Here is a 56,756-nt window from a genome sequence, read left to right on the forward strand (position 1 = left end):
CTCCAGCGTCCAGGCGGCGAGCCGGCGGACGCGGGCCGCGGCGTCGCGCACCCGCTCCTCGGACAGCTCGCCGGCACGCACGGCCGCCACGACGGCGTCGCGCAGGCGGACGGCCGTCCCCTCGTCGGCGTGGTCGCCGCCCACGCAGATGGCGTCGGCGCCGGCGGCGAGCGCGCGCACCGTGGCGCCCTCCAGCCCGTACGCCCGGCGCACGCCCTGCATCTCGATGCCGTCGGTGACGATCAGGCCCTCGAAGCCGAGCTCCTCGCGGAGCAGCCCGGTCAGGATGCGCCGGCTCAGGGTGGCGGGCAGCTCCGGGTCGTACGCCGGCACGAGCAGGTGACCCGTCATGACCGCCTGGACCCCGGCCGCGATCGCCGCCCGGAACGGCACCAGCTCGCATTCCCGCAGCCGGGCCCGGTCGTGACCGATGACGGGGAGGTCCTGGTGCGAGTCGACGGCGGTGTCGCCGTGGCCCGGGAAGTGTTTGGCGCAGGCGGCCACCCCGGCGTCCTGCAGCCCGCGGATCCAGGCCGCGCCGTGCCGGGCGACCAGGTGCGGCTCGGCGCCGAACGCGCGTACCCCGATGATCGGGTTGTCGGGGTTGTTGTTGACGTCCGTGTCCGGCGCGTAGTCGAGGGTGATGCCCGCGTGGGCCAGCTCGAAGCCCAGGTCCCGGGCCACGGCCTCGGTGAGCTCCGGATCGTCGACGGCACCCAGGCCGAGGTTGCCGGGACGGGAACTGCCGTGCCGCGACTCGAACCGGGTGACGTCGCCCGCCTCCTCGTCGATGGCCACGATGACGTCGGGCCGCTCGGCGCGCAGCTGGGCGGTCAGCGCCGCGACCTGCGCGGGCGACTCGACGTTGCGGGCGAACAGGGCGACGCCGCCGAGCCCCTCCGCGAGCCGGCGGCGCACCCAGTCGGGCACCGTCGTGCCGGCGAACCCGGGCTGCAACACCGTGGCCGCGAGCTCGGGCAGTTCGCCATAAATCGGCATGAGTCCGTATACCTCCGGTGACGGTCGACGCCCTATGGTCGCCCACGCCGGCGGCTTCAGTCAACAAACCTTTCTATTAGACCCGGTAGGCTCCGCCCGTGTCTGGTGTCGACTGGTCCGAGGTGCACGCCGTACGCCTGCTCGGTGTCGCCCTCGCGGCGCTGATCCTGCTCTGGGCCATCAGGAGAATGTTCGGCGGCAAGTAACCGGGGTATCCGCCCGGTATGCGAATCGGATACTTCCTGTCCAGCGAGGAGTACACCCCCGCCGAGCTGATCGCGCAGGCCGAGGGGGCGGAGCGGGCCGGCTTCTCGGCACTGTGGATCTCCGACCACTACCACCCCTGGGTCGACGCGCAGGGGCAGAGCCCGTTCGTCTGGTCGATGATCGGGGCGCTCAGCCAGGCCTCCCGGCTGCCCATCACCACCGCGGTGACCTGCCCCACCGTGCGCATCCACCCGGCCGTCATCGCCCAGGCCGCCGCGACCAGCGCCGTCCTGACCGGAGGGAGGTTCCGGCTCGGCGTGGGCACCGGCGAGGCGCTCAACGAGCACATCCTCGGCGACGCCTGGCCCGAGACGGAGGTACGCCTCGAGATGCTCGAGGAGGCCGTCGAGATCATGCGCGAGCTCTGGAAGGGCGGCGTGGTCTCGCACCGCGGCAAGCACTACACGGTCGAGAACGCCCGGATCTACACGCTGCCCGAGAAGCCGGTCGAGATCCTGGTCTCCGGCTTCGGGCCGAAGGCGGTCGACGTGGCCGCCCGCATCGGCGAGGGGTACATCCACGTCAGCCCGGACGGCGAGATGGTGCGCAGGTTCCGCTCCTCCGGCGGCGGCGACCGGGTCTGCCAGGCCGGGTTCAAGGCGGCGTTCGCGGCCACCGAGGACGAGGGCGCGCGGATCGCGTACGAGAAATGGCCGAACGCCGGCGTGCCCGGCGAGCTGTCCCAGGTCCTGCCCTCGCCGAAGCACTTCGAGCAGGCGTCCCAGCTCGTCACGCAAGACATGATCAAGGAGGCGTTCGTCTGCGGCAACGACCCGCAGGCCCACCTCGAGATGATCGACAAATACGCCCAGGCCGGCTTCGACGAGGTCTACGTCGCCAACTCCGGGCCGCATTGGCAAGGTCTCTTCGACCTGTACGCGGAGCACGTCCTGCCCAAGCTGTCGTAGCGTTTCGGTGTCGACCCGCCGGGGCACAATGGCCGCGCGATGAAGATCCCCGTCTACGGGCCACGTCTGCGCAGGGCCGCCCGCAAACACTTCGGCTGGCCCTCGCTGCGCCCCGGCCAGTTCAAGCCCATGCGAGCCGTGCTGCGGCGCAAGGACGCCCTGGTCGTCCTCCCCACCGGCGCGGGCAAGTCGGCGATCTACCAGATCCCCGCGGTCCTGCTGCCCGGGCCCACGGTGGTGATCTCGCCGCTGCTGGCCCTGCAGCAGGACCAGCTCGCCGCGCTCAACGAGCGCGACGACCCCAAGGTCCGCGCGGTCCGGGTCAGCAGCGCGGAGACCCCGGCGCAGCAGCGCGAGGCGATCCGGGAGGTGCAGGAGGGTCGCGCGGAGTTCCTCTTCATCACCCCCGAGCAGCTCAGCGACCCCCAGCGGATGGCGGAGGTGCGCGCCCTGCGACCCGGCCTGGTGGCCGTGGACGAGGCGCACTGCATCTCGGCCTGGGGGCACGACTTCCGCCCCGACTACCTGTCGCTGGGCCACCTCATCAAGGGCATCGGCCGCCCGCCGGTGCTGGCCCTGACCGCCACCGCCTCGCCGCCGGTGCGCGAGGACATCATCGAGCGGCTGCAGCTGCGCCGCCCCGAGATCCACGTGTCCGGACTGGACCGGCGCAACCTCTTCCTGGAGGTGGCCCACTGCCCGGACGAGGACTACCGGTGGCGGCGGCTCACCGCGCTGCTGGACGACTCGCCGCGGCCGGGCATCGTCTACGTCGCCACCCGCCGCGCCGCCGAGGACCTCGCCGCGCGGCTCACCGACGCCGGGTACGCCGCCGACTTCTACCACGGCGGGATGGCGGCCGGGGCGCGCCGGCAGCGGCACGAGGACTTCACCGACGACCGGGTCGGCATCATGGTGGCCACCTCGGCGTTCGGCATGGGCATCGACAAGCCGAACATCCGCTGGGTCGCGCACGTCGCCCTACCGGACTCCCCGGACAGCTACTTCCAGGAGATCGGCCGGATGGGCCGCGACGGCGAACAAAGCCGGGCGCTGCTGCTCTGGCGCGCCGAGGACGAGGCCATCCAGCGGTTCTTCACCGGCGGCGCCCCGGACGTCACCGAGCTGCGCGAGCTCGCCGCCGCGCTGCGCGCCGGACCGGCGACGAAGACCGCGCTGAAGGAGAACACCGGGCTCGGCCCGCGCAAGCTCGGCCAGTTCCTCGCCCTGCTCGAGCAGGTCGGTGCGGCCACCGCGGGCCAGGGCAACAAGTGGACGGTGCCGGTCTTCGCCCCGCTTCCGGCCGCGGCGGCGGAGGCGGCGGTCGCGGCGTACGAGCGCCAGCAGGTCGTCCAGCGGTCACGCACCGACATGATGCGCGGCTTCGCCGAGACCCGCGCCTGCCGCATCCAGACCCTGCTCGCCTACTTCGGTGAGGACGTGCGCAAACCCTGCGGCCACTGCGACAACTGCGTCGAGGGCGTCGCCGCCGACGTCGAGGAGGCCACCGGCGACGAACCGTTCGCGGTGCACAGCACCGTGCGGCACCCGGAGTGGGGTCCCGGCATGGTGATGGGCTACGAGGAAGATCGGGTGACGGTGCTCTTCGAGGAGGTCGGTTACAAGACCCTCTCCGTACCCGTGGTCGAGGAGCATGCTCTGCTGGTCGCCGAGAAGAGGAAGTGAGGACATCCGTGACGGACGAACCGTTGTACGCGAAGTTCGGTTTCACCGACGCCGAGTGGGGGCTGCTCGTCGGCCTGCCGCAGTCGGTGCTGACCGCCGCGAGCGTGGCGACGCACGACAGCGCCCGCAAGACCCGCCAGGAGACCGCGGCGGGCCTCGACGAGATCTCGGACGCCCGGGCCTCGGCGAGCCCGCTGGTGACCGCGGTCGCCGGCGCGGTGCTCGACGCGACCGGCGACCCGGACCGCGGCGAGGAGCTGCCCGCCATCGAGCCCGCGGACCCGGTCGGCTACGCCCAGGACGTCGTGACGCGGGCGCGGGAGGCGGCGGCGCTGCTGTCCGCCAAGGCCGCCCCCTCCGACGCGGAGACGTACAAGCACTGGCTGGTGGAGATCGCCGAGAGCGTGGTCGGCGCGGCCTCGACCGGCGGCGTACTGGGGATCGGCGGCGACCAGGTCACCGAGAGCGAGCGCGCCTTCCGCGACGAGCTGGCGAAGGCCCTCGCGGGCTGACCGTCCGTCCCCGCCTGCGCCCGTCAGCCGTCGGCGGTGCCGAGCAGGCCGCGGGCGAAGGCGGTGGCGACGGCCGCCGCCCGGTCGCGCACGCCCAGCTTCGCGTACGCGTGCAGCAGGTGGGTCTTGACCGTCGCCTCGCTGATGAACAGCCGCGAGGCCGCCTCCCGGTTGGTGCATCCCCGCGCGATCAGGCCGAGCACCTCCCGCTCGCGCGCGCTCAGCGGCTCCCGCTCGGGTGCGCGCAGCCGGCCCATCAGCCGGCCCGCCACCGCCGGCGAGAGCACCGCCTCGCCCCGGTGCGCCGCCACGACCGCCCGGAACAGCTCCTCCCGCGGGGTGTCCTTGAGCAGATAGCCGGTCGCCCCCGCCTGGATCGCGGGCAGCACGTCGCCGTCGGTGTCGTAGGTGGTCAGCACCAGGACCCGGGCCGGGCAGCCCTGCTCGCGCAGCGCCCGGATGGTGCTGACCCCGTCCATGCCCGGCATCCTCAGGTCCATCAGCACCACGTCGAGGTCGGCGGCGCGGGCCACCGCCAGCGCCTCCCGCCCGTCGGCCGCCTCGCCGCGCACCTCGAAGCGGTCGTCACCGGCGAACATGCCGCGCAGGCCGTCGCGGACCACCGGGTGGTCGTCGACGATCAGCAGGCCGATCACGCGGCGGCTCCCGCCGGGATCGCCGGGACGCAGGCGGAGACGGCCGTTCCGGCGCCCGGGTGCGACTCGACCGCCAGGGTGCCCGCGATCCGCCGTACCCGCTCGCGCATGGCCGTGAGGCCGTAACCGCCGTCGTCCGCGCACGGGCGGGGGGCGGCCGGGTCGAAGCCCCTGCCGTCGTCGTGGACGTCGAGCGTCACCAGATCCTCCAGATAGGACAAGGTCAGGGCCACCCGCCGCGCGCCGGCGTGCCGGGCCACGTTGGCGAGCGCCTCCTGCGCCGTACGCAGCAGGGCGGTCTCGATCTCGGGCAGCAGCGGACGGGCGGTGCCCGTGGTGATCAGCTCCGCGGGCACGCCGTGCCGTGCCGACCAGCCGTCGACCACGCCGGCGAGGGCGTCCGGCAGCGTGGCCGCGTCCAGCGGCTCGGGGCGCAGAGCACGGACCGAGCGCCGCGCCTCGGCCAGGCTCTCCCGGGCCAGCCGCCGGGCGTTGCCCAGGTGCCGCCGCCGGTCCGCCGGGCGGCCGTCCGCCTGCTCGGCCGCCTCGAGCTGGGTGACGATGCCGGTGAGCCCCTGGGCGAGCACATCGTGGATCTCCCCGGCCAGCCGCTGCCGCTCGTCGCGGACCCCGGCCTCGCGCGCCTGCACCACCAGTCTTGCCTGGAGGCCGGCGTTCTCGGCCAGGGCGGCGGCGAGCTCGTCGTTGGCCTGCGCGAGGCGGCGTACCATCTCGGCGCGCTGCGCATGATGTTCCCGCGTCCTGGTGGCGAGGACGGTCATCGCCGTGCCGATCGCCACGTTGAGGGCCACGACCACCGCGAGGGTGCCCCAGTCGTCCGGCACCCGGACGGCCCCCGCGCCGCCCACCTGGGCCATCGCGGTGCACACGCCGACCCCGGCGGCGCCGAGCAGCCTGCCGCGGCCGCGCAGCGCGTGCATCACATGGACGTAGCCGGTCCAGGCGAAGAAGCCGTACAGCGGGTTGGTCCAGACCAGCGCCGCGATGAGCGTGAGCAGGCCGGTGAACCATGCCGCGCCGGGCCGGCGCCATCGCGTCCACGACAGCCAGCCGGCGGTGACCGCGGCGACCGCGAACGACACCGGCAGCGGCTGCCGCGCGATCTCCCCGGTGTCGCTGGCCAGGAGCACCAGCACGGTCGATCCGGCCAGCGCCGCATACGGCAGCAGCCCGAGCCGCCGGTCGCCGCCGTCCACCAACACCGTCTTCCACCTCCCCCTGCGCCGACCCCACGGTAGGCGATGCCCGGCCGGCTCACGAACCGGTCGTCAGGCCGGGTGCAGGCGGCCGCGGAGGAAGGCGAGGATCTCGCGGCGCCCGTGGTCGGCCACGGGATCCAGCGCCCCCGTGACGACCAGCGCCGGCGGCAGGCCGGCGAGGCTGTCGAACCGCAGCGGGGACACGCTGCGGGCGTCGAGCGACGCCGGCACGCTCAGCCTGCGGTACGTGCGCAGCTGAGCCGGCGAGAGCCCGGGACTCCCGGCGTTCGCGGCGATCGACGGGTAGCCGGTCAGCCGGACGAGCGTGTCGTAGCCGTCCTCGACCGGCGCCGGCAACGGCTGTCCCGGGGCGAGGCGGTACCCCACCGACACGACCACCGCCGGGCAACGGGCCGCAAGGCGGCTGTTGAGCCAGTCGTTCTGCGCCGGGGCGCCGGCGACGAAGCCTCCACCGTGGAACGACAGGACCAGCGACAGTCGCGGGCCGGCGTTTCCCGGCCGGTGCACCCGCAGCGTCAGGCGACGGCCCGGAAGGTCGATCGTGCGCTCCTCGATGCGGGCGCGGCGGTCGGGCAGGCCGGTGACGAGCCGCGCCGCGCGCGACGTCGCCGTCCTCACCGAGATGGTGCGGCGCGCCTTCTAGGCGACGGCCTCGGCCTCGTTGGTGCGGCGCCCGGCGACCGCCGAGTAGACCGAGCCGAGCTGCGACGCCACCCGCTTCCAGGAGTACGCCTGGCGCGCCCGGTCCAGCGCCGCCGTCGCGTACGCGAAGCGCCGTACCTTGTCGTTGACCAGGCGCCGCAGGGCGCCGCCGAGCGCGCGCGGGTCGCGGGCCGGCACCAGGTCGCCGGTGAGGCCGTCCACGACCGTCTCGTTGAGACCGCCGATGGCGGTCCCGACGACCGGGACGCCGCAGGCCATCGCCTCGAGCGGGGCCAGCTCGAACTGCTCCTGCCAGGGCGCGGCGACGAACAGGTCGGCCGAGCGGTACCAGCGGGGCATGTCCGTGGCCGGGACGCCGCCGACGAGCCGCACCCGGTCGGCGACCTGGCAGCGCTCGGCGATGGCCCGCAGCTTCTCCGCCTGCGGGTCGGCCGCGAGCTGCCGCGCGGGCGGGCCGCCCACGACGACGCACTCGGCGCCCGGCACGTACCGCATGGCCTCGATGACGTCACCGAAGCCCTTGCGCTCGACGAGACGGCCGACGCTGAGGATGCGGGGGCGCTCGGGGTCCCGCTCGGCGGCCGGCCCGTCCGGTGTGAAGCGCTCACTGTCGACACCGGCCGGTACGACCGCCAGCCGGGCGCGGGGCACACCGATGCGGATCAGGCCGCGCAGCTCGTCCTGGCTCTGGGCGACCACCCGGTCGACGGCCCGGCCCAGCGCGCGCTCGTAGCCGGTACGGGAGGCGCCCGGCCCGGGCTGCGTCCCGGTCGCGATCTCGTGGAAGGACTGCACGACCGGCACGCCGACCTGGCGCGCGGCCGTGATGGCCGCCAGGCCGCTGGTCCAGTAGTGCGCATGGGCCACGTCGGGCAGCCAGTCGGTGTCACGCCACTCGGTGCGCAGCCACTGCGCGAAGTCGGCCATGTGCCGCGGCAGCTCGTTCTCCGGCAGCGTCTGTGCCGGTCCGGCCGGCACGTGCAGCACGCGGACCCCGCCGGTGAGCGTGGCGATGGCGGGCAGCTCGGGGTCGTCGCGGCGGGTGTAGACGCGGACGTCGTGACCGAGCTCGGCCAGGGCCGCGGAGAGCTCCGCGACGTGCCGCTGCTGGGCGCCGGCCGGGGCGTCCCCGGCGGGCAGCGGGCTCGCCTGCTCCGAGATCATCGCGATGCGCAAGTCATCCTCCTGGCGACAAGCTTCATTCCGGGAGAAGACCGGAGTCGAGGTGGCGATACGCGGTGGTCTTGCCCGTCGCCCGAAAGCGTAAACATCGCCTGGTGGGGGTATGCCGGACTCGTGGCTATCGTGCAGCGTATCGTTCCGGCCCGTCCGGACCAGGTGTTCGCCGTCCTCGCGGACGGGTGGACCTACAGCGACTGGGTCGTCGGCACGGTTCACATCCGGGACGTGGATCCCGGATGGCCGAATCCGGGCTCGCGACTGCATCACAAGGCCGGCCCCTGGCCGTTCTCCCTGCACGAGAGCTCGGAGGTGCTGGCCTGCGTGCCCGAGCGCGAGCTGACGATCCGCGCCGGCCTCTGGCCCCTGGGCGAGGCGCACGTGCGGATCCTGCTCGAGCCGGTCGAGGGCGGCCGGACCCGGATCACGATGGAGGAGACGTTCGGCGCCGGTCCGCTGCGCTGGGTGCACACCAAGCTCAACGATCTGGTGCTGCACCGGCGCAACATCGAGTCGCTGCGACGCCTCTGCGACATCGCCACGCGGGAGAAGAGCCGCCCGTGAGCCAGAACGTGGTGATCACCGGCGGCAGCGCCGGCGTCGGCCGCGCCGTGGCCGTGGCCTACGCCCGGCGCGGGGCCCGGGTGGCCCTGCTCGCCCGCGGCCGCGCCGGCCTGGAGGGCGCGTCCCTGGAGGTCCGCGCCGCCGGGGCGGCCGACGTGCGCACCTACCGGGTCGACGTGGCGGACGCGGCGGCGGTGCAGGACGCGGCCGACGACGTGGCGGCGGCCTGGGGCGGCATCGACGTGTGGGTGAACGACGCGATGGCGTCGGTCTTCGCGCCCGCCTGGGAGGTCAGCCCGGCCGAGTACCGCCGGGTCACCGAGGTCAACTACCTGGGCACGGTCCACGGCACGCTGGCCGCCCTGCGCCACATGCGCCCGGCCGGCCGCGGCGCCATCGTGCAGATCGGCTCGGCGCTGGCGTACCGGGGGATCCCGTTGCAGGCGGCGTACTGCGCCTCGAAGCACGCGATCCAGGGCTTCAACGACTCCCTGCGCGCGGAGCTGCTGCACGACGGCGACCGGGTCAAGCTCTCCATGGTCCAGCTCCCGGCCGTGAACACCCCGCAGTTCTCCTGGGTACGCACCCGGCTGCCCCGCCATCCCCAGCCGGTCCCGCCGATCTACCAGCCGGAGGTGGTGGCCCGCGCGGTGCTCTGGGTCGCCGACCGGGGCAAGCGCGAGATCAACGTGGGCGGGCCCACCCTGAAGACGCGCCTGGGCAACATCGTGGCGCCGGCGTACCTGGACCGCCTGCTGTCGCAGGACAAGCGCGGCTACCAGGGTCAGCAGACCGGCGAGCCGGTGGACCTGGCCACCTGGCAGGACAACGTCGACAAGCCGGTCGACGAGGACCGGGACTTCGGGGCGCACGGCGTCTTCGACGCGCAGAGCCGGACGCATTCGTTCGCGCTCTGGGCGACCATGCACAAGCCGCTGGTCACCGCGGCCGTGGGCGCCGGACTGGGGGCCGTCGCGGCCGGGCTGCTGCGCCGCCGCTGATCCACCTGCCGTCCGCCGCGCCGCGGCGGGCGGCCGCTCAGCGGTAGATCGCGGCGTGCGCGGCGTCGATCACCGCCTGGTAGGCCCGCCCGGTCAGGAAACGGTGGCGGGAGAGCGCCGCGCGGGCCGCGTTGGCCCCCGGGGCGCCGTGCACGCCGCCGCCCGGATGGGCCGACGCGCTGGCCAGGAAGAGCCGGTCCACCGGGGTGTCCGCCCGGCCCAGCCCGGGGATCGGGCGCAGGAACAGCTGCTGGAACGCCGCGGCCGTACCGCCGCCGAGCGCGCCGCCGACCAGCGAGGGGTTCTCCGCCTCCAGGCCGGCCGGGGAGAACACGTTGCGCCCGGTGACCATGCGCCCGAAGCCGGGGGCGTGCTCCTCGAGCACCGCCTCCATGCGGGCGACGTGCGCTTCGATCTCGGCCGGCTCCCAGTGGGCCCGGTGCGGCAGGTGGGTGTACGCCCACACCGACTCGGTCCCCTCCGGCGAGTGCGACGGGTCCGCCGTCGTCATCTGCCCGAGCAGCAGGAACGGGTGCGGCGGCATCGAGTCGGTGGCGAGGTGCGCCGAGTAGCGGGTCAGGCCGTCGAGGTCCGCGCCGAGGTGCACGGTGCCCGCGCCGGCGGCGGCCGGGTTCTTCCACGGCATCTTGCCGTCGACCGCCCAGTCCACCTTGACCGTGGCGCCGTCCCAGCGGAAGAAGGCGAGGTCCTCCACGAGCCGCGGCGGCAGCCAGCGCTCGCCGACCAGGTCCAGGTAGAGCGCCGGGGCCGGGACGTCCGCGACCACCGCCCGGCAGGCGCGCCAGTTGCGGCCGTCCGCGCTGCGCACGCCCATCGCCTTGCCCCCGCCGACCAGGACCCGCGTGACCGGGGTCTCGTAGTCGATCCGGCCGCCGCGCTCCAGCAGGCGGTCCACCAGCGCGCTGGTGATCCGCTGGGCGCCGCCGACCGGGACCGGCCAGCCGTACTGCTGGCCGAGCATGGCGAGCAGCCAGCCGTAGACCCCTCCCCCGGCCTCCTCCGGCGACAGGTCGGTGTGCAGCGCGCAGCCGGCCAGGGCGAGCTGGGCGCCCTCGCCCCGGAACAGCTCGCTGCCGAGCTCGCGGACGGACAGCACCAGGCGCCGGGCCAGCCGCAGCGAGCCGCCGACGCCCAGCCGGCGGGCCAGGCCCAGGCCGGGCCGCACCGGCGGGAACGGCGTGAAGAGCACCTTCAGCATGTCGTCGGAGACGGCGCACCAGTCGTCGTACGCATGCTTCCAGCGTTCCCCGTCGCCCGCCGCGAACTCGTCCATCGACGCCATGGTCGTCGCCAGGTCACGGTTGACCGTGGCCGCCCGGCCGTCGGGCAGCAGGTGGGTCAGCACGTCGGGTGCGTGGGTCCACTCCAGGCCGTACGCGTCCAGGTCCAGGCCCTGCAGCACCGGGGAGGCGAAGCCGAGCGGATAGAAGGAGCTGAAGAGGTCGCTGAGGTATCCGGGCGCGGTCACATAGCCGGAGCGGACCGCGCCGCCGGGATGCGGGGTCGCCTCGAGGACCTGGACGTCCCATCCCGCGTCGGCGAGCAGGTTCGCCGCTACCAGGCCGTTGTGTCCCGCACCGATGACGATTGCGTCCGCTCGTTCCACGGCCGGACCGTACCCCGCCCGGTTTGCGGCAAACCCCCTTTGGGTAGTGATCAATGCGCATACAGTGACGGATGGGAGCCGGATCCGATGACAGCCGCCACGACCCGGCCGACCGTACGGCCCCTGCCCCGCGGCATCCGCCAACTGCGCTGGTCGACCTGGAAGGGCGTGCTGTGGCGCAGCGCCAACGGCTACCTCGACGACGAGTGCGCCGATCTGGCCGCCGCCCTCACCTACAACGCCGTGCTGGCGGTCTTCCCGGTCGCGATCGTCGTGGTCGCCCTGGTCAACCTCGTGACCGACGGGCGTACGGCGGTGGCCACCATCCTGGGCATCCTGGAGGACCTCGGCGCCGGCTCGGTCGTCGGCGACGAGAACTTCCGGGCGGTGCTGGACGCGGTCATCGTCGAGCAGGGCTCCCCCAAGACGCTGCTGGGCTTCGGCCTGCTGGGCGCGCTGTGGTCGGCGTCGGCCTACGTGGGCGTGTTCACCCGCGCGTCGAACCGGATCTACGGGGTCAAGGAGGGACGCCCCGTCTGGAAGCTGCGGCCGCTGCAGATCGGCCTGAGCGCCATCGCCCTGGTCCTCATGGCGCTGGTCGGAACCGGACTGGTGATCAGCGGCCCGGTGGTCGACGCGGTGGGCAACGTCCTGCACGCCGGCAGCAGCGCGCGCCTGGCCTGGTCGATCGGGCGCTGGCCGGTGCTGGTGATGATCCTGATGCTGCTGCTGTCCCTGCTGTTCTGGATCGCGCCCAACGTGCGGCAGCCCCGCTTCCGCTGGCTCACCCTCGGCGGCGCGGTGGCCCTGCTGGTGTGGGTCCTCGCCTCCTTCGGCTTCGGGCTGTACGTCGCCAACTTCGGCTCGTACGACGAGACGTACGGCAGCCTCGGCGCGATCATCGCCTTCCTGGTCTGGCTCTACCTGGCCAACTCCGCGCTGATGCTGGGCGTGGAGATCAACGCCGAGGTGCAGCGGGGCCGGCACCTGCAGGCGGGCGAGACGGATCCGGACCCGCCGCTGCCGCCGAAGGAGCCCGCGGACGACGAGCGGGACACGACGGTTTAGCCGCCGGGGCGCCGGGCACCTTGAGCGCAGGCGGGAAAGCCATAAGGAGGGAAACACCGTGAGTACAGTCACCGAGTCCGTTGACGTCAACGTGCCGGTACGCACCGCGTACAACCAGTGGACCCAGTTCGAGGAATTCCCCCGGTTCATGGGCGGCGTGACGGAGATCCGTCAGCTCGACGACACGACGACCCACTGGAAGACGAACATCGACGGGGTGAAGCGGGAGTTCGACGCCAAGATCACCGAGCAGCTTCCCGACGAGCGGGTGGCCTGGACCACCATCGAGGGCAGCAAGCAGGCCGGCGTCGTGACCTTCCACCGCCTGGACGAGACCCACACCCGGGTCACGTGCCAGATGGACTTCGAACCCGACGGAGTGGTGGAGCAGGCCGGCGACAAGCTGGGCTTCCTCGACCGTCAGGTGAAGGGCGACCTCAAGCGCTTCAAGGAGTACATCGAGGGCCGTGGCGGCGTCGAGACCGGCGCCTGGCGCGGCGAGGTGGACCGCCCGCAGCCGTGAGGCAACCTCCGCGATCGAAGGCCGCCGGGATTCCGGCGGCCTTTCGTGGGTACGCGGTAGAGCATGACTGATCGCGAGAACGACGGCGTGTGGCGCGACGAGGACAAGCTCTCCACCAAGGCCCTCGGCGACGCCATGGCCAGCTGGGACACCGACGGACAGGGCGACCCGACCGGCAACGACGCGGGCGCGGAACAGGCGTTCGGCCACGACGTGCACGTGCCGGACGAGCACGGCCGGACGGACCCGGACCGGGAGTTCCGGCCGAGCACCACCGGGCGCACCGGCCCGCACTGAGGCCCTCCCGGGGCGCGGCCCGGCCCTGCACCGGCACTGCGGGTTCAGCCCCAGACCGTCACGCTGCCGACCTCGGCGGCGGCGTCGACCTGGTAGCGGTTGCGGGCCGCGGCCCAGCCGGGCGGCGCGACGGCGGCGCCCGGCGCGGCCGGGGCCCGATCCGCCCACGGCACCGCGACGAGGCCCGCGCCCGCCCGGAGCCGCAGCTTGACGGCGGTTCCGGCGGGCACCGCGACGGCCAGCTCGCCGACCGTGCCGGTCAGGCTGATCGGCACGGCACCCGCCGGGTGCGGCAGCCGCATGCTGACCAGCCCGGCCCCGGAGAGTTCCAGCCGCCGTACCCGGCCCGCGGCGAGGTCCAAATGATGTTCCCCGGCACCCGCGGGCAGCCGCAGATCCCACCGGACCTGCCGGTTGAGCAGCACCTCGACGGTGTCGGGGCCGTCGCCGCCGGTCGGCACGAGGGCCAGGCGTACCCGTCCCGCCACGCCGGTGACCTGCGGCGCCAGCCCCGAGTCCGCCGGGGTGGTGACCCGGTAGAGCAGGCCGGGCAGCTCCGCGAGCCGCACCTCGACCCGGGAGGCGGCGTCGCGCACGGTGAGGAAGGCCGCCGTACGCCCGTGCAGCGCGCCGGCCTGGACGTGCGGCTGCGGTCCGTCGTCGGCGGGCACCTGGCGGGCGGCGAGGGTGGTCACCGGTGCGCACGCGGCCAGCGCCACGACCAGCAGCGCGAGGGCGGCGGGGGCGGTGAGCCGCCGCAGGTTTTTCTCCACGAAAGGTACAAACGCCGGAGAACCCCACAAAGAACGCAATAAGCCGGCACGAACTCCGGGCGGACCCCCTGCCGATTGCCCCAAGAGCCCCATGAGCAGCAGAAACAGGCCGCACGTACCAGCGGTGCGAGGACGGCAACGCTGCGCACTGGGCACCATCGGTCAACCCACCATCGGCCGAATGGGTGACGGCGAAGCGCCCGAATCCGGCAACACTAGCCGGATGCGATCTGCCGGTTTCCTCTCCGAGCGTCAGCGCCGTCTCGCCTGGGTGGGTTTTCTGCTTGCCGCGTTCCAGGCGCCCGTGGCGGCGTCGCTCATCGATGACGCCTCGTGGCTCTTCGCGGTCGTCGTGGCCCTCCTGGTCGCCACGGTGATCATCGCCGACGACGCCGAGCGCCGCCGCCCGCGCGCCGAGCTCGAATAGCCACCACGGCGGGTCAGGGCAGGGCCTCGTGGCCCGCCCGCCCGTGGGTACGGCGACGCTCCTTCAGCTCGGCCTCGTAGAGGTGCCGCCTGCCCTGGGCGAGCTGCTCCCGAGCATCCCGTTCGATGCCCTGGAACTCGGCGTAGTACCCGTCGTCGAACTCCTCGACCACCTGGAACGTCCAGCGGCCGGGGAGCACGTTGCGCCCGATCAGCTCGTGCTGGATGCGCTGCGCCAGCGCCGGGTGGCCCGCGCGCTCGAAGAGCTCCACGGCGTCGTCGAGCTTGAAGTCGGCCTCGCCGATGAGCTGGTGCACCGCATAGAGGTGGCCGCGGACGCGCTCCACCATCTCCAGGGCCTCGCTCAGCTTGCCGAGGGCTTCGACCGTGGCGTCGTCCAGCCCCGGGGGCCGGCGGTGGGCAGCGTCGGGACCATCGCTCATGCCGGGGTCATTTCCCCACCGGGACGCGGTTCAACCGAGCTGCACCGATCAGGCGAACCGTTGGCTACCCCGGCCTCCCTACCTTTCTTCTCATGAATGGTCTGTTCAGCGGCGCTGCCGCCCGTGCTGCCCTGCGTTCCGCCCACGCCTGCCTTGCCGAGCTGATGACCATCGTCGGCGTCGGCGGCTTCGAGGCCGCGACCCGGAATCCCGGCCTGCTGGCCGCCGTCGACCAGCACGAGGCGGGCATCCGCGACAGCCTCTCGACCGACGTGCGCCCGCTCACCCCGGTGATCCTGGCGGCCTACGCCGAGGGCGTGCGGGACGCGGCCTTCAAGCACGGCTGGCGCGCGCCGGAGGGCCCGATCGACTGGACCGCCGACGACTGGGTGCTGACCCGGCTGCTCGCGGTCTGCGCGCTGGCCCGCACCCTGCCGCAGGGCCGCTGACGACCACCCAACCCGACAGGACACACCGACCGTTCCGGGCCGGCGCCGCACCGCGGCGCCGGCCCTTGTCATGTCCGCCACCTCGCCCGCACGTACCGGTCTGAACCGGACGTCCGTACAGTGGCCATATCGTCCGAACGGCGGAGGCGGGCTACGCTCATTCCATGGTCGGCATGGGGAGCCCTTCGGCTACGGCGCTGCCCGCACAGGAGGCGGTGACGGCGCGGCACGTTCCCGACTGCGCCGAGCTCGTGCGTCTCCAGCCGTGGGACGCCACGTCGCTCGGTCCGATGGAGAGCTGGGACCCGGTCGTCCGGGCCACCGTGGAGGTCGTGCTCGCCTCGCCGGTGCCGATGGCCCTGGCCTACGGCGACGACTACCTGCTCATCTACAACGACGCGTACGCGGAGGTCATCGGCGCCAAGCACCCGGCGGCGATGGGCAGCCCCGCGGCCCAGGTCTTCGGCGACCTCTGGCAGGCGCCCGGGATCGGCGGCGTCATCGACGACGTGTACCGCACGGGCCGGGCCTTCTTCGAGGCCGAGGCGCAGATGCCGGTGCCGCGGGGCGGAACGGTGGAGCAGGCGTCGTTCACCCGCGGGCACTCGGTGGTGCGCGACCGGCACGGCTCGGTCGTCGGCGTCCTCACGGTGGCGGCCGAGACCACGCAGGTGACCCGCCGGCTGCAGAGCCTCGGCGAGCTGACCGCGCGGCTGGCCTCGGCGCTCACCATCGACGACGTCGCCCGGGTCGTCCTGGCGTACGCGATGAGCTCCTTCGACGTGGATCACTGCGTCTTCGCGGTGGACGACGGCGCGGAGTTCCGCTACGTCCGGCGCATCCGGGGCGAGATGGTGGACGAGGTCGACGAGCGCCTGCCGCCGCTGTGGAAACGGATGGGCAACGACATGCGGTCCCCGGTGGTGATCGCGGCGCAGAGCGGCCGTCCCTCGTTCCAGCCCGACGGCTCGCCGCTGCTGCGGGTGGCGACGGACCGGCACGAGCGCCGGATCCGGGCCCTCGCCGCGATGCCGCTGCGCACCCCGTCCCTGCACGGCGCCCTCACCATCGGCTACCGCACGGCGCACACCTGGCTGCCGGCCGAGCGGGCGCTGCTGTACGCCGCGGCCGAGCTGGTCGCCCAGGCGGCGGAGCGGGCCCGGCGGTTCGAGGCGCAACACGGCACCGCCCAGCTCCTGCAGCGCAGCATGCTCCCGGAGCACCTGCCCGAGCTGGACAGGTTCCGGATCGCCGCGCGCTACGACGTCGGGGTGGACGGCAACGCCGCGGGCGGCGACTTCTACGACGCGTTCGAGCTGGGCGACGGCCGGCTCGCGATGGTCCTCGGCGACGTCGCCGGCCACGACGTCCGCGCCGCCGCGGTGATGGGGCAGGTCCGGGCGGCGCTGCGCGCTCTCGCGCTGACCGATCCGGCGCCCGAGACCGTGCTGGCCGGCCTCGACCGGCTGGTGGGATCGCTGGGTGCGGAGTCCCGCAACGAGGAGATCTTCGTGACCGTCGTCTACGGCGTGCTCGATCAGAGCGACGGGACGATCACGCTGGGCAGCGCGGGCCATCCCCCGCCGGTGCTGCGCCGGGCCGGGCCGGACCGGGCCACGGCCGAGCTGGCCGCCGTGCCGCCGGGCGCGCCGCTGGGACTGGGCGGGACCTGGCGCACCGGCACGGTACGGCTGGAACCGGGCGACTCGATCCTGATGTTCAGCGACGGCGTGGTCGAGCGCCGGGACCGGCCGCTCAGCGCCGGCCTGGCGGACCTCGTGGCGGTCGTCGCCGGCGCCGCCAGCGGTGATCCCCGCAACCTGTGCTCGCTGGCGACGGCGGCCGTCACCGGGCGTACGGACGACGACGTGGCCGTCCTCGCCGTCGAGCGGGCGGTGGCGCTGAGCCGGTCCGCGACGATGCGGGTCCCGGCGGAACCGACCGGCCCCAGCCGGGTGCGGCAGTGGATGACGACCCGCCTGCGCGACTGGGGGGTGCCGGAGCCGGTGATCGGCGCGGCGATCCTGTGCACGAGCGAGCTGACCACGAACGCCCTGCTGCACGCCGGCACCCCGGCGCACGTGCGCATCGACCTCAGCGCGGAACGCCTGCTGGTCTCGGTGGCCGACACCGGCACGCGGGGCAGCGTGACCCGCGCGCACACGGACACCCTCAGCAGCCGGGGCCGCGGTCTCGGCCTGATCGAGGAGCTCAGCGACACCTGGGGCACCGACCCCGCCGTCCGCGGCTCCACGGTCTGGTTCGAGATGTTGCTACCCCCGCCGGATCGGGGTAATCCGGACGCATGACAACCACACGGGGAGTCCTCTTCGACGTCGACGGCACGCTGGTGGACACCACGTACCTGCACGCGGTGGCGTGGTGGGAGGCGTTGCGCCAGCATGACCGGGACGTGCCCATGGCCAGGATCCACCGGGCGATCGGGATGGGCTCCGACAAGATCCTCGATCATCTGCTCGGCACCGATCGCGACACCGGCGCCGACGACCGGCTGTCGGCCGCCCACGACGTGCTCTACGGCGCGTGGTGGGAGCGGTTGCGCCCGCTGCCCGGCGCGGCCGATCTGCTGCGCGCCTGCGCGGGCCGGGGCCTCGCGGTGGTGCTGGCGTCCTCGTCGAAGGGTCCCGAGCTGGCGAAGCTGCGCCGGGTCGTCGACGCGGACGACGTGATCACGGCGGCCACGTCGTCGGCGGACGCCGAGGAGAGCAAGCCGGCGCCGGACATCCTCGAGGCCGCCCTCGACCAGTCCGGGGTCGACGCGCGGCAGTGCGTCTTCGTGGGCGACTCGGTCTGGGACGTCAAGGCGGCGGCGAAGCTCGACATTCCGTGCATCGGGCTGACCTGTGGCGGCACCGGCGCCGACGAGCTGAGCCAGGCGGGCGCCGTCGAGACGTACGAGGACCCCGCCGGCCTGCTCGCCGCGCTGGACCGCTCGGCGATCAAGAAGCTGTCCGGCTGATCAGGGCCGGCGCCAGTCGTCGTCCGCCAGATGGGAGCCGGCCTGCGGACCCATGAGCAGCATCCCACCGTCGACGGGCCAGGTGGCACCGGTGACATAGGACGCTCCCGCGCCCGCGAGGAACGCGACCACCGCGGCCACCTCCCGGGCGTCGCCCGGCCGCCCCAGCGGCACGCCGGGCCGCCGCCGGGTGTGCGGATCGACGTCCTCCTGGCCGGTCATCGCCGTGGCGATCTCCCCCGGCGCCACCGCGTTGACCGTGATGCCGTGCTCGGAGAGCTCCTGCGCCAGCACCTTGGTCAGCAGTCCCAGGCCGCCCTTCGCCGCGCAGTAGGCTCCCGCGCCGACCCGGGGTGCCGTCTCGTGCACGCTGGTGATGTTGATGATCCGCCCGCCGCGGCGGGCCTCGACCATCCGGCGGGCCGCGCGCTGCGAGCACAGGAAGGGCCCGTCGAGGTCGACGGCGAGCACCTGGCGCCACTGCTCCCACCGTGTGTCGAGCAGGGGCGTGGCGGTGCCCGTACCCGCGCAGTTGACCAGCACGCCGATGCCGCCGAGCGCGTCGGCGAGATCGTCCACGACGGCGGCCGCGTCCGGCAGCCGGGTGAGGTCCAGCGACCGGATCTCGGCACGCCGGCCGGCCTTGCGCACCTCGTCGGCGGTGCGCTGGGCGTGGGCGGTGTCGCGGTGGCGGGTGATGCCGACGTCGTACCCGTCCTCGGCGAGCGCGACGGCGATCGCCCGGCCGATGCCCGACTCCGAGCCGGTGACGACGGCGACCCGGGGATGGCAGGCGCCTTGCACGGTCATGCGGTGCGGCTTACCCGGCTCCGCGCCCGGCAACCGCGCCACGCGCGGCATGTTTTGCCGCCCCGGCGGGCAGTCTCGGCCCGTGCAGATCCCCGATGTCCTCTTCGCCGTCTTCGGTGTGGGCGCCCTCCTGGCGGGCATCCTGCCGCGGGTCCTCGAACGCCGCCCGATCTCCATGCCGATCGTCTTCCTGGCGCTGGGCATGGTGCTCTTCGCCGTACCCCTGGGTCTTCCGGAGGCCGATCCGCTCGCCCACCCGCAGCTGACGCAGCACCTGACCGAGATCTGTGTGATCGTCGCCCTGATGGGCGCCGGGCTGAAGATCGACCGGCCGCTCAGCGGGCGGCGGTGGGCCTCGACCTGGCGGCTGCTGGCCGTCGCCATGCCGGTCACGATCGCGGCCGTGGCGCTGCTCGGCTGGTGGTGGGCCGCGCTGGCGCCGGCGGCGGCCCTGCTGCTGGGCGCGTCCCTCGCGCCCACCGACCCGGTCCTGGCCTCGGACGTGCAGGTGGGCGAGCCGACCGACGAGGAGGACTCCGAGGACGAGGTCCGCTTCGCGCTGACCTCGGAGGCCGGGCTCAACGACGGGCTGGCCTTCCCCTTCGTGTACGCGGCGATCGCGATGGTCACGGCCGCGGCGACGCACGAGAGCTGGTGGCGGGAGTGGTTGCTCGTCGACGTCCTCTACAAGGTCGTCGTCGGGGTCGGCGGCGGCTGGCTCGTCGGCAAGCTGCTCGGCAGGCTGTTCTTCCGCGCCCGCAACCGCAAGCTGCGCCTGGCGCACCATTCCGAGGGCTTTCTCGCCCTGGCCGCGACCTTCCTGGCGTACGGGCTGGTCGAGGTCGCCGGGGGCTACGGCTTCCTGGCGGTGTTCGTCGCGGCGCGCGGGATCCGGGCGGCGCAACGCTCGCACGAGTATCACCAGGTGCTGCACGACTTCGCCGAGCAGATCGAGCGGCTGCTGACGGTCCTGCTGCTCCTGCTGCTCGGCGGGGCCGTGGTCGGCGGCCTGCTGGCGCCGCTGACCTGGCCGGCCGCGCTGGTGGGACTGACGCTGATCTTCGTGGTCCGGCCCCTGACCGGGGTCCTGTCGCTGCGCGGCGCGCCCGGCCATGCCGCCGAGCACTGGGTGATCGGCACCTTCGGCATCCGCGGAATCGGTACGTTCTACTACCTGGCGTACGCCATGAGCCACGCCACGTTCCCGAAGGTGGATGTCGTATGGGCGACAGCGGCCTTCGTCGTTCTGGTGAGCGTGGTGTTGCACGGCGTCGCGGCGACGCCCGTGATGCGGCTTCTGGACCGATACAACGAGCGGTCACGTACCCCGGAAGAGCGACACGCTCAGTAACCGACGCAACTCTGAGTAATCGCAGCCTCGCAAAATCACGGTTTAATAAGGACATTGAACCCCTGGCTAGTGGCAGAGCGTATTCATGGCTGTAAAGTGAGGCACCTCCCCAGCAGGTGATCCACGATGGAGCGACGAAAGGTGCGGCCGATGCGTATACGGGGCTTTGCGCCGGGGACACCCTGCTGGGTCGAGCTGGCGAGTGCGGATCCCGACCGGGCGGCGGACTTCTACACCCGCCTCTTCGGCTGGGAGACGGACGGCGACCGGTTCACGCTCCAGGGCCGCGCCGTCGCCGGGCTCACCCGCGTGCGCGCCGACCGGCCGATGGGCTGGATGACGTACCTCACCGAGCACAACCTCGAGTCCTCCATCATGCGGGTGCGCGAGGCGGGCGGCTCGCTGGTCAGCGAGCCCACGGACGCGGCCGGCGGCCGCAGCGCCGTCATCGCCGACCCCGCCGGCGCGCGGCTGGGCATCTGGGAGCCGCGCGGCTTCACCGGGGCCCAGCTCGGGGGCGAGCCGAGCACCATGACCTTCCCGGAGCTGCTCACCGACGACGCCGTGGCCGCGGCCAACTTCTACGGCCAGGCGTTCGGCTGGCTGCTGCGCGACGAGTACGGCAGCGACGGCACCCGGGGCGAATGGATCACCACCGCCCACGACGCGATGGCCGGCCTCGCCCCGAGCCGCGGCGGTAGCTGGTGGCGGGCCGCCTTCCAGGTGGCCGACTGCGTCGAGACGCTGGAGGACGCCCGGGCCTACGGCGCGACGGTCGTCTCCGGCGCCACCGCGATGGGCTTCGGCACGTACGCCGAGCTGCTCGACCCCGCCGGCGTGCCGTTCTCCATCGCGGCACCGGCGGCGATCCCGATCGAACTGACCATGTCCTACACGCCCCACTCGGGCATGGAGCTGACCTTCGGCGGGTAGTGGTACGCCTGTTCGAATCACATCGAGGAGGCGGCGTCATGGCGGCGACAGACCCTGAACCGGCATCGAACACGATCAAGGATCCGGCCGACTGGACCACCGGCGACGAGCCGGCCACCGGGGCGCAGCAGTCGTATCTGCACACGCTGGCGTCGGAGGCCCACGAAGAGGTGCCCGAGGACCTGACCAAGGCGGAGGCGTCCCAGCGCATCGACGAGCTCCAGGAGAAGACCGGCCGCGGCCGGTAGCGGCATCCCGTCGACAAAGGGCCGGCCGGTCGGGCCGGCCCTTTCTTGCGCCCACCCTGTCAACCCGGGTTGACACAGGGCGCCTGTCAACGTAGGTTGACAGGCATGACCGAAGCGACCGATCTCGCCGCCGCCGCCGGCAGCGCCGACCCCCGGGTCGGGCTGCGCGCGGTGGTGGCGCTGCGCCGCCTGCTCGAGGGGCTCGAGCAGCTGCAGGTGGCCAACGCGCGCCGGAAGGGCTGGTCCTGGCAGGAAATCGCGGACGCCCTCGAGGTGACCCGCCAGGGCGTGCACAAGAAGCACGCGAACCGCGTGCCGATCCAGGATCTCCGGGAGGACTGAGATGTTCGAACGATTCACCCGCGCCGCCCGGGAGGCGGTCGTCCGCGCCCAGGCCGCGGCCCGCGAGCTGGGCCAGGCCCCGGTCGGCACCGAGCACGTGCTGCTCGCGCTGCTGGCCGAGCCCGCCGGGCCGATCGCCTCGGCGCCCGCGCTGCGGGACCGGCAGGTCGACGCCGGCTACGCCCGCGCCGAGATCGTCCGCCGGGCCGGCCGGGACACCGGCACGACCGCGACGGACACCGACGCCGCCGACCGCGAGGCCCTGCGGGCGATCGGCATCGACCTGGACGCGGTCCGCCGGGCCATCGAGGAGAACTTCGGGCCGGGCGCGCTGCACCTGCCGCGCGATCCGGCCCCGAGGCGCAAGGGCCTGTTCCGGCGGGGCAACGGCCACATCCCGTTCTCCCGGCGGGCGAAGAAGGTGCTGGAGCTGTCCCTGCGCGAGGCGATCCGCCTGAAGCACAACTTCATCGCGCCCGAGCACATCATGCTCGGCATCCTCCGGGAGGGGCAGGGACGGGGCTCGCAGATCCTGGCGGACCGCGGCGTCGACGTCGACGGGCTCCGCGCGGACCTGACCCGCTCCCTACACGCCGACGCCGCGTGACTTCTCCGTCACAGGCCTAGGTCGCGGGGCGAACGGGTATCGGGGGCGGCATGACGTACCGGGTCGAGTACAACGGCGAGGACCTCGAGCTCGCCACCCTGGATGCCGCCCTCGACAACGCCAAGCACGCGATCGCCGCCGACGTCGGCCCGGTCAGCGGCTGGGCCGTCGAGCACGACGAGACGATCAACGACTGGTTCGTCCAGGGCGTCCGCGACGGCCGGGCGATCGGGGCGACCGCCGTGGTCACCGGCCCGGAGCCGACCATGACGACGGAGGCACTACCCCGCCACGCACCCGCATCCGGCGACACCGAGGCCCGCTGTATGAGCTTCACCGGCGCGACCCCGGCCGAGACCCTGGGCATGGCGGCCACCTGGCTGGCCGGCCGCCCCGAGATCCTCGACGTCGACGACCTCGGCTGGCACCCGGGCCGCACCGGATACGAGGTGCGCGTCTACTACCGCGCCTGACCCCCGCGGTGCAGACGCCGGCCTGCCGCGCCGCTGGGCGGGGCGCCGGCCGGCCCCGCGATTCTGTCGGTGGTCGCCGATACCCTCCCGGCATGGCTGTGGACATCGGCGAGATGCTGGACCGGCTGCTGGTCGAGGACGCGCGATACGTCGACGACACCCATGACTACCGCCTGACCATGGTGCCGCTCGGCGAGGTGACCCTGCCCAGCGGCCGCGTGGTCGCGTGCGATCCCCTGGTGCATCCGGGCGAAACGCCGCCGTTCACCGTCACCGTCCCGCCCGGGCGCTATCCCCTGCGGGCCTGGGTGGCCGTGGTGCACCCGGCCGCCGGCGACCGGCCGGGCGGCCGCCGCCTCGCCGACCAGCGTGTCCTCGCCTCCGGTCCGCCGCCGGGCGGACCACTCACCCGTGACCGGGCGTCGCCCGCCCGCGACCACGCGGCGTCCACCCGCGACCGGGCGACGCCCGGCCGGGACCGGCCGGAGTCGGACCGGCGGACGGCCGCGCTGCAGCTCGTCATCCGCGAGGAACCGGTGGTCGCCTGGGAACCTGCCGTCGTGCCCGGCGCGGATCCCGGCCTTCTCGACGAGGACGGCTTCTGGGCTTACCCGGTCGATTCGGGCGTCGGCACGCTCGCCGACGAGTGCGCCCTGGCCGCGCTGGAGACCTGGGCCTATGCCCGCGTCGAGCGGGTCTTCCTTCCCGAGCCGCCCCCGCCGGCGCCGGGCGCGCTCCGCGCGATCGCCGACCCGGCGACCGGGGCCGACGTGGTGGCGGTCAGCACCGGCTGGGGCGAGGACGCGTATGCCACGTTCGTCGGCCGGACGGCGAGCGGAGAGGTCGCTTCCTTCGTCACCGACTTCCGGGTGGTCTGAGCCCGGTGATGAGCGGGCCCGGCCCGGCCGGTCGCACCGGAGTGCGGGCCGGGTCAGTTGGGGAAGGTGCTCGGGTCGACGTCGCTGGTCGAGGCGTTGCCGCCGACGACCGGGGTCAGGGTGATCGTCCAGACGGACGTGGAGGAGGACGTCGTCGTGAACGTGAAGGTGTCGTCGAACTTGCTGTACGCGCAGTCGCGGGTGAAGCCCTTCCTGCCGGCGTCCCAGTCCTCGCCCGACGCCGTGTAGATGCGGTACGTGCCGTCCTGGATGCCCTTCACCGTGTAGGTGCCGCCGCCCCGCACGTACACGGTGAAGACGGGCCTGGGTTTCCTGCCCTTGCCGGGGACCAGCGAGATCGTCGTGTCGGACGCACCGTTCTTGATCTTCAGGTGGCCGAGGCCGCCGGTGCGGGACTGCTTGACGAAGGTGCCGTTCCCCAGCCGGCGGTTCTGTTCCTTGGGGGGCGCCGGCAGGAACGTGCCGAACTTGTAGGTGGCATCCGCCGCCGCGAGTTTCCGGGCGTTGTCGCGCAGACCGCCGGCCCAGCCGGACCGCAGCACCGCCGCGTACGGCGAGGCGGCGGGGCATTCCCGCTTCGCGGCCGCGGTGTCCTCGACCATGTCGCCGAGGCTGTCCAGCTGATGGGTGAGCTGGGCGTGCACGGCCTCCGCACCCGCCGGGGGCTCGGTGTTGCGCAGCTTGCCCGCCTCGGCGCGGATCACGGTCGCGGCCGCCGGGGCCGCCTTCGCGAACGCCACGGGGTCGCCGGTGTCCAGCTTCGCGAACGGCGCCTTGATGGCGCCGTCGGAAGCGGCGAGGAGCTGGGCGTACTGCTGAGGGGTCACCGGGCCGGCCGCGGCCGGCGTGGTGGCCTTTCCGAGGCCGCTGCGCTTGCCCGCCGCCGGCGTGCCGTCGCCGGATCCCGTGAAGGCGCGGAAGGCGCCACAGCAGCCGAGCAGGAGCACGACCGCCAGCGAGAAGCCGATGATCTGGTTGCGCCGGCCGGTGCGGGGTCCGGCAGTCGGCGGACCGGCGAACGCGGCCGGACCCGGGCCCGGCGGATAGCCGCCGGGCGGGGCGTATCCGGGTGGCGGATGGCCGCCGGGCGGCGGCGCGAAGGGCGAGGGCACCCGGATCGTCACCGCGACCGTGCCGGCCGGGGCCGGCACCCACACCACCGCGCCGTCCACCGTGCCCGGCGGAATCGTCACCGTCAGAGGCCCGTGCGCCGGCGTCCAGACGACCTTCGTCGCGCCGGTCGCCGCCTCGGCCGGTAGAACCTCGATCAATGCGGTGCTGAAAGCCGCCTCCCCCGTCATGCCGAGGAGTATGGAGGAAAGCGCGGCCCCGGCGCTGCCCGCTTTCCGTCACGAAAAGGACACCGGTACGCGTCGTCAGGAGATCATGAACATGGCGCCCACGCCCAGCACCACCATGAGCAGGAGAGCGATGAGCAGACCTCGCTCGGAGGCGGCGGTGGCGTCGGTCGGGGTCAGCGGCTGGCTACTCATAAGAGGGGTCCTTCGCACAGGTGGCTACGGCTCAGGGTGCGGGCGGCCGTCGAGGGGCCTACCGTGAGGGCGTCGTCGACCTCGGAAGGGCTGCCCGTGTCACACCAGGAGTGGTTCCTGACCGCGGACGAGCGCGGCAACCCCGACACCCAGATACCCACCTGGTCGCCGGGAAACACCGTCGAGCCCCTCTTCCACGGCGAGAACTACTTCCATCGTCTGGTGGCCGAGGTCGAGACGCTGGGCGACGGCGACCACCTGTTCTTCACCGACTGGCGTGGCGACCCGGACGAGCGGATGCGCGATCACGGCCCCACCATCGTCGAGCTCCTCGCCTCGGCCGCCAAGCGCGGTGTCGTGGTCAAGGGCCTGCTCTGGCGCTCGCACCTCGACAAGCTGGCGTACAGCGAGGAGGAGAACCGCAGCCTCGGCGAGGAGGTCGAGGCGGCCGGCGGCGAGGTGCTGCTCGACCAGCGGGTCCGCCGCGGCGGCTCGCACCACCAGAAGCTGGTCGTGCTGCGCCACCCGGGGGCACCCGAGAAGGACGTCGCGTTCGCCGGCGGGATCGATCTCTGCCACAGCCGCCGGGACGGCGCCGACCATCACGGCGATCCGCAGGCGGTGGCCATGGCCGCGGCGTACGGCGGCAATCCGCCCTGGCACGACGTCCAGCTCGCGCTGCGCGGCCCGGTGGTCGGCGCCCTCGACCTGGCGTTCCGGGAACGCTGGACCGACCCGGCCCCACTGGACCAGCACGGGCCGATCAGCACGCTCACCGACCGGCTGCGCCACGCCGACATGCGCGCCGACCGGCTCCCGCCGCAGCCGCCCGATCCGGCCGAGTGCGGGCCGCACGACGTGCAGGTGCTGCGCACCTATCCGGCCATGCGCCCGCCGTACCGTTTCGCCAGGCTCGGCGAGCGCAGCATCGCCCGCGGATATACGAAAGCCATCAAACGGGCGCGACGCCTGATCTACCTCGAGGACCAGTACCTGTGGTCCAAGGAGGTCGCCCAGCTGTTCGCGGACGCGCTCAACGACAACCCGGGACTGCACCTGATCGCGGTCGTACCCCGGTATCCCGACGTGGACGGCCGGTTCGCCCTGCCGCCGAACCAGGTGGGCCGGGCCGAGGCGATCGCGCTGTGCCACAAGGCCGCGCCCGACCGGGTGCACGTCTTCGACGTCGAGAACCACGAGGGCACACCCGTCTACGTGCACGCGAAGGTGTGTGTCGTGGACGACGTGTGGGCGAGCGTCGGCAGCGACAACTTCAACCGTCGATCGTGGACGCACGACAGCGAGCTCTCGTGCGCGGTGCTGGACCGCACGCGCGACGAGCGGGCCCCGGCCGATCCGGCCGGGCTGGGCGACGGCGCGCGCGTCTACGCGCGCGAGCTGCGGCTCACCCTGCTGCGCGAGCACCTGGACCGCTCCGGCGACGAGGACCTTCTCGACCCCGATGCCACCGTACGGACGGTGCGCGCGGCCGCCGACGCGCTGCGTGACTGGCACCGCGACGGCGAGCGGGGGCCCCGGCCGCCGGGACGCCTGGTGCCGCACGAGACCGAGCGCCTCGCCTGGCATCAGCGGCTCTGGGCGGTGCCCGCCTACCGCCTGGTGTACGACCCCGACGGCCGCCCGTGGCGGGAGCGCCGCGCCGGCACCTGGTAGGGCTGGGTATACCCCGGAACTATCCGTGGACGGCTGGGGCCGCCGTCCCCCGGTCCCCTACGGTGACGCGGTGACCATCGACGAAGCTCCGCTGCGAGCCCTCCTCAGCCGCCGCTACCTGCTCTCGGCCGGTCCCTGGCGGGCGTTCGCCTACGTCGTGACCACCCTGCCCGTCATGGCGCCGGTCGGCGCGGCGATGGCCGTGGTGGCGCTGCCCTGGGTCGCCGCGGTGTCCCGGCTGAGCGACGGCATCCTGCCCGGCGGCGGGATGCTGGTCCTCATGGTGGTGTCGCTGGTCCTGTTCGCCGGCGTCGGCCCGCTCGTCGCGATCCCCCTGGCGACGGTCGAACGGGCCCGGATCGGCCTGATCGACAGGCGGCCCCTGCCGTCGCCGCACCCGCCGGCACCGGCGGACCCGCTGGCCTGGATCCGCGCCCGGTACGCCGAGACGGCCACCTGGCGGGAACTGCTGTACGCCGCATTCCTCGGCCTCGTCGTCCCCGTCACCTACGGCGCGTTCGGCCTGCTGCTCCTGGTCGACGTGGCCTTCCTGACGAGCCCGATCCTGGCCGGCACGGACGGTGGAGACCTGACGGTGGGGACGTTCACGGTGCGCTCGCCCGGCGAGGCGATCCCGTTCACGCTGCTCGGCATGCTGCTGGTCCCCGTACTCGGATATCTGTGGGGGTTGATCGCCGCCGGCCAGGCGGCCACCGCGCGGGCCCTGCTCGGCGACCGGGCCGGAGCCGCCCTGCGAGAGGTGGCCCAGTCACGGGCCCGGCTGGCCGACGCGTTCGACCTCGAACGCCGCCGCATCGAACGCGACCTGCACGACGGCGCACAGCACCGGCTGACCAGCCTCACCCTCCAACTGGGACTGGCACGCCTGGACGTACCCGGGGACTCACCCGCCGCCGGGCCGCTCGCCCTGGCCCACGACCAGGCGAAGGAGCTGATGGTGGTGCTCCGCGACCTGATCTACGGAATCCGCCCCCAGACGCTGACCGATCTCGGACTGCCGGCCGCGCTGCGCGAGCTGGCCGGCCGGTCGCCGCTGCCGGTCACCGTGACGGTCGCGGACGGCGTGACCCGGCCCTCCGAGCAGGTCGAGGGTACGGCGTACTTCGCGGCCTCCGAAGCACTCGCCAACGTGGTCAAGCACGCCGCCGCCGACCGGGCGGACATCCTGCTCGCCCGGGCCGGGGAGGCCCTGGTGCTGGAGATCCGCGACGACGGGCGGGGCGGCGCCGACCCGGCGGGCGGCACCGGGCTGACCGGGCTCGCCGACCGGGTCGCGGCGGTCGGCGGCCGCTTGCTGCTTTCCAGCCCCGAGGGCGGGCCCACCCTGGTCCGGGTGGAGCTACCGTGTCGATCATGACGGGAGGCGCGGGGGTGGCGACCCGGGTGGTGGTGGCCGAGGACGGTGTCCTGCTGAGGGAGGGACTGACCGGGGTGCTGGCCCGCTTCGGCTTCGAGGTGGTGGCGGCCGTCGGCGACGCCGAGGAGCTGGTCGCGGCGGTCGCGCAGCACACCCCGGACCTGGTGCTGACGGACATCAGGATGCCCCCGGGCTTCCGCGACGAGGGCCTGCGCGCGGCCGTCGCACTGCGCCGGGAACGCCCGCGGCTGCCGGTCGTGGTGCTCAGCCAGTACGTGCAGGACGAGTACGCGGCGGCGCTGCTGGACAGCGGCTCGGGGTCCGGCGTGGGTTACCTGCTGAAGGACCGCGTGGTCGACGTGCAGGACTTCGTGACGGCACTGCGCACGGTGGCGGGCGGCGGGACGGTCGTGGACCCCGAGGTGGTGCGCCGGCTGCTGCACCGCCCCAGGGACCCGCTCGCGAAGCTGTCCACACGGGAGCGTGACGTGCTCGCTCTGGTGGCGGAGGGGCACTCCAACTCGGCCATCGCGGCCCGGCTGTTCGTGACGGAGGCGGCGGTCGGCAAGCACGTCGGTAACATCCTCGCGAAGCTGGACCTGCCACCGGCCGAGGACACCAATCGCCGGGTGCTGGCCGTGCTCGCGTTTCTGCGCGCCTGAGGTCTCCGGCGGTCTCTGGGCTCTCCGCCCGCTTTCTGTCCGACCGTGCTGGCGCCGCCCGGGTTTCGGCGCGTGGCTCGTCCTGGCCGGGGCGTCCACCGGGGCCCGGCCGCCGGCTCAGCGGTCGCGCTGCCCGGCCGCCGGCTCAGGGATCGAGCTGCCAGGTCGCCGGGGACCAGATCGGGGCGGCGGGGTCGCCGGTCAGGGTCAGGGTGATCCGCCAGGCGTGCATCGGCGGGCGGTTGGCCGACTCCCAGCGGTCGAGGATCTCACTCGCCTGTGCCGCGTAGCGGGGTGCCTGGGCCCCGGCGGCGAGGACCGAGCCGTCGGGCAGGATCGCCGCTCCGCCCGTACCCGTTTCGTCCAGCAGGATCAGGGTGCTGCTGTCGCGTCCCGGCACCGCCGCGTGGGTGGCGCGGGTGCTCCACACACCGGCCGCGTACCAGAAGTCGCGGTAGGTGAGTGAGTCAAGTGGACGGTCCCAGCGGGAGGGAGCGGCCGGTCCGAAGGGAAGGAGGGCGTCGGCCGGGACGGGGTGGGGATGGGAGCGGGCGTGCCGGGCGGTGAGCGGGCCGGCCGCGGTCATGAAGCCCGACGGGCAGACGACCCGGGCAGTGACCAGGCCGTGGGTGGACCCCTCCAGCGAATCCGGCTGGCCGAGTGCCGCACCGCCCTCCGCACCGCCCACCGCGCGACTCGCCGCACCACCCTCCGCGCCGCTCGCCGCACCACCCTCCGCGCCGCCCCCCGCACCACCCTCCGCGCCGCTCGCCGCACCACCCTCCGCGCCGCTCGCCGCACCACCCTGCCGCCCGAGAGCCGCACCGCCCTCCCGGCCGGGAGGTGAGCCGGCCGCCTGTCCGGCCGGGCCGTGGACGACGAGGACGGGATGGGTTCCCGCGTGTTCGACGGGCACGACGATCGGGCCGGGCCGCTCGCCGGGCGGGCCGGGCCGGGTCTGTGCGAGCCAGTGCGGGGACACGCCGGCGACCCCGACCGTCACGATCACGCGGTCGAAACGCTCGCCCGGTGCGCCCGCGTAGCCGTCGCCGGCGAGGACCCGTACGCCCTCGATGCCGGCGCGGGCGAGAGCGGCCCGGGCTCGTTCGACCACGTCGGTCTGCACGTCGACCGTGGTGACCTGGGCGCCGAGCACGGTGAGCAGGGCGGCGTTGTATCCCGTGCCGGCACCGATTTCCAGGACCCGGTCCCCCGGCCGGACGTCCAGGGCGGCCAGCATGATGGCCATCAGCGACGGCTGGCTGGAGGAGCTGACCGGCATCCCCGCGTCGACCTTGGTGACCAGCACGTCGTTGCGGTAGACGTCTTCCAGGAACCCGGCGCTGCCCGGCCGGGCCCAGGTGCCGTCCCGCCGCTGGAAGCCGTCGGCCACGAACGCCTCGCGCGGAACCGCGGCGAAGGCGGCGGACAGCTGGGGGCTGAGCGGCGCACCGTCGCGGCGGATCCGCTCGACGAAGCGACGGCGCAGATCGGTCACGCCCTCCACCGTAGACGTGCCGCTCCCCGTCGCCGCACCGGATTCTCTCCGCCCCGGGCTCGGACGATCGGCACCAGCGACGACACGATCAGTGTTCCGGCGACGAACCACAAGCCGCGAAGCCGGGGCTAGCCCCGCCCTCTGTCGCGCCGGCATCACCCCTTCCTGCGCCGAGCCCCCGGAGCGGCTCCCGAGGAAGACGACGTGGACGACGCCCCCACGTGACGTCATGTGAGGCAGGCGGCTGCGACGGCCGCGGTCAGCCGTTCCGGGACGTCCGCCTCGTGATAGGGGCGCTCGCTCTCCTCGATCTGGTCCAGGAAGTCCTGGTAGACCGCCGCCGCCCGCAGCGCCGCCACCGGGCGGGTCAACGCCGCCGCCGTCTCCGGATCACAATCCGGGACGACCTGCCGCCACCATCCCGCCCACTCCCCGATCAACGCCGTGGCCTCGCGCTCCGGCAGCTCCTCGGTCAGCCTCAGGATGTCGTACGCCGGGTTCGCCACGGCCGCGTCACCCCAGTCCAGGATCACCCGCCGCCCCGCCGCCGACTCACGCACGTTACCCGGGTGCAGGTCGCCATGGACGAGCGTGTCCGGCAGGCCGCAGGCGTCGATGGCGGCGAGCCGGGCCGGCAACTCCTCCATCAGCTCGTCCAGGCCCTCGACGGCGTCCCGCCACGGTGCCGCCACCCGCGCCAGCCGGTCCTGGTCCAGCCGCCGGTCGGGCACACCCGCAGCGAGCAGGTCGCACACCCGGCTGGCGAAATGCACCTGCACCGGGTGGAAGTCGCGGGCCACCTCCGCGCAGAACGCCGCATCCGCACCATAACGGTCCTCCCCCGGCACGTGGGCGAGCAGGACGCGTCCCGGGTCGCCGGCCGCCAGCACCGCTGGCACCAGCCCCGGCGCCGCTTGCGCGACGAGTCTCAGCAGCGGAGCCTCGTGCGCGAAGAACGCCGGGACCTGTTTCAGCCAGGCCACCGGCACGCCGCCGGCGTCGAGGCGCCAGATGCTGGAGAGATTCCACGTACGCTGCTGCGCCGCCACGACGTCGTCGCGGCCGAGCCGGCCGAGCGCCCAGCGCAGCGACGCTGCCGGCCCACCCGGGACGGCCCACGGCGCGCGCCGCGGAGACTGACCGGTGCCGGCGTCGTACGGTCGCAGCGGCACCCGCACCGGCTCCCCGACCTGCGCCAGATAGGTGACCGGTCCGCCCGGCGGCCCCGCCGCGCCGGCCGCGAGCAGGCGCAGCACCGTGACCGTCACGCCATGACGGACCCTGGCCTCCTCCACCACGTCGGCGATCTCCTGCCACCAGGGCAGCGCGACGTCGAAGGGCGGCAACGCGCCGAGCACGTCACCGGCCGCATCGACGAGTACGAGAGTCACGGTCCGTCCCACGCGAGAGACCGTAACGCCTCACAGCACCCCGCGCCGGACCCTTGTGGACAACGCCGGCGGCGATCGGCCGGGCTGTGGAAAACCCGCGGTGACCGCCGGCGGGCACGGTAGAAATCCCGTGTGGAGAATCGACGACGACCGTACCCGGACCACCCGCGCCGCGATCCTCGGGGCACGGAGGTTCCGAACGGATCAGGTAGCGGCCTCGAAGCGTGCGCGGAGCACGGCATCGTCGGGACGGCCGTAGAGACGCAGCCGGGCCATCCCACCGTCCGGGAAGATGTCGAGCCGGACGTGGGTGGCGACCGGCACCACCGGAACCGGGAAGCGGTGCCGCGTGTCGGGGCTCAGCCTGATCTGCGGCAGCAGCTCGAACCAGTCGTCCGGGTCGTCGAGCAGACCCGTGCGTGTGTCGATCCCGCGCAGGGTCGCGCTGCCCGGCGCGTTGCCCTTGAAGTGGCTGGTGTCCAGCTCGGCCAGCTCGACGACGGACGGCGCGGCGAGCTGCACCAGGACCCAGTCGTTGCCGTCGTCGCGACGGCGGGAGGTCTCCCAGCCGTCCCCCATCGACCGGGCGATCCCAGGGTTGATCATGTTCTGCGGATGTCCGTAGAACATGTTGCTGCAACTGGCGATGCGGGCGCCGTGCTCGGCCGCGGCCACGTCGATGACCGCGGGCAGCAGGCGGGGATCGGGCACCACGTCGCCGTGCACCCGCAGGCGGGCCACGCCGCCGTCCGGGTAGATGGTGAGGCGGACGTGGGTGAAACGCTGCTGCGAGTCCACGGCGAACAGATTCTGGCTGTCGCCGGCCAGCGGCGAGCGCGGAACCAGCGGCACCCACTGCGCCTCGGCCAGCTGCTTGGCATCCGGATAGCCCTCCAGCGCGCAACCGTCGACCGATGCGTACGGCGGGTAGTTGCCGGTGAAGAACGCCGTGTCGATGTCGACGCCGTGGATCACGCCGGGAGCGCCCAGCCGCACGATCGCCGTGTCGTGGCCGGGCTCGCGGCGGCGGCGGGTCTCCCAGCCGTCGTACACCTGACCCTTGTGCCCGAAGGTCTGCGGCGCGAACACCGGGGTGGCCGGGTCGACCAGGTGGTCGGCGGCGGCGAAGAACTCGTCGTTGGCGTACACCACCCCACCGCCGAAGATGCGCGACGCGAGATCGGGCAGGCGGGTGAACTCTTCCATCAGGAGACCTCCCGGATGAGGAAACGGCCCTGCGGAGCGTCGCCGGTCACCGCCCGGCCGCGCAGCCAGGTCGTGCGGACGACACCGGTCAGGGTCTTCCCTGCGTACGGTGTGACGGGGTTGCGGTGGTGCAGCCGTGCGGGGTCCACCACGAAGGTGGCGTCGGGGTCGAAGGCGACGAGGTCGGCGTCGGCGCCGACGGCGATCCGGCCCTTGCCCTCGAGCCCGACGAGGTCGGCGGGCCGGTGCGCCATCCACGCGACCACGTCGGCGAGGCTGTGCCCGCGAGCCCGGGCGGCCGTCCAGACCACCGGCAGTCCCAGCTGGACCGAGGCGATGCCACCCCAGGCGGCGGCGAAGTCGCCCGTGTCGCGGCGCTTGAGGTCGGGCGTGCAGGGCGAGTGGTCGCTCACGACGCAGGTGATCAGCCCCTCGGCGAGGGCCGACCACAGCTCGTCGCGGTTCGCGGCGTCGCGGATGGGTGGGCAGCACTTGAACTCCGTCGCGCCGGCCGGGATCTCCGCCGCGTCGAGGGTCAGGTAATGCGGGCACGTCTCGGCGGTGACCCGTACCCCGTCCGCCCGGGCCGCGGCGATCAGCGGCAGGGCGCCGGCGGCGGACAGGTGCAGGATGTGCAGGCGGGCGCCGGCGGCACGGGCGGCCTCGATCGCGGTGGCGACGGCGGCATGCTCGGCGTGCGGTGGCCGGGAGGCGAGGAAGTCCGCGTACGCGGAGGACGGCACGGCCGCGTGCAGGTGATCGGCATCCTCGGCGTGGACCACGAACAGGGCCGGCACGGCGGCGAACGCCTCGGCGAGCTGGCCCGCGTCCAGCGGCGGGAACTCGGGGACGCCGGAGTCGGCGAGGAAGGCCTTGAAGCCGTACACCCCGGCGGCGTGCAGGGCGGGCAGGTCGGCGGCGTTGCCGGGGATCGCGCCGCCCCAGAAGCCCACGTCCACGTGGATCTTGCCGGCTGCGGCGTCCTTCTTGACGACGAGGGCGTCGGCGGTGACCGTCGGCGGGAGGCTGTTCAGCGGCATGTCGACGATGGCGGTCACCCCGCCGGCGGCGGCGGCCCGGGTGGCGGTGGCGAAACCCTCCCACTCGGTGCGGCCGGGCTCGTTGACGTGCACGTGCGTGTCGACCAGGCCGGGCAGCAGGGCGAGCTCCCCGAGATCGACGACCTCGGCGGCGTCGACGCTGGCCTCGTACGCCCCGACGGCGACGATGCGGCCGCCGCGGACCGAGACGGCGGCCGGGCGCTCGCCGTCGGGGGTGACGGCACGGCGGGACCGCAGGACGAGATCGACCATGGACCGAGCCTATCGGTCCATGGTCCCCGGGCGGCGACGTCACGCGAAGCCTCCGCAAGAACACCCGCGCCCACGGGGTTGTCGGGTTTCCGATCATGGCGGCTCCGGGGGCCGAGGGGAGTCGCCCGGTGCCGCTATAAAGGAGCTCCGCGAGCGCCCCCGGCTCGGCGGAGGACGAGGACGGAGCCCCGCGACCCCATGACCCGACGCATGAGTTCCCGCAAGGTCGCGCTGAGCGCCGCATTCCTCGCGCTCGCCGCCGGTGGCGCTGCGGCCTGCGACGCCTCGGCAGACGACGACCCGGACTCCTGGGAGTCCGGATACAGCTCGGGCTCGGACGGCTACAGCACCGGATCCGACGGCGCCAGCTCCACCTACGGCGGCTCCGGCTCGGGCAGCTCCAGCTCGCGCAGTTCGAGCGGCGGCAGTTCGAGCGGCGGCAGTTCGAGCGGCTCCAGTTCGAGCGGCGGCAGTTCGAGCGGCTCCAGCTTGAGCGGTTCGGGCGGCACCAGTTCGGGCGGCACGAGCCCGGCCGGCACGAGCCCGGCCGGCACGAGCCCGGCCGGCACGAGCCCGGGCGCCACCAGCTCGGGCGACACCAGCTCGGGCGACACCGATTCGGACGGCTCCGAATTCGACGAGGTCTTTTACTGTGCCGACGAGGATGGCGAGGTGGTCGACGAGGACAACTGCGACGACCCCGGCGGGAGTTCGGCGTTCTTCCTGTGGCATTCGCCGGGCTACGTCCGGGGATTGCCGACGGGCACCCTCCTGGACGGCGGCGACTACTTTCCGGCGGGCGACCGCACGGCTCGGCGCTCGTTCAAGCTGCCGCCCACCGGCAAGATCGCCAACGGCACCGTCAAGACCAACGTCGTGGGACGCGGCAGCGGCGGCTCCGGCACCAGCAGCGGCACCTCGGGCGGCTGAGCGCCGACGACGGCGACGGCTGAGCAGCCACAACGACGGCTGAGCGGCGGCGGGTGAGCGCGACGACGACGGCGGCGGCTGAGCGGCGGCCAGCTGAGCGGCGACAGCGGCGTGTCCCGCGCGGAGCACAGACGGCAGCGTGTCCCGCGCGGAGCACAGACGGCAGCGTGTCCCGCGCGGAGCACAGACGGCAGCGTGTCCCGCGCGGAGCGCAGACGGCAGCGGGTCCCGCGCGGAGCACAGACGGCAGCGTGTCCCGCGCGGAGCACAGACGGCGGCGCGACCTCAGCGACGGCCACGACGGCGTTGTGCATGTCATGGAGGCGGGCTAGCCGCCGGCGGTTGCGGGGGCGTGGGCCTCGAAGCCGCCCGGGTTCAGGTCAGGGCGGTGAGTTGCTGGCGGGTGAAGCCCACGCTGTCCAGGGCGCCGCAGTCGAGGCCCCGGAGCAGATAGCCGGCCAGGGCGCGGGCGGTCGCGGGCTCGTCGAGGATGCCGCCCGACTGGCGGTCCAGGTAGCGGCGGAGCCGGAGGGTGGCCGCGTCCACGCCGTCGGCGAAGAAGGCGTAGGTTGCCGCGAAGCGGGTCGGCAGCTGCGCCGGGTGCAGGTCCCAGCCCTGATAGAAGCCGCGTTCCAGGGAGCGGCGCACCAGGCGGTAGTGCAGGGCCCAGCCGTCGTGGACGGCAACGTCCGAGCCGACCGGGAGGATGTTCGTCGAGCCGTCGCTGAGCCGGACGCCGGTGCCGGCCGCGGCGGCCTGGATGACCGCCTTGGCGTAGTCGGCGACCGGGTGGTCCATGGCCTGGTAGGCCGCCGCCACCCCGGCCGCCGCGCTGTAGTCGTACGTGCCGTAGTGCAGGCCGGTGCAGCGGCCGGCGGCTGCCGAGATGAGCCGCGCCACCGTGGCGGTGCCGTCCGCGCCCAGCACCGCCGCCGGCAGCTCGATCTGGATCTCGAAGCGCAGGGCGCCGGCGCCCAGCCCGTACGCCTCCTCGAGACGCTCACACAGCGTGACCATTGCGGCGACCTGGTCGGGGCCGCTCACCTTGGGCAGGGTGACGACGAACGGCTCCGGATACAGCGAGAGCCACATGTCGAGCGTGCGCAACGCGCGGCGCCGCGTCGGCGCCTCCAGCGACTTGACGCGGATCCCCACGAACGGCGGCCGCGGCCCGTCGAGCAGTACCGCGGCGGCCTGCTTCACCGCGGCGTCCTCCTGGTCGTCGTCGCGGACGCCGTAGCCGTCCTCGAAGTCGACGCGCAGGTCCTCGATGGGCTCGGTGGTGAGCTTGGCCCGGACCCGTTCCTCGAGCGCGGCGGGGAACGGCAGCGGCGGGTGCTCGGCGAGCACCCCCAGCGCCCGCGAGCCCCACTCGCGGAAGCCGGCGATCCGGTCGGCGGGGATGTAGACCGTGTGCACCGGCTGCCGCCCGGCCCGCTCGCCCGGGTAACGCGCGCTCAGGAACGCGTCGTGGGCGGCGAGCCGGGCGTCGAGCGCGGCGTAGTCGTCGTCGCTGAGGCGCACGTCAGTCGATGGAGTCGTATGCGGCGGTCGTGAGGAAGTCGGCGAAGTCGTCCGCGAGCGCCACCCGCTCGAACAGCTTGCGGGCGTCGTCGAAACGGCTCGCCGTCCAGGCCTCGTCGCCCAGGGACTCGCGGATCTTCACCAGCTCCTCGTCCTCGATCCGGCCGACGAGCTCCGCGGTGATCGGGGTGCCGTCGTCCAGCCGGACGCCGTTGTGGATCCACTGCCACACCTGCGACCGCGAGATCTCGGCGGTCGCCGCGTCCTCCATCAGGTTGAAGATGGCGACGGCGCCGTTGCCGCGCAGCCACGCCTCCAGGTACTGCAGGGCGACGGAGACGTTGGACCGCAGGCCCGCCTCGGTGACCGCCCCGCCGGTGGCCGCCACGTCGAGCAGCTGGGCCGCCGTGACCTCCACGTCGTCGCGCCGCTTGTCCAGCTGGTTGGGCCGGTCGCCCAGCACCCGGTCGAAGATCTCCCGGCACACCGGCACGAGGTCGGGGTGGGCCACCCAGGAGCCGTCGAAGCCGTCGCCGGCCTCCCGCTCCTTGTCCTCGCGCACCTTGCCGAGCGCGACCTCGTTGACCGCCGGGTCGCGGCGGCTCGGGATGAAGGCGGCCATGCCGCCCATCGCGAAGGCACCGCGCTTGTGGCAGGTGGAGACCAGCAGCTCCGTGTACGCCCGCATGAACGGCGCGGTCATCGTCACGGACGCCCGGTCGGGCAGCACCATGGCCGGGTTGTCGCGGAAGTACTTGATGATGCTGAAGAGGTAGTCCCAGCGGCCGGCGTTGAGCCCGGAGATGTGCGGGCGCAGCGCCCACAGGATCTCGTCCATCTCGAACGCGGCAGGGATCGTCTCGATCAGCACGGTGGCCCGGATGGTGCCCACGGGGATGCCGAGGGCTTCCTGCGCGTAGGTGAAGACGTCGTTCCAGAGCGCGGCCTCGTGGTGCGACTCCATCTTGGGCAGGTAGAAATACGGCCCGCTGCCGCGCGCGATCAGCTCGGCGGCGTTGTGGAAGAAGTAGAGCCCGAAGTCCACCAGGGCGCCGACGGCCGGCTCGCCGTCGACCGGCAGGTGCCGCTCGTCGAGGTGCCAGCCGCGGGGACGCATGACGATCGTCGGGTAGGGCCCGTCCCCGAGCTCGTAGGTCTTCTTCTCGGTCTCCAGCCGGATCGTGCGCCGGATCGCGTCGAAGAGGTTGCGCTGGCCGTCGACGACGTTGGACCAGTGCGGGGTGTTCGCGTCCTCGAGGTCGGCGAGCCACACCTTGGCGCCGGAGTTGAGCGCGTTGATGGTCATCTTGCGCTCGGTGGGTCCCGTGATCTCCACCCGCCGGTCGGCGAGGTCGGCGGGGGCGGCCGGCACCGTCCAGTCGCCGGAGCGGATCTCGGCGGTCTCGGGCAGGAAGCCCAGCGACGCCCCGGCGGCGATCTCGGCCCGGCGCTGGGCGCGACGGGCCAGCAGCTCGTCACGGCGGGGACGGAACCTGCGGTTCAGGTCCTCGACGAACGCCACGGCCTCGGCGGAGAGGATCTCGGTCACGGGCGGGAACTCCCTTCACGTTCTGACTCCCCGTACCGTATCGGTCGGGGGGCCGCGCGCGCCCGGGCTGTGGACAACCCGGGGCCGCACGCGGTGATCACTGACGATCCCCGACCGGGCGCCGTGAGTCAGGCCCTGGAGGGTGCGAAGTGGGTCACAGATACCACTGGTTGGGAGCCGGCGGCACGTCGTCGCGGGTGACCGTGCCCTCGATGAGGCCGTACGGGCGGTCCCCGGCGATGAAGACCTCGCCCGGGTTCTCCAGGTCGAACGGGGACAGGTCGACCAGGTAGTGGTGTCGGTTGGGCAGCGCGAGGCGGATCTCGGCGATCTCCGGGCGGCTGTCCAGCACCCGCGTCCCCATCGAGAACAGCGTCTGCTGCAGCGAATAGCTGTACGTGTTGACGAACGCGTTCACGAGCGCGTCCTTGGCCTTCTCGAAGGACTCGCCCCACTCGGTGGTGTCCGAGAGGTGCCGCCAGCGGGCGTCGACCGCCGTGGCGAGGATCCGGTCCGTCGTCTCGGGCAGAGTCGTGTAGCGGTCGCGCGGGAAGCCGTGGAACTCCGAGGCCGTCGAGTTGAGCAGCACGAAGTCCTTGAGGCCCGACACCACCTGGGTCGATTCCTCGCCCACCGTGACCAGGCACAGCCGGGTGAAGTCCCCCTTGCGCCGGAACGAGTGCGGGCCGAGCCGCTCCCAGCCGTACGCCTCGATGCTCACCCGGGCGGCCGAGACCTGGGACTGGGTGCCGACGAAGTGGCGGCCCAGCCGCAGCGCGAACGCCTCCGGCTCGCCGACGCCGTGTTCGCGGGCGAACGCGTACACGGTGTTCTTCATGGTGTCGGTGGGCAGTACCCCGGAGTTGTCGCCGGTGAGGTGGGTCGCGGCCAGGTCGCCGGAGAGCGCGATGCTGACGTTCAGATCCCGCAGGCCGTGGGTGTCGCCCTCGCGCGTGACGTGCACGAGCCGGGTTTCCGCCTTGCCGTATCGGTTGGGTCCCAGCACGATCGCCACGCGTCAGCTCCCTCGGTAGGTGGTGTAGCCGTAACGGCTCAGCAGCAGCGGCACGTGGTAGTGCCGGTGCGGGTCGTGCACGTGGAAGGCGATCGTGATCTCCGGGAAGAACGCGTCGCCGCCCAGGTAGGGCTCCACCTGGAAGACGAGGCGGTAGCCGCCCGCCTGCCAGTCGCCGGCCGGGATCTGCGGCTTCAGCCGGCCGTCGCCGTCGGTACGCCCGTCGGCGAGCGTCCGCCACCCGTCGCCGTCGCGGCGCTCCAGCCGCACCTGCACCTCGCGGGCGGGATCGCCGGTGACGGTGTCGAGGACGTGGGTGGAGATCTTCGCGACGAACCGCTCATCCGAGCCCATCGAGCAACCTCTCCAGCCGCAGCATCGCGATCTTGCGCAGCTCGCCGGCGACGACGGGCCGCTCGGTCTGCTCGTCGTGGGCCAGGCGTTCGCGGGCCGCGGCCAGGATCTCCTCCTGCGTCTTGCCGCTGGCGAAGATGAGGAAGACGTGCCCGAACTTCTCCTCGTACGCCCGGTTGGCCGCGACCAGCTCCGGCGAGGGGCCGGCGCTCGCGGCGGTGGACTGCTCGCGGCGCGACCAGGCCGCCTCCTTCGAGTCGCCCTGGGCCCGCTCCCCGATGCGCGGATGCGCGGACAGCCCCGCCAGCACGTCCGGCCAGCTCAGCTCGCGGGCCGCGGCGTCCGCCGCGGACAGCAGCGCGGCCCTGGACGGGTACGGCCGGCCGGCCGCGACCCTGGCCGCCCAGGCCGGGACGGCGCAGACCGCCATCAGGTCCGCCTCCAGAACGTCGGCGGGCAGGGAATTGAACGCCTCCACCTGATCTATTTACCACGCTGTCCGGCCGTGGCACGGGGTAGGCGAGACTTGTCCGGTGCTGATCGCCGCCGACGCCCTCCCGGATCTCCCCATCCGCGCGGTCCTTGCCGACGTGACCGCCGCCCTCGCGGATGCCGGCACGGCGGTCCTGGTGGCCCCGCCGGGCACCGGCAAGACCACGGTCGTCCCGCTGGCACTCGCCTCGGGACCGGACCGGGTGGTGGTCGCCGAGCCCCGCCGGGTGGCGGCGCGGGCGGCGGCCCGGCGGATGGCCGCCCTGCTCGGCGAGGAGGTGGGCGGGCGCGTCGGCTACACCGTGCGCGGCGACCGCCGGGTGTCCGCGAGCACCCGGATCGAGGTGGTGACCACCGGGGTGCTGGTCCGGCGGCTGCACCGCGACCCGGAGCTGGCCGGCACCGCCGCGGTGGTGCTCGACGAGTGCCACGAACGGCACCTCGACTCCGACCTGGCCCTCGCCTTCCTCGTCGAGGTGCGCGCCGCCCTGCGCCCGGACCTGCGCCTGCTCGCCACCTCCGCGACGGCCGAGGCCCAGCGCCTCGCCACGATCCTCGGCGGCGCGCCGGTGGTGACCGCCGCGGCCGCGCTGCATCCGGTCGACGTACGGTGGTGCCCGCCGCCGCAGCCGGTCGACGCCCCGCACGGCCTGCGCGTCGATCCCCGCCTGCTCGCGCACGTGGCCGCGACGGTCCGCCGTGCGGTGGCCGAGGGCGACGGCGACGTGCTCGTCTTCCTGCCGGGCGCCCGGGAGATCGCCACCGTCGCGGGATTGCTGCACGGCATCGGCGCGGACCTCGTGCCGCTGCACGGCCGGCAGACCGGCGCGGCCCAGGACGCCGCCTTGCGGCCGGGTGCGTCCCGGCGGGTGGTGCTGGCCACGGCCGTCGCGGAGAGCAGCCTCACGGTTCCCGGCGTACGCGCGGTCGTGGACGCCGGGCTGAGCCGGGTCCCCCGGATGGACCACGCGCGGGGTCTCGGCGCGCTGGTGACCGTGCCGGTGTCCCGGGCGGCGGCCACGCAGCGGGCGGGACGCGCCGGGCGCGAGGCGCCCGGCCGGGTGTACCGCTGCTGGTCGCCGGCGCAGCACGAGCGGCTTCCGGCGCAGCCGGAGCCGGAGGTGGCGGCCGCGGACCTGACCGGCTTCGCCCTCGACCTGGCCCTGTGGGGGCATCCGGACGGCGACGGGCTGGCCCTGCCGGACGCGCCGCCGCCGGGTGCGTTGCGCTCGGCCATGGGCACTCTGCGCACGCTCGGGGCGACCGGCCCGGACGGCCGGGTGACCGCGCGGGGTCGCCGGCTGGCCGACGCCGGCCTGCACCCGCGCCTGGCCCGGGCGCTGCTCGACGGGGCTCCGCTGGTGGGCGGGCGGCGCGCGGCGGAGATCGTCGCGGTGCTCGACGCGGACCGGACCGCGGACGACCTGGTCGCCGCCTGGCGCCGGGCCCGCTCCGACCGCGACCGCGCCTGGACCACCGAGGTCCGCCGCCTGACCGCGACACTGGGCCGGGAGAAAAGCCCGGAAGCGGACGAGGCACCGAGCCCGCAGAGAAGCCCGGAAGCAGCCGAGGGCCCGAACTCACAGAAAAGCCCCGAGGCGGACAAGGCACTGAAGCTCACCGACGATCTCGCCGCCGGGCTCATCGTGGGACTCGCCTACCCGGAACGGGTCGCGCGGGCCCGGGAAGCCGGCTCCCGCGCGTACCTGATGGCCGGCGGGACCGCCGCGGAGCTGCACGGCGGCAGCGTGCTGGCGGGCACGACCTGGCTGGCGGTCGCCGACGCGGACCGCGCGCCGGGTGCCCGGACCGCGCGCATCCGCGGCGCCGCCCCGCTCGACGAGGCGACGGCCCGGATCGCCGCCGCGACGCTGGCGGCGACGGCCACGGAGATCGGCTGGGCCGACGGCGACGTGGTCGCACGGCACGTGGAGCGGCTCGGCGCGATCGTCCTGGCGGAGCGCCGGATCGAGGACCCGGACCCGGACCTCGTGCGGGCCGCCCTGCGGGAGGGCCTGCGCCGGGAGGGGTTGGGGCTGCTGACCTGGCCGCGGGCCGCCACCGAGCTGCGGTCCCGGCTGGCGTTCGCGCATGCGACGCTCGGCGAGCCCTGGCCGGACGTGTCCGACGAGGCCCTGGCGGAGGCGGACTGGCTCGACCTGGGTTCGGCCCGGCGCCGCGCCGATCTGGCACGGATCGACGTGGCCGGCGCGCTGCGCCGGTTGCTGCCGTGGTCGGTGGCGGGGCGCCTCGACGAGGTCGTGCCGGAGCGCCTGCCGGTGCCGAGCGGGTCAGCCGTGCGCGTCGACTACTCGGACCCGGCCGTGCCGGTGCTGGCGGTGAAGCTGCAGGAGACCTTCGGCTGGCAGGACACTCCCCGGGTGGCCGGCGTTCCGGTGGTGCTGCACCTGCTCTCCCCCGCCGGCCGGCCGCTGGCCGTGACGAGCGACCTCGCGTCGTTCTGGACCAACGCCTATCCGGGGGTACGGGCGGAGATGCGCGGCCGCTATCCCCGCCATCCGTGGCCGGAGGATCCGGTGACCGCCACGCCGACCCGGCGCACCAACCGGCGGGCGCCGTGACGCACCACCCCTACAGCGTCCTAGGAGGCCAGGTGTGCGGTGGAGGACGGGTCGGTCTGCGCCGGGATCGTCGCCGTCAGGAGGTGCGCCGGACCGGGCTGGCCGAAGAGGTAGCCCTGCCCGAGCTCGCAGCCGAGCGCCGCCAGGGCCCGCGCCCGCTCCGGCGTCTCCACTCCCTCGGCCACCACCGACACGCCCAGCTCGGCGCAGATCCGCACCACCGACCGGCACAGCGCGCCCGCCCGCTCGGGGCTGACGTCCACATCGGTCAGACCGGAGTCGAGCTTGACGATGTCCACCGGCAGCGAGTGCAGCTGCGCCAGCGCGTTGTAGCCGCTGCCGAAGTCGTCCAGGGCCACGCGCACCCCGTACTGCCGCAGGCGGTGCAGGACCTCCACCGCGCGGGACAGGTCGGGGATGCGGCGGGTCTCGGTGATCTCCACGACCAGGCGGGAGGCGCGCACCGAGTGCCGCTTCACCGCGCGCAGCACCGCGTCCTCGAGACCGTGCCGGCCGAGCCGGGCCGCCGACACGTTCACGTGCACGTCGATCGGGCGGCCGTACGCGGTGGCCAGCGTCCCCGCCTGGTGGCACGCCCGGTCGAGGACGAAGTCGTCGATCGCCGCGACCAGGCCGGTGCGCTCCGCGACCGTCACGAACACGTCCGGGTCGACCGGGCCCGCGACCGGATCCGTCCAGCGGGCCAGGGCCTCGACGGCCACCACCGCGCCGTCCGAGAAGCGCACGATCGGCTGGTAGTGCACCTCGAAACCGAAGTCCGCCGGCGCGCTGACGGCCCGGGCCAGCAGCGCCGGCAGATCAGCGTTCGGGCCGCCGTCGGCGCCGGCCGTGTAGCGGGCCATGGCGTTCTTGCCGCGGCGCTTGCTGACGTACATCGCCGCGTCGGCCCGGCGCAGCAGGACGTCGGCGGTCAGCTCCTCGTCCGCGCGCTCCGGCAGGACCAGGCCGAGGCTGGCGCTGACGCCGAGGGTGTGCCCGTCGATGACGTACGGCTCCCGCAGCGCGGTCAGGATCCGGTGCCCGGTCTCCTCGGCCTGCTCCCCCGGGCGTTCCAGCAGCACCGCGAACTCGTCGCCGCCGAGCCGGGCCACCAGGTCGCCCGGGCCGACGGCGGCGGCGAGGCGCTCGGCGATGAGCCGCAGCAGCTTGTCGCCCACGGCGTGGCCGAAGCCGTCGTTGATGAGCTTGAAGTCGTCCAGGTCGGCGAAGATGAGCGCGACCGGCACCCGGCGGTACCGGTACGCGTCCAGGGCGAGCACCAGCCGTTCGCGGAACAGCGCCCGGTTGGCGAGCCCGGTCAGCGGGTCGTGGTAGGCCTGGTGGTGCAGCTCCCGCCGGCCCTCGGAGACCCGGGCCAGCAGCACGGCGTTGTCCACGATGGTGAACATCTGCCGCGCCACCACCAGCCCCAGCACCAGCCAGCCGAGGTACGCCTCGGAGGACGTCAGCTGCCCGCCGCTGCCGGTGCGGACGGCGAGGAAGACGCCGGTCGTCACGACGGGCACGTACGGCAGCAGCAGATGCAGCCACTCCCCGTCGCCCCGCTCGGCGACGTCCATCTCGACGACTCCCTTGTTGCTCGTGGCGGCGAGGGCCAGCAACGCGGGGCCGAGCAGCCAGCCCGCCGATTCGAGCGGCGTCATGACCGTGTCGTCCAGGTGCAGCAGCCGCAGCGTGTCGGAGAAGCCCAGGGCGAGCATGGCCAGCACCAGCAGCCGCAGTGTCACCCGGCCGGGCCGCGACGCCGGGCGGGTGCCGAGCAGCAGCAGCGTCATCACCACCAGGACCAGGTCCGCCACCGGGTACGCCGCGGCGAACCCGGCCGTCCACGGGTCCCGGCCGGCCCGTTCGAGGAACTCGTGGGGCAGGGCCGAGCGGACCAGGGCGAGCAGCGACCCGCAGATCAGCACGCTGTCGATGACCAGCACCGTGCGGTCGCGGCGCATCGAGTCCTGCACCGGCCGCGGCAGGGCCAGGGAGCCGGCGATCAGGCCCACGAAGATGAGGACGGGCAGCGCCAGGGGCCCGGCGTCGGCGAACGTGACGTCCGGCGCCCGGTCCGGTTCGAGGATGTCCCGCAGCGTCCAGCACAGCCGCGCCAGCGTCCAGGCGGCGAGGCCGGTGCCGAGGATCACCCGCCAGTGTGCCCGGGCGCCGGTGTGGTCGCGGGCCGCCACGAGGCAGACCCCGGCGGCGATCGCGCCGGCGGCGAACTGGGCGGCGTCGGTGTAGAGGCGCTGGCCCGAGCCGGCGGGGACCGCGTACGTGCCGACGGCCGTGACGGCGGCGACGAGCGCCAGCGTCACGGGCACCCGCGCCGACAGCCGTACCGTCGTCATCACCACCCGCCGCGGCCAAGAGGAACGAACCCGTGCCGGCCGGTCATCGGCCGCCAGTAAGGTACCGCAGCCCGGGCCGCCCGCAACCAGCGTGCGCCGGGGACCGGCCGGGACGCCTCAGACGCCGACTGTCAGATCGGCGACAATCACGGTGATGTTGTCCGGGCCGCCGCCGTGCAGGGCGAGGTCGAGCAGGCGCTCGGCGCAGGTCTGCGGCACGTCACAGGCGAGCAGCTCGGCCTCGATCCGCTCGGGGGACACGACCGCGGTGAGGCCGTCGCTGCACAGCAGCCAGCGGTCGCCCGGCTCGGGCTCCACGATGACGTACGACGGGCTGACCGGCTCACCCTGCAACGCCTGGGTCACCACCGCGCGCCGCGGGTGGCTGCCCGCCTCCTCGGGCCGGATCAGGCCCTGGTCGACGAGCATCTGCACGTAGGTGTGGTCCTTGGTGAGCTGGTTGAGCCGGCCGTCGCGCAGCAGGTAGGCGCGGCTGTCGCCGACGTGGGCGAGGGCCGCGCGGTCGCCGGAGAAGATCACGGCGGTCAGCGTGGTGCCCATCCCCTGCAGGGCCGCGTCGCCGGCGACCGCCTCCGCGATCCGCCCGTTGGCCACCTCGAGCGCCTTGTGCAGCGCGTCCATCTGGTGCTCGTTGTCGATGCCCACGTCCAGGGAGACCATGGCCTCGACGGCGATACGGCTGGCGACGTCACCGGCGGCCATCCCGCCCATGCCGTCGGCGACGACCAGGAGCCGGTCACCGGCGTAGTAGCAGTCCTGATTGCTGCTTCGCACGTGGCCTTTGTCGGTGACGGCCGCCCACCGCAGGTGCAAGGTCATGGCGTGCAGCCTGCCAGGTCCGGTCCACCCTGTCTGCACGCGGTCGGCGGCGCGCCGGGACAACCGTCCGCGAACTGCGGAAAAAGGCACTCCGTCACGGATGGAGCGGCCGGCCCAGACACCGGGGATCGACGTCGGCGACCGGCCGGGTGGGCGCCACCCATTCCAGCGCCGACTCGTCCACCGGCCAGCCGCGGACGGTGATCCGGCTGTGCTGGGTGCGTACCGGCTCGGGGCAGAGCGTCTTCGACCGCACCTGGTCGTTGGGCACGAAGACGACGTCGCCGCCGCGACCCAGGATCGTGGTCGCGGTGTCGTCGACGTTGATGAGCTGGCCGCGCAGCACCCGCATCGGCTCGTTGCCGGCCCGGACCTCGACGGCGCTGTTGGGCAGCACGGGTGCGCGCAGGAACACGACGCCGATGACGAACGGGGCGACCAAGGCCGCGCCGACCGCGGGCCAGTGGGTGGCGAGCCGGGCCGCGCGCGGCGGCACCGGCCCGGTCAGCAGCCAGCCGAGCAGCGGCGGCGCGAGCAGCAGGACGGCCGTACCCGTGTCGCCCGCGGTCAGGGCCGCCCGGATGCCGGGCCGCAGCCAGAGCAGCTCCAGCGCGCCGATCGCGATCGGGACGACCAGGGTGACCACCACCAGCATCCGGCGCTCGTGCGGGTGACGCTGCACGGCCGTCAGACCGAGGATCGCGACGACGAGCATGAGCAGCGTCGGCAGCATGCGCATCTGCCAGGTGAAGCCGGCGAGTGCCACGGCGAGCAGCACCACCCAGTCGGGCATGCGCAGCGCGGTGAGCGCGAGCAGCGAGCGGCGGGCGGCCTCGCCGGCGTCCGGGGTGCTGACCAGCAGGATGCCGCCGAGCATCCGCAGCACGAGCACCACCGCCGGCACGATCCAGATCAGCGTGATCACCAGGGCGCTGATCATGCCCAGCGGGCTGACGTACTGCACCAGCAGCAACATGGTGGGCAGGTCCTGCCGGCTCAGGTACCAGAGCCGGAGCACGAGCAGGACCAGCGGGAACGCCGGCAGCGCGGTGAAGAGCCAGTTGAGCTGGGCGCGGCGGCGGCGCGGCCGCTCGAGGGTGCGCAGCACGGTCACGGCGCGATCTCCTCCCAGGGCAGCTCGCGCACCTCGGGGCGGCGGGCGAGCGGCTGCTGGGGGCGGGCCAGCGGAACGGGTGCGCCGCCGGGCTCGACGTTGGCGCGTACCTCGGCCGCGATGTTGTTCTGGAAGGCCCGCTCCCAGCGGGAGTCCTTGGGGTCGGCATAGGAGCGGTAGAGGCTGAGGTCGACCAGGTCCAGCAGGGCCTTGTTGTCGCCGACGCTGACGCCCCAGGCCTCGGTCTTGTCGTCGCCCAGGTCCCAGTGGTCGTAGCGGCCGGGATCGCGCGCCTTGAAGCCGCCCAGGATGGCGGCGTCGGTGCTCACCGCGCCGACGTCGCCCTTCTCCATCGCGGTGAAGCACTCCGACACGCGGTTGCGCCGCACGAGCTGGGCGCCGGACGCATTCGCCGTGACCGCACTGGTGGAGGCGGAGAGGGTGCAGACCTTCTTGTCCTTGAACTCCTCGAGGCTGGCGACCTTGGGGTGACCGCGCAGGGTGATGACCGACTGCTCGGTGTGCAGGTAGGACGCCGAGAACATGACGTTGGGCATGGCCTCGCGCTCGGCCGTGATGCTGTAGCTCGCGATGACCATCTTCACCGGCACCGGGTTGCCGTCCGGGTCGGCGGCCTCCATGCGGGCCCGGTCCTCGCTCTCGATGCCGTAGAAACGCACGTCCTCGCGGCGGAAGCCCAGATCCTCGGCGATCATGTACGCGATGTCGATGTCGAACCCGCTCCAGGCGCCCTGCGGGTCGCGGTAGGCGACGCCCGGCTGGTCGTCCTTGACGCCGATGGCCAGCGTGCGCCACTCGTCGACGCCCGCCGCCCGGCGCAGGTCCTCCACCGACGGCGGGCCCATGTGGAACAGCCGCACCCAGGAGAAGCCGAGCACCAGGGCGATGACCACGCCGACGGCGGCCAGCCGCCACGGTGCCAGCGAGTCACCCCAGCTGCGGACCGCCTCCGGGCGGGCGAAGGTGCGCTGGAGCCCGCTCAGCGCCCGCTCGGCACGGCGTTGCCGGGGTGCGGCACCGCGCCGGGGCGGCGCGCCGCGCTGCCGCGGCGGCCGGCGCACCACGATCTTGCGGACCGGCGTCCGTTCCCGCTCGCCGTCCATGGTCGACATCCCCGCACCCCCGTCCCCGTCGCGGAGGGATATCGTGCCGGACGAAGGTCACGGAACGGGGTCGGCGGTACCGTACGAGACCCCCGGCCGGCAGCGACGCAGGCGCTCGGCCGCGAGCCGCAGGCCGCGGCGGGTGCCGTAGCGCTGCACCGCCTCGAGTCCGTAGGCGCTGCAGGTGGGCGTGAAGCGGCAGCGGGTGGGCAGCCGCGGCGACACCCGGCGATAGCCGCGGATCGCGGCGGTCACCGCGCGGTCGGTGCCGGTCTCCCGGGCCCTGCGCTCGCCGCCGAACCGGGAGAAGGCCAGCAGAGTGGTACTCAACAGGCCGAAGTCGCAACCCGGGATGTCACAGACATCGCAGTCGCAGTCACCGCAGTCGCCGAGATGCCTCTTGCGCCGCTTGCGGCGCCGCTTGAAACCCCACATGGTCACCATGGTGGCGCATGGCCGCGACCCGGCCGGGTATATCGGCCGCCATGACGATCGGGCGTGGCCTCCTGGCGGCGGGCGCCGTCGCCGTCGGCGTGCGGATCGCGCGCTCGCGTACCCGCCGGTTCCTGCACCCCGACGGGCGCTCGTTCACCGGCGAGCTGGAGGTGTGGGGCCTGGGCACGCCGACCGGCGTGGGCCTGCTGGACCGTCCGGGACGCCATCCGGTCACCGTGCGCGTCTCCAAGGGCGCGGGCACCCCGCCGGGCTGGCCGGACGTGCTGGGCGTCGCCGTACGGGTGCACGGGCCGGCCGCCGGTCAGCGCCGCGACCTGCTGTTCTCCACCACCGGCCGGAGCCGGCTGCTCCGGCACGTCCCGGTGCCGCGGCGCCGGTTCGACGCGACGTACGCGACGATCCTGGCGCACCGCGCGGGCACGGGCCGCAAGCTCTACCTGACCGTCCGGCCCGACCCCGACGGCGCCCCGCTGGGGCGTACCCTCGCCGACGTCGTCGCCGCGGCCGCGCACGACGGCGCCTGCCTGATGCTCGGCGTCACCGGTGGTGACGCCGAGGGGTTCGCCGGCCGGGTGCGCTTCGGCGCCGTGCTCAGCGCGGAGACGGACGCGAGGCTGGCGTTCGACCCGATCCGCAACGCCCCGCCGGACCTGCGCCCGGCCGGGCTGGTCCACGGCTCACGAGCCGTCGCCTACCGGCTCGGCCAGCGCTGGCGCCGCGCGGACCCGGCGGTCGCCGGTGCCGAGGTGACACGGCACCGGCGGCGCTGATCAGCGGGCGAAGACCACCACGGCGGTCTCCGGCGGCAGCTCCACCCGGTCGCGCTGGAGCACCACGCCGGGCTCGGTGGCCAGCAGCACCTTGCTCGGCACCGAGCGCAGGCTCACCGTCTGCGGCACCGGCGCCAGGTTGGCCGCCACCACGCACCGGCCGCGGCGCATCACCACGTACTGGTCGCCGTGCCAGACGTCGACCCGGTCGAGCCGGGGGTCGGAGAGGTCGGCCTGCTCGCGGCGCAGCGCGATGAGGCGCTTGTGCAGGTCGAAGATCTCCTGGTGGCCCGGCTTGTCGCGCTCCGACCAGTCGAGCTTGGAGCGTTCGAAGGTCGCCGGGTCCTGCGGGTCCGGCACCTCGGCCTCGGCCCAGCCGTGCGCGCCGAACTCGCGCCGCCGGCCGTTCTGCACGGCCGCCGCGAGCTCCGGCTCCGGGTGGCTGGTGAAGAACTGCCACGGGTTGCTCGCCGCCCACTCCTCGCCCATGAACAGCATGGGCGTGAACGGCGAGGTCAGCAGCAGGGTCGCGCCGACCTTCAGCAGCCCCGGCGACAGGGTCGCCGAGAGCCGGTCGCCGACCGCACGGTTGCCGATCTGGTCATGGTTCTGCAGGTACGCGACGAAGCGGTGCCCCGGCGTCCGGGCCCGGTCGATCGGCCGGCCGTGGTTGCGGCGGCGGAAGCTGGACCACGTGTTCGCGTGGAAGAACGCCCCGGTCAGCACCGTCTCCAGGCATTCGAGCGAACCGAAGTCGCCGTAGTAGCCCTGCCGCTCCCCGGTGAGCAGCGCGTGCAGGGCGTGGTGGACGTCGTCGTCCCACTGGGCGTCGAGGCCGTAGCCGCCGGCCTGCCGCGGCGTGATCAGCGTGGCGTCGTTGAGGTCCGACTCGGCGATCAGCGACAGCGGGCGGCGCAGGTGCACCGAGAGGCTCTCCACCTCGGCCGCCATCTGCTCGAGCAGATGGATCGCGTTGTGGTCGACCAGCGCGTGCACGGCGTCCAGCCGCAGGCCGTCGACGTGGTAGTCGCGCAGCCAGGCCAGCACGCTGTCGATGACGTAGCGGCGGACCTCGCCGGACAACGGGCCGTCGAGGTTCACCGAGGCGCCCCACGGGTTGCTGCCGGCCGCGCTCAGGTACGGCGCGAACATGGGCGCGTAGGCGCCGCTGGGCCCGAAGTGGTTGTAGACCACGTCCAGCACCACGCCCAGCCCCTTGGCGTGCGCCGCGTCGACGAAACGCTTGAGGCCGTCGGGGCCGCCGTACGCCTCGTGCGGGGCGTACCAGCAGACGCCGTCGTAGCCCCAGTTGTACTCGCCGTTGAAGGCGTTGACGGGCAGCAGCTCCACCAGGTCGATGCCGAGCTCCACCAGGTGGTCCAGCCGCTCGACGGCGGCGTCGAAGGTGCCTTCCGGGGTGAAGGTGCCGACGTGCAGTTCATAGAGGACGGAGCCCGGGAGCTGACGTCCGGTCCAGGCGCCGTCCGTCCAGGGGAAGGCCGCGTGGTCGTACACCCGGCTGGGACCGTGCACGCCCTCAGGCTGCCACCTCGACCGCGGGTCGGGAAGCGGGGTGTCGTGATCCGGCAAAAGGTACGCATAGTCGGTGCCGGGGCCGGCCTCGGGCACCTCCAGGCGCCACCACCCGTCCTCGCCGCGGGTCATCTCGCGGTCCGTCCCGTCGAGCCGCAGCTTGACGGTTTTCTCCGGTACCCACACTTCGAAGAGGGTCATGGTCACTCTTTCACCAGCAGGGCGACGGGATAGGTGTGCAGCAGGTCGGCCACGGCGAGGCGGCTTCCGCCGTAGCTGGTGCTGGTGAAGGCTTCCGTCCAGGTATGGCCGTCGAGTGTCAGCGTGGTGTCGTGCCAGCCGCCGTGGCGTGACAATCCCACCGGCAGGCGGGTGGCGACCACCACCACCCCGCCGCGGTCGAAGGCGAGCACGTGCTCGGCGACGCGCCCCTCGGCGTACACGCGGCGGTAGTCGCTGAACAGTTCCGGGCGTTGCCGGCGCAGGCGCAGCGTACGGCTGGTGACCAGCAGCTTGGCCGCGCCGCCGGCGTCGATCGGCGGCTGCCAGCCGTCGTCGAGGCGGGCGAGCAGCTCGCGGCGCATGCCGAAGTCGACCGGCCGCCGGTTGTCGGGATCGACCAGGGAGTGGTCCCACAGCTCGGTGCCCTGGTAGACGTCGGGGACGCCGGGCATGGCGAGCTGCACGAGCTTCTGGCCGAGCGCGTTCGACCAGCCGGGTGCGGTGATCGAGCGGGCGAAGCCGTCCACCTCGCCGTGCAGGGCCGGGTCGTCGTAGATCCGGTCCACCATGGCCCGCAGCGCGGCCTCGAACTCCTCGTCCTGCCTGGTCCAGCTGGTGCCGACGCCGCCCTCGCGGGCCGCCTTCAGCGCGTACGCCTGCAGCCGCTCCCGTTCGATCGGCCAGGCGCCGACCGCGGCCTGCCAGATCAGGTGGGCCAGCGCGGGATCCGGCAGCGGGGCGACGCGCACCCAGCGGCGGACCACCTCGGTCCAGTCGCCGGGCACCTCGGCCAGCACGGCGAGCCGGGCCCGGACGTCCTCGCTGCGCTTGGTGTCGTGGGTGGAGAGGGTGGTCATGCCGTTCGGCCACCGCCGCTGCCGCTCGTCGGCGAAGTCGTGGAACTCGTCGGGGCTCACCCCGAACTTGGCCGGGTCGTTGCCCACCTCGTTGCGGGCGGTGAAGCGGGTCCACCGGTAGAACGCGGTGTCCTCCACGCCCTTGGCCATCACCGCGCCGGTGTACTGCTGGAAGCGCAGCGCCAGCTCGTCGGCCGGGTTGCGCAGCCGGGCGGTGAGCTGGTCCAGGGCGGGGATCAGGCCCGGCCGCCGGCGGCCCGCCTCGGCGCGCGCCCTGGCCAGGTGCCGGGACCCGAAGGGCAGGTACGAGCGGTAGACCGGGAAGCAGGCGGCCAGCTCGGCGAGCGCCGGGCCGGCGCCCTCGATCTCCGGCACGAGTCGGCCCATCCGGGCGAGCTCGGCGGCGAGCTGGGTGGTCGCCAGCTGGTACTTGGTCTGGTGGACGAGGTCCTGCCAGCTCGTCTCGCCGCCGGTCAGGTGGTGGTCGAGGGTGTCGAAGAACGCCTCGGTGGTGGGGTCGACGAAGACGCCGCAGACCTCGGCCAGCGCGTCGTAACCGGTGGTGCCGGCGACCGGCCAGTCCGGCAGCTCCTCCCCCGGCTCCAGGATCTTCTCGACCACGATCCAGGCGTCCGGCGCCGCCTCGTGCAGCCGCCGCAGGTACTCGCCGGGATCGCGCAGGCCGTCCGGGTGGTCGACCCGGATGCCCTGCACGGCGCCCTCGGCGTACCAGCGCAGGATCTCCCGGTGGGTGGCCTCGAAGACCTCCGGGTCCTCGACCCGCAGCCCGGCGAGGTCCACGATGGCGAAGAAGCGCCGGTAGTTGAGCTCGGCGTCGCCGCGGGTCCAGTTGACCAGCTCGTAGTGCTGCCGGTCGTGGACCTCCCGCGCGCTGCCCCCGCCGGTGCCCTCGGCGATCGGGTACCGCTTGTCGAAGTAGTGCAGCTCGCCGTCCTCGACGCGCAGGTGGTCGAGGGCGTCCGGCTCGTCGGCGAGCACCGGGATCAGCAGCTTCCCGCGTTCCCAGTCGATGTCGTAGAACTTCGCGTACTGCGACTGCCGCCCGTTCTTCAGCACGTCCCACCACGTCGGGTTGGCGGCGGGCACGGCCACCCCGGCGTGGTTGGGCACGATGTCGACGACCAGGCCCAGCCCGGCGGCGTCCAGCGCTTTGCGGAGCGCCTGCCGGCCCTGCTCGCCACCGAGCGCCGGGCTGGCCCCGCCGTGGTCCACGACGTCGTAGCCGTGCTCGGAGCCGGGGACGGCGGTGAGGATCGGCGCCGTGTAGAGGTGGCTCACGCCGAGGTCGGCCAGGTAGTCGGCGAGTTCCGCGGTGCTCTTGAAACCGAAGTCGGGACGGATCTGGACGCGGTAGGTACCGGATGGGGCGTCAGCGGCTGAGGGCATTAAACCGTCCTGTCCAAGACGATGAGCGAGCGGTCCGGAACGAGGATCGTGGAGCCCGCCTCGACCACGTTGGGGCGGTCGGGCGACGGTTCGGCCGTCTCGATGACCTTCTCCCACTTCTCGCCGTACTCGGCGGGCGGGGTGACGAACTCAATCGGCGCGTCGTGGGCGTTGAAGAAGAGCAGGAACGAGCTGTCGACGTGGCGCTGGCCGTACTGGCCGCGCTCGCGGATGCCCTCGCCGTTGACGAACAGCGCGACCGCGCGGCCGAAGTCGTTGCCCCAGTCGTCGCCGGCCATCTGGCGCCCGTCCGGGGTGAACCACTCCAGGTCCGGCAGCGGGTCGCCGCCGCCACGGGCGGTGACCGGCAGGCCGGTGAAGAACCGGCGCCGCTGGAAGACCTGGTGGCGGTGGCGGAACGCGGTCAGCTTGCGGGTGAACTCCAGCAGCGTCTCGTCGGCGGAGTCCCAGTCGATCCAGCTCAGCTCGTTGTCCTGGCAGTACGCGTTGTTGTTGCCCTGCTGGGTGCGGCCGAGCTCGTCGCCGTGCGAGATCATCGGCACGCCCTGGCTGAGCATCAGCGTGGCCAGGAAGTTGCGCCGCTGCTTGGCGCGCAGCGCGAGCACGGCCGGGTCGTCGGTCGGGCCCTCGGTGCCGCAGTTCCAGGAGCGGTTGTGGCTCTCGCCGTCCCGGTTCTCCTCGCCGTTGGCCTCGTTGTGCTTGTCGTTGTACGAGACCAGGTCGTTGAGCGTGAAGCCGTCGTGCGCGGTGACGAAGTTGATCGAGTGGAACGGCTTGCGGCCGTCGTCCTGGTAGAGGTCGGCCGAGCCGGTGATCCGGCTGGCGAACTCGGCCAGGGTGGCCGGCTCACCGCGCCAGAAGTCCCGCACGGTGTCGCGGTACTTGCCGTTCCACTCCGTCCAGTTCGGCGGGAAGTTGCCGACCTGGTAGCCGCCCGGGCCGACGTCCCACGGCTCGGCGATCAGCTTCACCTGGCCGACCACCGGGTCCTGCTGCACGACCTCGAAGAAGGTGGACAGCCGGTCGACGTCGTAGAACTCGCGGGCCAGGGTGGACGCGAGGTCGAAGCGGAAGCCGTCGACGTGCATCTCGGTGACCCAGTAGCGCAGCGAGTCCATGATCAGCTGGAGGCTCTGCGGGCTGCGCACGTTGAGGCTGTTACCCGTACCCGTGTAATCCATGTAGAAATTCGGCTGGTCGTCCACGAGCCGGTAGTAGGTCCGGTTGTCGATGCCCTTGAGACTCATGGTCGGGCCCAGGTGGTTGCCCTCCGCCGTGTGGTTGTAGACGACGTCGAGGATGACCTCCATGCCGGCCGCGTGCAGGGCCTTGACCATGCCCCGGAACTCCTGGGTCTGCTGGCCGAGCGAGCCCATCGCGGAGTATCCGTGGTACGGCGCGAAGAAGCCCAGGGTGTTGTAGCCCCAGTAGTTGCGCAGGCCCAGGTCGTCGAGGCGGTTGTCGTGCACGAACTGGTGCACGGGCATCAGCTCGAGCGCGGTCACGCCCAGCTTGGCGAGGTGTTCGATGATCGCCGGGTGGCCGATGGCCGCGTACGTGCCGCGCATGTCCTTCGGCACCTCGGGATGGCGCTCGGTGAGGCCCTTCACGTGCGCCTCGTAGATCACCGAGTGGTGGTACGGGATGTCCGGCCGCCGGTCGTTGCCCCAGTCGAAGTACGGGTTGACCACCACGCCCTTGGCCATGTGCGGCGCCGAGTCGAGGTCCGACATCTGGTCCGGGTTGTCGAAGTCGTACGCGTAGAGGCTCGGATGCCAGTCGATGTCCGAGTCGACCGCCCGCGCGTACGGGTCGAGCAGCAGCTTGTGCGGGTTGCAGCGCAGCCCCCGCGAGGGGTCGTACGGCCCGTACACGCGGTAGCCGTACCGCTGCCCCGGCTCCACGCCCGGCAGGTAGGCGTGCCACACGAAGGCGTCCTGCTCGTGCAGCTGGACCTTGCGCTCGTTCCCCGACGCGTCGAACAGGCACAGCTCCACGGCCTCGGCGACCTCCGAGAAGATCGCGAAGTTCGTGCCCGTCCCGTCGTACGTCGCCCCCAGTGGATACCGATGCCCCGGCCACACCTGCATGCGCTGCTCCCACCCTCGACCGTCGGTGCCCGCGGCCGCGAGGGGCCTCGCCGCGAGCGGGGCACGAATGCCCCGCCTTGGCGCGGTTCAATCCTGTACGGCCGGTCAGCGGTCATTCTCACCGATGCGGCGGGTGACGTCTGCGCGACTGTCCGGTTACCCGCAGATACTTCGCCGGGTGGGTCGTACCGGGTGGATCAGGGGCCGAGCACCTCGTCGACGAAGCACCACCGCCACTTCTCGCCCGGCTCGTACGAGCGCATCACCGGATGCCCGGTCTGCTCGTGGTGCCGTGACATGTGCCGCCGCGGCGAGGAGTCGCAGCAGCCCACGTAGCCGCATTCCAGGCAGACCCGCAGATGGACCCAGTCCCGGAAGCCGGCGGGCACGCATTCCGGGCAGCCGGCCTGGTAGGGCGAGGCGGGGACCGCGTCGGTGGCCTTCTCGAGATGCTCGCAGGTCAATCGTCACTCCGGGTCAGCTGGGACTCCTCCAGGTCGAGCTCGCGCTGGGCGCGGTTGAGCACTTCCTCGGAGATCCGCCCCTCGTTGCGGGCGACCTTGAAGACGTGCCGCTCGGCGGAGATCATCTCGCGCCGCAGCCGGCCGTACGCCGCCGAGGGGGTCTCCTGCTCCTGGCTGCCGAGCCGCTCCCAGGCCACGTTGGCCCGGCTGTCGGTCAGCGCGCGCAGCCGCTCGACCACCGAGGCGGGCGCGCCCTCGGCGTGCTCCTCCAGCCGCTCGCGGGCCGCGCGGCTCGCCGCGTGCTGGACGCTGGCCTCGGCGAGCGCGTCCTCGGCGGCGGTGTCCTCGCGCACGCCCAGGCGCCGCGCCAGCATCGGCAGCGTGGTGCCCTGGACCAGCAGGGTCAGCACGATGGTGGCGAACGCCACGAAGACGAACAGGTCACGCGGATACCCGCCGGCCACCTCGTCGGCCTCCGGCAGGGTCAGCACCGCGGCGAGCGTGACGACGCC

Annotated in this window: 54 protein-coding genes (1 of these 54 only partly in view); 25 read left to right on the forward strand and 29 right to left on the reverse strand. The window is 73.5% G+C overall.

The window, feature by feature from the left end; all coding sequences use genetic code 11:
* Positions 1–999 (reverse strand): glycoside hydrolase family 3 protein (locus IEY99_RS34160; protein WP_229798521.1); only part of this gene is annotated, 999 nt, incomplete at its 3' end.
* A gap of 224 nt (positions 1,000–1,223) precedes the next feature.
* Here IEY99_RS34160 and IEY99_RS11865 point away from each other — a divergent pair.
* Genes IEY99_RS11865 through IEY99_RS11875 form a run of 3 tightly spaced genes read left to right on the forward strand, consistent with a single transcriptional unit; the run spans position 1,224 to position 4,372 of the window.
* Positions 1,224–2,174, forward strand: coding sequence for a TIGR03557 family F420-dependent LLM class oxidoreductase (locus IEY99_RS11865; protein ID WP_189202430.1), 951 nt, complete (start codon positions 1,224–1,226; stop codon positions 2,172–2,174).
* A 39-nt stretch (positions 2,175–2,213) separates the two neighbouring features.
* Entirely contained in the window at positions 2,214–3,860 is a 1,647-nt protein-coding gene (locus tag IEY99_RS11870) for a RecQ family ATP-dependent DNA helicase (protein WP_189202432.1), read from the forward strand.
* Positions 3,861–3,868: 8 nt separating this feature from the next.
* Positions 3,869–4,372, forward strand: a complete 504-nt coding sequence (locus tag IEY99_RS11875; RefSeq protein WP_189202434.1) for a hypothetical protein — start codon at positions 3,869–3,871, stop codon at positions 4,370–4,372.
* A gap of 23 nt (positions 4,373–4,395) precedes the next feature.
* Here the strand turns inward: IEY99_RS11875 and IEY99_RS11880 are convergent, their stop codons facing one another.
* From IEY99_RS11880 to IEY99_RS11895, 4 genes are all read right to left on the reverse strand, one after another.
* Positions 4,396–5,028 (reverse strand): response regulator, encoded by a 633-nt coding sequence (locus tag IEY99_RS11880; RefSeq protein ID WP_189202436.1) that lies wholly within the window; start codon positions 5,026–5,028, stop codon positions 4,396–4,398.
* Positions 5,025–6,251: a sensor histidine kinase gene (locus tag IEY99_RS11885; protein WP_229798523.1), complete on the reverse strand. Its 1,227-nt coding sequence runs from the start codon at positions 6,249–6,251 to the stop codon at positions 5,025–5,027. The genes IEY99_RS11880 and IEY99_RS11885 overlap by 4 nt, the downstream gene beginning before the upstream one ends.
* A gap of 66 nt (positions 6,252–6,317) precedes the next feature.
* Positions 6,318–6,887 (reverse strand): alpha/beta hydrolase, encoded by a 570-nt coding sequence (locus IEY99_RS11890; protein ID WP_229798525.1) that lies wholly within the window; start codon positions 6,885–6,887, stop codon positions 6,318–6,320.
* A 21-nt stretch (positions 6,888–6,908) separates the two neighbouring features.
* Entirely contained in the window at positions 6,909–8,108 is a 1,200-nt protein-coding gene (locus tag IEY99_RS11895; protein ID WP_189202438.1) for a glycosyltransferase, read from the reverse strand.
* Between the two features lie 120 nt (positions 8,109–8,228).
* On the opposite strand from IEY99_RS11895, the gene IEY99_RS11900 reads away from it, so the two are divergent.
* Positions 8,229–8,675, forward strand: coding sequence for an SRPBCC family protein (locus tag IEY99_RS11900; RefSeq protein ID WP_189202440.1), 447 nt, complete (start codon positions 8,229–8,231; stop codon positions 8,673–8,675).
* The gene (locus tag IEY99_RS11905) at positions 8,672–9,676 is read left to right on the forward strand and encodes an SDR family oxidoreductase (RefSeq protein ID WP_189202442.1); all 1,005 of its coding nucleotides are present in this window, start codon (positions 8,672–8,674) and stop codon (positions 9,674–9,676) included. The genes IEY99_RS11900 and IEY99_RS11905 overlap by 4 nt, the downstream gene beginning before the upstream one ends.
* 37 nt (positions 9,677–9,713) lie before the next feature.
* On the opposite strand, the gene IEY99_RS11910 is transcribed toward IEY99_RS11905, so the two are convergent.
* Positions 9,714–11,303: a phytoene desaturase family protein gene (locus IEY99_RS11910; RefSeq protein WP_189202444.1), complete on the reverse strand. Its 1,590-nt coding sequence runs from the start codon at positions 11,301–11,303 to the stop codon at positions 9,714–9,716.
* Between the two features lie 87 nt (positions 11,304–11,390).
* Between IEY99_RS11910 and IEY99_RS11915 the strand changes: the two genes are divergently transcribed.
* From IEY99_RS11915 to IEY99_RS11925, 3 genes are all read left to right on the forward strand, one after another.
* Positions 11,391–12,371 (forward strand): YihY/virulence factor BrkB family protein, encoded by a 981-nt coding sequence (locus IEY99_RS11915; protein WP_189202446.1) that lies wholly within the window; start codon positions 11,391–11,393, stop codon positions 12,369–12,371.
* A gap of 58 nt (positions 12,372–12,429) precedes the next feature.
* Entirely contained in the window at positions 12,430–12,894 is a 465-nt protein-coding gene (locus IEY99_RS11920) for an SRPBCC family protein (RefSeq protein ID WP_189202448.1), read from the forward strand.
* 63 nt (positions 12,895–12,957) lie between these two features.
* The gene (locus tag IEY99_RS11925; protein ID WP_189202450.1) at positions 12,958–13,191 is read left to right on the forward strand and encodes a hypothetical protein; all 234 of its coding nucleotides are present in this window, start codon (positions 12,958–12,960) and stop codon (positions 13,189–13,191) included.
* 44 nt (positions 13,192–13,235) lie between these two features.
* Here the strand turns inward: IEY99_RS11925 and IEY99_RS11930 are convergent, their stop codons facing one another.
* Complete coding sequence (locus IEY99_RS11930; RefSeq protein WP_229798527.1) at positions 13,236–13,964, reverse strand: hypothetical protein; 729 nt, start codon at positions 13,962–13,964, stop codon at positions 13,236–13,238.
* 223 nt (positions 13,965–14,187) lie between these two features.
* Between IEY99_RS11930 and IEY99_RS11935 the strand changes: the two genes are divergently transcribed.
* Entirely contained in the window at positions 14,188–14,391 is a 204-nt protein-coding gene (locus IEY99_RS11935; RefSeq protein WP_189202452.1) for a hypothetical protein, read from the forward strand.
* Positions 14,392–14,404: 13 nt separating this feature from the next.
* On the opposite strand, the gene IEY99_RS11940 is transcribed toward IEY99_RS11935, so the two are convergent.
* Positions 14,405–14,833, reverse strand: a complete 429-nt coding sequence (locus IEY99_RS11940) for a hypothetical protein (protein WP_189202454.1) — start codon at positions 14,831–14,833, stop codon at positions 14,405–14,407.
* A gap of 92 nt (positions 14,834–14,925) precedes the next feature.
* Here IEY99_RS11940 and IEY99_RS11945 point away from each other — a divergent pair, with 92 nt between their 5' ends.
* From IEY99_RS11945 to IEY99_RS11955, 3 genes are all read left to right on the forward strand, one after another.
* Positions 14,926–15,282 carry a DUF6401 family natural product biosynthesis protein gene (locus IEY99_RS11945; RefSeq protein WP_189202456.1) on the forward strand — a complete coding sequence of 119 codons (357 nt, stop codon included), beginning with the start codon at positions 14,926–14,928 and terminating at the stop codon, positions 15,280–15,282.
* A gap of 164 nt (positions 15,283–15,446) precedes the next feature.
* Positions 15,447–17,591, forward strand: coding sequence for an ATP-binding SpoIIE family protein phosphatase (locus IEY99_RS11950; RefSeq protein ID WP_189202458.1), 2,145 nt, complete (start codon positions 15,447–15,449; stop codon positions 17,589–17,591).
* Complete coding sequence (locus IEY99_RS11955; RefSeq protein ID WP_189202460.1) at positions 17,588–18,262, forward strand: HAD family hydrolase; 675 nt, start codon at positions 17,588–17,590, stop codon at positions 18,260–18,262. The genes IEY99_RS11950 and IEY99_RS11955 overlap by 4 nt, the downstream gene beginning before the upstream one ends.
* On the opposite strand, the gene IEY99_RS11960 is transcribed toward IEY99_RS11955, so the two are convergent.
* Positions 18,263–19,072, reverse strand: coding sequence for an SDR family oxidoreductase (locus tag IEY99_RS11960; protein WP_189202462.1), 810 nt, complete (start codon positions 19,070–19,072; stop codon positions 18,263–18,265).
* Positions 19,073–19,154: 82 nt separating this feature from the next.
* Between IEY99_RS11960 and IEY99_RS11965 the strand changes: the two genes are divergently transcribed.
* The 7 genes from IEY99_RS11965 (at position 19,155) to IEY99_RS11995 (ending at position 23,904) form a co-directional block, all read left to right on the forward strand.
* Positions 19,155–20,423 (forward strand): cation:proton antiporter, encoded by a 1,269-nt coding sequence (locus IEY99_RS11965; protein ID WP_189202464.1) that lies wholly within the window; start codon positions 19,155–19,157, stop codon positions 20,421–20,423.
* A 150-nt stretch (positions 20,424–20,573) separates the two neighbouring features.
* Positions 20,574–21,356: a VOC family protein gene (locus IEY99_RS11970; protein ID WP_229798529.1), complete on the forward strand. Its 783-nt coding sequence runs from the start codon at positions 20,574–20,576 to the stop codon at positions 21,354–21,356.
* A 38-nt stretch (positions 21,357–21,394) separates the two neighbouring features.
* Positions 21,395–21,604, forward strand: a complete 210-nt coding sequence (locus tag IEY99_RS11975; protein ID WP_189202468.1) for a DUF3072 domain-containing protein — start codon at positions 21,395–21,397, stop codon at positions 21,602–21,604.
* Positions 21,605–21,709: 105 nt separating this feature from the next.
* On the forward strand, positions 21,710–21,946 hold the full coding sequence (locus IEY99_RS11980) for a helix-turn-helix domain-containing protein (protein ID WP_189202469.1): 237 nt from the start codon (positions 21,710–21,712) through the stop codon (positions 21,944–21,946).
* A 1-nt stretch (position 21,947) separates the two neighbouring features.
* On the forward strand, positions 21,948–22,553 hold the full coding sequence (locus IEY99_RS11985; RefSeq protein WP_189202471.1) for a Clp protease N-terminal domain-containing protein: 606 nt from the start codon (positions 21,948–21,950) through the stop codon (positions 22,551–22,553).
* Positions 22,554–22,603: 50 nt separating this feature from the next.
* Positions 22,604–23,026 (forward strand): hypothetical protein, encoded by a 423-nt coding sequence (locus IEY99_RS11990; protein WP_189202473.1) that lies wholly within the window; start codon positions 22,604–22,606, stop codon positions 23,024–23,026.
* A gap of 92 nt (positions 23,027–23,118) precedes the next feature.
* A complete protein-coding gene (locus tag IEY99_RS11995; protein ID WP_189202475.1) occupies positions 23,119–23,904 on the forward strand; it encodes a DUF4241 domain-containing protein in 786 nt (261 codons plus the stop codon).
* A gap of 53 nt (positions 23,905–23,957) precedes the next feature.
* On the opposite strand, the gene IEY99_RS12000 is transcribed toward IEY99_RS11995, so the two are convergent.
* Complete coding sequence (locus tag IEY99_RS12000; RefSeq protein WP_189202477.1) at positions 23,958–25,226, reverse strand: hypothetical protein; 1,269 nt, start codon at positions 25,224–25,226, stop codon at positions 23,958–23,960.
* Positions 25,227–25,514: 288 nt separating this feature from the next.
* Here IEY99_RS12000 and IEY99_RS12005 point away from each other — a divergent pair, with 288 nt between their 5' ends.
* The 3 genes from IEY99_RS12005 (at position 25,515) to IEY99_RS12015 (ending at position 29,132) form a co-directional block, all read left to right on the forward strand.
* Entirely contained in the window at positions 25,515–27,092 is a 1,578-nt protein-coding gene (locus tag IEY99_RS12005) for a phospholipase D family protein (protein ID WP_189202480.1), read from the forward strand.
* A 70-nt stretch (positions 27,093–27,162) separates the two neighbouring features.
* Positions 27,163–28,470, forward strand: a complete 1,308-nt coding sequence (locus tag IEY99_RS12010) for a sensor histidine kinase (protein ID WP_229798531.1) — start codon at positions 27,163–27,165, stop codon at positions 28,468–28,470.
* Positions 28,467–29,132 (forward strand): response regulator transcription factor, encoded by a 666-nt coding sequence (locus tag IEY99_RS12015; RefSeq protein WP_189202482.1) that lies wholly within the window; start codon positions 28,467–28,469, stop codon positions 29,130–29,132. Before IEY99_RS12010 ends, IEY99_RS12015 begins: the two co-directional genes overlap by 4 nt.
* A 145-nt stretch (positions 29,133–29,277) precedes the next feature.
* Here the strand turns inward: IEY99_RS12015 and IEY99_RS34885 are convergent, their stop codons facing one another.
* The 4 genes from IEY99_RS34885 to allB form a co-directional block, all read right to left on the reverse strand.
* Positions 29,278–30,630, reverse strand: coding sequence for a protein-L-isoaspartate O-methyltransferase family protein (locus IEY99_RS34885; RefSeq protein WP_268245108.1), 1,353 nt, complete (start codon positions 30,628–30,630; stop codon positions 29,278–29,280).
* Positions 30,631–30,857: 227 nt separating this feature from the next.
* The gene (locus IEY99_RS12025; RefSeq protein WP_189202483.1) at positions 30,858–32,033 is read right to left on the reverse strand and encodes a phosphotransferase family protein; all 1,176 of its coding nucleotides are present in this window, start codon (positions 32,031–32,033) and stop codon (positions 30,858–30,860) included.
* 192 nt (positions 32,034–32,225) lie between these two features.
* Positions 32,226–33,227 carry an allantoicase gene (gene alc / locus IEY99_RS12030; protein WP_189202485.1) on the reverse strand — a complete coding sequence of 334 codons (1,002 nt, stop codon included), beginning with the start codon at positions 33,225–33,227 and terminating at the stop codon, positions 32,226–32,228.
* On the reverse strand, positions 33,227–34,540 hold the full coding sequence (allB, locus tag IEY99_RS12035; RefSeq protein ID WP_189202487.1) for an allantoinase AllB: 1,314 nt from the start codon (positions 34,538–34,540) through the stop codon (positions 33,227–33,229). Before allB ends, alc begins: the two co-directional genes overlap by 1 nt.
* A 210-nt stretch (positions 34,541–34,750) precedes the next feature.
* On the opposite strand from allB, the gene IEY99_RS12040 reads away from it, so the two are divergent.
* Positions 34,751–35,470, forward strand: a complete 720-nt coding sequence (locus IEY99_RS12040) for a hypothetical protein (RefSeq protein WP_189202489.1) — start codon at positions 34,751–34,753, stop codon at positions 35,468–35,470.
* A gap of 375 nt (positions 35,471–35,845) precedes the next feature.
* Here IEY99_RS12040 and IEY99_RS12045 read toward each other — a convergent pair whose 3' ends face one another.
* The 5 genes from IEY99_RS12045 to uraD all read right to left on the reverse strand — a co-directional run bounded on the left by IEY99_RS12045 (position 35,846) and on the right by uraD (position 40,390).
* Positions 35,846–36,994 (reverse strand): DUF6986 family protein, encoded by a 1,149-nt coding sequence (locus IEY99_RS12045; protein ID WP_189202491.1) that lies wholly within the window; start codon positions 36,992–36,994, stop codon positions 35,846–35,848.
* A gap of 1 nt (position 36,995) precedes the next feature.
* The gene (aceB, locus tag IEY99_RS12050; protein WP_189202493.1) at positions 36,996–38,543 is read right to left on the reverse strand and encodes a malate synthase A; all 1,548 of its coding nucleotides are present in this window, start codon (positions 38,541–38,543) and stop codon (positions 36,996–36,998) included.
* Positions 38,544–38,697: 154 nt separating this feature from the next.
* On the reverse strand, positions 38,698–39,558 hold the full coding sequence (gene pucL / locus IEY99_RS12055) for a factor-independent urate hydroxylase (RefSeq protein ID WP_189202495.1): 861 nt from the start codon (positions 39,556–39,558) through the stop codon (positions 38,698–38,700).
* Positions 39,559–39,561: 3 nt separating this feature from the next.
* The gene (uraH, locus tag IEY99_RS12060; RefSeq protein ID WP_189202497.1) at positions 39,562–39,912 is read right to left on the reverse strand and encodes a hydroxyisourate hydrolase; all 351 of its coding nucleotides are present in this window, start codon (positions 39,910–39,912) and stop codon (positions 39,562–39,564) included.
* Entirely contained in the window at positions 39,899–40,390 is a 492-nt protein-coding gene (uraD, locus tag IEY99_RS12065) for a 2-oxo-4-hydroxy-4-carboxy-5-ureidoimidazoline decarboxylase (RefSeq protein ID WP_189202499.1), read from the reverse strand. The genes uraH and uraD overlap by 14 nt, the downstream gene beginning before the upstream one ends.
* Before the next feature lie 55 nt (positions 40,391–40,445).
* Here uraD and hrpB point away from each other — a divergent pair, with 55 nt between their 5' ends.
* Positions 40,446–42,986, forward strand: coding sequence for an ATP-dependent helicase HrpB (hrpB, locus tag IEY99_RS12070; RefSeq protein ID WP_373293332.1), 2,541 nt, complete (start codon positions 40,446–40,448; stop codon positions 42,984–42,986).
* Positions 42,987–43,006: 20 nt separating this feature from the next.
* Here hrpB and IEY99_RS34890 read toward each other — a convergent pair whose 3' ends face one another.
* The 5 genes from IEY99_RS34890 to yidD form a co-directional block, all read right to left on the reverse strand.
* A complete protein-coding gene (locus tag IEY99_RS34890) occupies positions 43,007–45,346 on the reverse strand; it encodes a putative bifunctional diguanylate cyclase/phosphodiesterase (RefSeq protein ID WP_189202501.1) in 2,340 nt (779 codons plus the stop codon).
* Positions 45,347–45,463: 117 nt separating this feature from the next.
* On the reverse strand, positions 45,464–46,186 hold the full coding sequence (locus tag IEY99_RS12080) for a PP2C family protein-serine/threonine phosphatase (protein ID WP_189202503.1): 723 nt from the start codon (positions 46,184–46,186) through the stop codon (positions 45,464–45,466).
* A 94-nt stretch (positions 46,187–46,280) separates the two neighbouring features.
* Positions 46,281–47,300, reverse strand: a complete 1,020-nt coding sequence (locus IEY99_RS12085; RefSeq protein ID WP_189202505.1) for a hypothetical protein — start codon at positions 47,298–47,300, stop codon at positions 46,281–46,283.
* Positions 47,297–48,433, reverse strand: coding sequence for a transporter substrate-binding domain-containing protein (locus IEY99_RS12090; protein ID WP_229798533.1), 1,137 nt, complete (start codon positions 48,431–48,433; stop codon positions 47,297–47,299). The genes IEY99_RS12085 and IEY99_RS12090 overlap by 4 nt, the downstream gene beginning before the upstream one ends.
* A 48-nt stretch (positions 48,434–48,481) precedes the next feature.
* Positions 48,482–48,859, reverse strand: a complete 378-nt coding sequence (yidD, locus tag IEY99_RS35255; protein ID WP_229798535.1) for a membrane protein insertion efficiency factor YidD — start codon at positions 48,857–48,859, stop codon at positions 48,482–48,484.
* 50 nt (positions 48,860–48,909) lie between these two features.
* On the opposite strand from yidD, the gene IEY99_RS12100 reads away from it, so the two are divergent.
* Positions 48,910–49,650 (forward strand): hypothetical protein, encoded by a 741-nt coding sequence (locus tag IEY99_RS12100; RefSeq protein WP_189202509.1) that lies wholly within the window; start codon positions 48,910–48,912, stop codon positions 49,648–49,650.
* Here IEY99_RS12100 and treZ read toward each other — a convergent pair whose 3' ends face one another.
* From treZ to IEY99_RS12125, 5 genes are all read right to left on the reverse strand, one after another.
* A complete protein-coding gene (gene treZ, locus IEY99_RS12105) occupies positions 49,651–51,384 on the reverse strand; it encodes a malto-oligosyltrehalose trehalohydrolase (protein WP_189202511.1) in 1,734 nt (577 codons plus the stop codon).
* A gap of 2 nt (positions 51,385–51,386) precedes the next feature.
* Positions 51,387–53,669 (reverse strand): malto-oligosyltrehalose synthase, encoded by a 2,283-nt coding sequence (treY, locus tag IEY99_RS12110; protein ID WP_189202519.1) that lies wholly within the window; start codon positions 53,667–53,669, stop codon positions 51,387–51,389.
* Positions 53,669–55,780, reverse strand: a complete 2,112-nt coding sequence (gene glgX / locus IEY99_RS12115) for a glycogen debranching protein GlgX (protein ID WP_189202521.1) — start codon at positions 55,778–55,780, stop codon at positions 53,669–53,671. Before glgX ends, treY begins: the two co-directional genes overlap by 1 nt.
* Before the next feature lie 197 nt (positions 55,781–55,977).
* Positions 55,978–56,244, reverse strand: a complete 267-nt coding sequence (locus IEY99_RS12120; protein WP_189202523.1) for a UBP-type zinc finger domain-containing protein — start codon at positions 56,242–56,244, stop codon at positions 55,978–55,980.
* Positions 56,241–56,756, reverse strand: partial view of a Na+/H+ antiporter gene (locus tag IEY99_RS12125; RefSeq protein ID WP_189202525.1) — the end only. 1,056 nt of this gene lie beyond the right edge of the window; 516 of the gene's 1,572 nt are visible here — the last part of the coding sequence; its start codon lies off the right edge, out of view; the stop codon is at positions 56,241–56,243. The genes IEY99_RS12120 and IEY99_RS12125 overlap by 4 nt, the downstream gene beginning before the upstream one ends.

The sequence above is a fragment of the Couchioplanes azureus genome, from assembly GCF_014648355.1.
Lineage (GTDB): Bacteria > Actinomycetota > Actinomycetes > Mycobacteriales > Micromonosporaceae > Actinoplanes > Actinoplanes azureus.

Coding starts and splice junctions, on each gene's coding strand:
- IEY99_RS11865 (WP_189202430.1), top strand. CDS start 1,224: ATGCGAATCGGATACTTCCTGTCCAGCGAGGAGTACACCCCCGCCGAG.
- IEY99_RS11870 (WP_189202432.1), top strand. CDS start 2,214: ATGAAGATCCCCGTCTACGGGCCACGTCTGCGCAGGGCCGCCCGCAAA.
- IEY99_RS11915 (WP_189202446.1), top strand. CDS start 11,391: ATGACAGCCGCCACGACCCGGCCGACCGTACGGCCCCTGCCCCGCGGC.
- IEY99_RS11925 (WP_189202450.1), top strand. CDS start 12,958: ATGACTGATCGCGAGAACGACGGCGTGTGGCGCGACGAGGACAAGCTC.
- IEY99_RS11935 (WP_189202452.1), top strand. CDS start 14,188: ATGCGATCTGCCGGTTTCCTCTCCGAGCGTCAGCGCCGTCTCGCCTGG.
- IEY99_RS11940 (WP_189202454.1), bottom strand. CDS start 14,833: ATGAGCGATGGTCCCGACGCTGCCCACCGCCGGCCCCCGGGGCTGGAC.
- IEY99_RS11945 (WP_189202456.1), top strand. CDS start 14,926: ATGAATGGTCTGTTCAGCGGCGCTGCCGCCCGTGCTGCCCTGCGTTCC.
- IEY99_RS11950 (WP_189202458.1), top strand. CDS start 15,447: ATGGTCGGCATGGGGAGCCCTTCGGCTACGGCGCTGCCCGCACAGGAG.
- IEY99_RS11955 (WP_189202460.1), top strand. CDS start 17,588: ATGACAACCACACGGGGAGTCCTCTTCGACGTCGACGGCACGCTGGTG.
- IEY99_RS11960 (WP_189202462.1), bottom strand. CDS start 19,072: ATGACCGTGCAAGGCGCCTGCCATCCCCGGGTCGCCGTCGTCACCGGC.
- IEY99_RS11970 (WP_229798529.1), top strand. CDS start 20,574: ATGCGTATACGGGGCTTTGCGCCGGGGACACCCTGCTGGGTCGAGCTG.
- IEY99_RS11975 (WP_189202468.1), top strand. CDS start 21,395: ATGGCGGCGACAGACCCTGAACCGGCATCGAACACGATCAAGGATCCG.
- IEY99_RS11980 (WP_189202469.1), top strand. CDS start 21,710: ATGACCGAAGCGACCGATCTCGCCGCCGCCGCCGGCAGCGCCGACCCC.
- IEY99_RS11985 (WP_189202471.1), top strand. CDS start 21,948: ATGTTCGAACGATTCACCCGCGCCGCCCGGGAGGCGGTCGTCCGCGCC.
- IEY99_RS11990 (WP_189202473.1), top strand. CDS start 22,604: ATGACGTACCGGGTCGAGTACAACGGCGAGGACCTCGAGCTCGCCACC.
- IEY99_RS11995 (WP_189202475.1), top strand. CDS start 23,119: ATGGCTGTGGACATCGGCGAGATGCTGGACCGGCTGCTGGTCGAGGAC.
- IEY99_RS12000 (WP_189202477.1), bottom strand. CDS start 25,226: ATGACGGGGGAGGCGGCTTTCAGCACCGCATTGATCGAGGTTCTACCG.
- IEY99_RS12015 (WP_189202482.1), top strand. CDS start 28,467: ATGACGGGAGGCGCGGGGGTGGCGACCCGGGTGGTGGTGGCCGAGGAC.
- alc (WP_189202485.1), bottom strand. CDS start 33,227: ATGGAAGAGTTCACCCGCCTGCCCGATCTCGCGTCGCGCATCTTCGGC.
- allB (WP_189202487.1), bottom strand. CDS start 34,540: ATGGTCGATCTCGTCCTGCGGTCCCGCCGTGCCGTCACCCCCGACGGC.
- IEY99_RS12040 (WP_189202489.1), top strand. CDS start 34,751: ATGAGTTCCCGCAAGGTCGCGCTGAGCGCCGCATTCCTCGCGCTCGCC.
- uraH (WP_189202497.1), bottom strand. CDS start 39,912: ATGGGCTCGGATGAGCGGTTCGTCGCGAAGATCTCCACCCACGTCCTC.
- IEY99_RS34890 (WP_189202501.1), bottom strand. CDS start 45,346: ATGACGACGGTACGGCTGTCGGCGCGGGTGCCCGTGACGCTGGCGCTC.
- IEY99_RS12080 (WP_189202503.1), bottom strand. CDS start 46,186: ATGACCTTGCACCTGCGGTGGGCGGCCGTCACCGACAAAGGCCACGTG.
- IEY99_RS12090 (WP_229798533.1), bottom strand. CDS start 48,433: ATGTCGACCATGGACGGCGAGCGGGAACGGACGCCGGTCCGCAAGATC.
- yidD (WP_229798535.1), bottom strand. CDS start 48,859: ATGTGGGGTTTCAAGCGGCGCCGCAAGCGGCGCAAGAGGCATCTCGGC.
- IEY99_RS12100 (WP_189202509.1), top strand. CDS start 48,910: ATGACGATCGGGCGTGGCCTCCTGGCGGCGGGCGCCGTCGCCGTCGGC.
- treZ (WP_189202511.1), bottom strand. CDS start 51,384: ATGACCCTCTTCGAAGTGTGGGTACCGGAGAAAACCGTCAAGCTGCGG.
- treY (WP_189202519.1), bottom strand. CDS start 53,669: ATGCCCTCAGCCGCTGACGCCCCATCCGGTACCTACCGCGTCCAGATC.
- glgX (WP_189202521.1), bottom strand. CDS start 55,780: ATGCAGGTGTGGCCGGGGCATCGGTATCCACTGGGGGCGACGTACGAC.